The organism is Streptosporangium sp. NPDC051023 (assembly GCF_040689595.1).
In the GTDB taxonomy this organism is placed as follows: Bacteria; Actinomycetota; Actinomycetes; order Streptosporangiales; family Streptosporangiaceae; genus Streptosporangium.
The window spans coordinates 83,916-141,586 of the sequence record NZ_JBFBCE010000013.1 but is presented as its reverse complement, the minus strand read 5'-3'; the positions used below and the strand labels follow the sequence as shown (position 1 = coordinate 141,586).

The window sequence follows — 57,671 nt, the reverse complement described above, 5'->3', positions numbered from 1 at the left end:
CCGCTCCAGGAAGAGGGCCTCCTGCGACAGCCGCACGGCCCCCGGTCCCCGTCCGGGGCCGTAGGGGTCCTCCTCCGCTGGATTCCCGGTCATCGGTCCGCCTTCCGGTGTTGTGGCGCGCTTCGCCACAGACAGAGCCCTGTCATGGGGAACATGGTCTGTGACAGCCGACGCCAGACGGAGAAGGAACTTTTATGTTCCACAGTCACACCGGTGTGCCGGTCGGGGGCGGCGAGGCGGGTCTCTCCGGCGAAGTTCTCCTCCGCGCGATTTGAGTCTCCAGCGACTGGAGACCGCACAGTGGTCCCTGTGGGCGAAGGCACGGAGCTTTTCACCATCGGGCAGCTCGCCCGCCCTACCGGGCTGCCGGTGCGGACGATCCGCTTCTGGTCCGACATCGGGGTGGTTCCGCCCGCGGGCCGGTCCGGTTGCGGTTACCGCCTCTACGACACGGCGGCGGTCTCGGCGAGGTCTTCCTGAAGATGTCCAAGCAGGGCTCGACCCTCGCGGGTGTCATGGACGCCTTCTCCGTCGCCGTCTCCATCGGCCTGCAGTACGGCGTGCCGCTGGAGACCTACGTCGGCAAGTTCGTCTTTCCCGGCGCCTACGGGGTTCAGCGGAGCGACCGGCTCGGCTGGACGTACTCGAGTCTGGTCCGGACCTGGTCGGCGCCGGGATGGCTGAACGTGTCGAGGATGGACAGCGCTTCCTGCCAGGCCTCGTGGGCGGCGTCGGGGTCACCGGCGGCGGCGTGGCTCTCGCTGAGACGGGTGAGCGTGCCGGCTTCGTGGTAGCGGTGACCTGCCTCGCGGAACAGGCCGAGGGCGCGCCGGTAGCAGGTGATGGCCTGCCGATGCTGGCCGAGATGATGATGGGCGTAGCCGAGGCAGTCCCACACGTCGGCCTGCCCCTGGCGGTCACCGAGTTCGTTGAGAACCTGGAGTGCCTGGGCGGAGTAGGTGAGGGCACTGTGGTGGTCGCCGAGCAGCGCGTGGTGCCGCCCGACCGCGTTGAGGGCCCGGGCCCGTCCGGCCCGATGACCTACGGCCTCGTAGAGCCCGAGGGCCTGCTGGGCGTGATGGAGTGAGTCCTGGTGACGGCCCCGCTGTGAGAACGCCGTGGACAGGGTGCCGTGTGTGTCGGCCTTGCCGCTGTGGTCGCCGAGCCGGCCGTACAGGTGGAGGGCGCTCCGGAAATGGGCGTCGGCCTCGTCGTGACGGTCAAGCCGGGTGTAGGCCCAGCCGAGGTCGCGGTGGACATGGGCCTGCCCGGCCAGGTCGCACGCTCTGCGCGCGGCGGCCAGCGCGCTCTCGTGGATGGCGGCCTGGTTCAGCCAGCATCCCCGGCGGTCGAGGAAGTCGGTGAGGGCCCAGGCGATCTGCCAGGTGTGGGTGTCGAATCCGGCGCCGGCGGCCTGGGGGATCACGGTGAGGAGGACGGTGCGCTCCGCGATGAACCAGGACAGCGCCTGCCCCAGGTCGGAGATCTCCTCCGGGACGACCTCGGGCAGGGGCGGTGGCGGGGAAAGAGGGGCCCGGTGCGGGCTGAGCAGCAGTGCGGCGGTGTGCGCGGTGCGCAGGTAGTGGTCGAACAGGCGGTGCAGAGCGGTGCGGTGCTCGGGCTCCGGGTCGAGGCCGTGGGCGAGCTCGGTGGCGTAGGCACGGAGCAGGTCGTGGAAGGTGTAGCGGCCGGGGGCGTGCTGGGTGAGGAGGTGGGCGCGGGTCAGCTCGGCCAGCAGCGGGCGGACCCGGGCCACCGGCATCCCGGCGAGACTCGCGGCGGCGGCCAGGGCGATGTCGGGCCCCGGATGCAGGCCGAGCAGCCGGAACAGTCGTGCCGCGCCGGGGCCGAGGGCGTGATAGGAGCAGGAGAACACCGCCCTGACCTGCGTGTCCGGATCCCCTTCGTCGAACGCGTCCAGGCCACCGCGCGCCTCGCGCAACTCGTTGGCGAGGGCCGCGAGCGGGAAGCCGGAATGGATGGCGGCGCGGGCGGCGACGACGGCCAGCGCCAGCGGCAGCCGCGCGCACCGGGCGATGATCTCCTCGACCGCCTCCGGCTCTGCGGCGACCCGGGCGGCGCCCAGGCGACGGGCCAGCAGTTCGCGGGCCTCGGCGTCCGTCAGCAGGTCCAGGCACAGCGGGTGCGCGCCCTCGGCGGCGACGAGGCCGGGCAACTGGTTGCGGCTGGTCACCACCACCAGGCAGCTGGGTGAGCCGGGAAGCAGCGGGCGGACCTGCTCGGCGTCGCGGGCGTTGTCCAGCACGACCAGGATCCGGCGGTCGGTGAGCAGGCTGCGATACAGGCCGACCTTGGCCTCCAGGGTGCGCGGCATCTGCTCGGCGGTCACTCCGAGCGCGTCCAGAAACCCCCGCACCGCCTCGCTCGGCGTCGCCGCCCTGCCCTGGGCGACCCCCCGCAGGTTCACATACAGCTGCCCGTCGGGGAACCGGTGGCGGACCCGGTGTGCCCAGTGCACCGCCAGCGTGCTCTTGCCCACGCCCACGGTGCCCGAGAGGGCGGAGACGACCACGGCGGTCGGCTGGTACTCGGCCGTGTCCAGGAGGGCGTCCAGCCGCTCCAGTTCGGCGGTACGGCCCACGAAGCCGTACACGTCCAGCGGCAGCAGTGCCGCCGGCTGTCTGGCCTGCGACGCCGGGGCGGCCGATGCGCGGACGGTGACGGGGGCGGAGACGTCACGGGGATGAGGCTCGGGGGGCTCGCGGGCCTCCGGCTCCGAGGACAGGAGCGTGTCGTGCAGGCGGTTCAGGTCGGCGCAGGGATCGAGTCCCAGCTCGTCGGCCAGGCGTCCGCGCAACGCCCGGTAGGCCTCCAGCGCGTCGGCCAGCCTGCCCGCGTCGTGCAGCGCGCGCATCAGCAGCCCTACCAGGGACTCCCGGAAAGGGTGCTGCTCGACCAGCGCCATCGCCTCGGCGACCACCTCACGGTTGCGGCCCAGTGAGAGTTCCAGCGCCAGGCACTCCTCCACGACGGCCAGCCGCCGCTCCTGCCAGGTTTCCGCCGCTGTCTCGAATGCCCGGCCGTCGATGCCGGCCAGCGGCCTGCCTCGCCACAGCAGCAACGCCCCGCGAAATCCGGCGACGGCCGCGGCGGCGTCGACGGGGACGGTTTCCCGCGCGGATGTGACCAGGCCGGTGAAGGTGCCGGTGTCCAGGCCGCCGTCGTCCGGCCGTAACAGGTAACCGGCTCGCCGGGTGGTGATGAGGTCGGGGGCGGCGCCCGCGGCGACCAGGGTCCGCCGGAGCCGTGTGACCAGGTCCTGGACCTGCCGTCGCGCCGAGGCCGGAGGCTCCTCCCAGACGACGTCGACGAGCCGGTCGATCGGGACGACCTGATCGGCGCTGAGGAGCAGCGCCGCCAGTGCCCGCTCCTGCCGGGGTCCGTGCAGTGTGATCGGGCGGCCGTTCACCTTGACCTCCAACGGCCCCAGGATGCCAAACCAGACCATAGCCAACGAGCGTTGCCCCCGCCCATCGAATGCACACAAAGTGCGTCATTTCCCGTCGGGCGCAAGTGTAGGGCGCCAAGGTGATCAGCGTTCGCGTGGATGAGTACGTGGCGAGGACCCGCCATGGGTCTCCGCGATCAGGACGTATTCGCGACCTCACACCGAGTACGGCGGTGGTCAGGGCGACGGCACGACGGATGCGCGGTCTCATGCCGGGCACGGCGGCGATCGGGGCGTGAGGACGTGACGAGGACGGTTCGAGGACCTCCTTCCCTAGCGTGATCGATGTGGCAAAGCCGTTGTGAAAGGCAACGGGGTCACCCAGGTCGTCGACCGCACCGGGGCCGTCTTCCAGGTGGTCGCCGATCCCCGGTCGTCCTTCGGCTTGAACGTCCACGTCACTTGGAACCGCTCCGTTTTTGACTGAGGAGAAACTGTGAAGAAGCTGTATCGCGTACTCGTGACCCTTGGCGCCACGGGCGCCGCCCTGGCCACCTTCACCGCGACCCCCGCCAACGCGGCGGGCGGCGGCGGTTGCAACGGCGCGACCGTACGGGCCTGCATCAGCGTGGTCAGCAGCGGTAACGTGGTCGCCGACGGCTACCTGAACAGCATCCCGTCCGGGTGTCACCATGTGTCCGTCGCCCTGGTGGACAGGAACCTGTCCACCATCAGGAGCACCAGCGTCAGCTGCCACACCGGCTGGCTCGGCTCCCAGTCCGAGTGGTACAGCAGCGGCCAGACGTACTACAGCCGGGTGCGGGTCTGGAACAGTGGCGGCGGGGTCATCGCCGAGAACATCAGCCCGGCGCAGTGGTGACGGCACCGTTGATCGCCCCGGGGGTTCTTCCCACAGCGGGGTGATCAACGGCGAGAACCCCCTCGGGGGTGAGATACCAGGTCAGGGCGGGGTGCCGGCGGCGGAGCCGGCATCCCGTTCGTGTTTCCGGTCTCCGCCGTCCTGTGTCTCCTGGTGCGTGAGCCGTCACGGAGCACGGGTTTCGTGACGGGGAACGACGAGGGAGGAGGGCGTTTTCATGTTCCACGGTCACACCGATGTGCCGGTCCGGCTCGGCCGGGCACGATTCGCGGGCGGAGCGATTCCCGGCGGGACTTGAGTCTCCAGCGGCTGGAGACCGCACAGTGGTTCCTGTGAGCGAAGGCATGGAGCTTTTCACCATCGGGCAACTCGCCCGCCGTACCGGGCTGCCGGTGCGGACGATCCGCTTCTGGTCCGACATCGGCGTGGTCCCGCCCGCCGACCGGTCCGGCGGCGGGTACCGCCTCTACGACGCGGAGGCGGTCGCCCGGCTTGATCTCGTCAGGACCCTCCGTGAACTCGGGTTCGGCCTCGACGTCGTCAGGGAGATCCTGTGCCGCGCTACGACCGTCGCCCAGGTGGCCGAGACACACGTCTCGGCGCTGGACGCGGAGATCCGTACCCTGCGACTGCGCCGCGCCGTGCTCAGCACGGTCGCCAAGCGCGGCAGCACGATGGAGGAGGCACTGCTGATGCACAAACTTGCCAGGCTGTCCGCCCAGGAGCGGCAGCAGATCATCGACGACTTCGTCGACCGCGTGTTCGCCGGACTCGACCTTTCTGGACCCGCGACGGGCATCGCGAGCGGCATGCGGCAGGTGAACGCGGAACTGCCGGATGACCCCAGCTCGGAGCAGGTGGACGCGTGGATAGAGCTGGCCGAGCTCGTCGGTGACGAGGACTTCCAGCGGCGGGTGCGGGAGATGGCGGTCGCGGGCCAGAGCGCCGACCCGCCCGAGTTCGGGACGGACCAGCGGCTCATCATGGAACACGCGGGCCGGGCGCTCGAGGCGGGGATCGAGCCGGGCTCGGCCGAGGGCCGGGCCGTCCTCGACCTGATCGTCGCGCCGGAGACCCCGGCCGGGCGGCGGGCCGAGCTGGCCGACCGGCTGGAGACGTTCACCGACCTCCGGGTCGAGCGTTACTGGCGGTTGCTGGGGGTCATCAACGGGCGCCCCCCGTTCCCCTCGGGCGTCCCCGCCTTCGAATGGCTGATCGCCGCCCTCAGGGCGACAGCCGCCTCCTGACCGTCAGGGGAACAGGAACGGGTCCCCTGAGCGGGGGACGGCATGGGTGGCCCCGGCCGGATCGACCGAGGCCACCCGTGTGGCCACGCGCGGCTACTCGCGGTTGACCACAGTCATCCATGGTCACTCACAGTCACCCGCAGTTGCCCCAGGAGCCCCGGCCGCCCGTGGCGGTCTCGCCGGAGGGCGACTTCACAACCCCCCAGTACTTGACGCAGAAGCCCTTCGCGTAGAGCTTCACGGGGCCCGCGTAGTACTTGAACGGAGCGGCGTCCTTCTTCGACGCGGTGTGAAGGGGTTCGTCGCGGATCCGCCTGGTCTGGGTCTGCAGTGTCGCGGCGGTGTACGTGGCCGTTCCCGTGTAGCTCGTCTTGATCGTGGCCACGCAGTTGTATCCGGTGGTGCGGTTGTAGAGCAGGTAGACGTAGCCCCAGACCTTGCCGGAGGAGGTCTTCACCGGGCGGCTGCCGTCGCTCACTTTGCCGAACCCGGAGCCGCAGACGCCCTCCGGGGTGTACGAGGCGGCCGCGGCATGGGCCGGGACCGCCATGAGCCCTCCGACGGACAGCGCCGCGGCGAGGAGGACCGTCTTCGTCGACGTGATCACGCATTCATCCCTTCATCGGATGCCACTTGCCGATCGAGCGGCGTCGAAGGTGATCATCCTGCCTTCCCGTCCGCTATGGCATGGCCTAAATGGGGGAATTAGCGCCATTTGGAACTCTGGGGCACGGATTCCGGGTGTGGTCAGCCGGGCACCCTCCCGCTGGAGAACCGCCTGAGGAGTGTCCGATTCCTGCAAGACCGCGGGCGGACGTCCTGACTAGGTTGAGCCGTGTGAACTCGATCCGCAGATCGACCGCACTTCCGCCGATCGGAGAGAAAACCGATATGCAAGCTCAACTGGACGTCGTCGGCATCGTCGTCGCGGACATGCCCAGGTCGCTGGCGTTCTACCGTCTGTTGGGCCTGGACCTGCCAGCGGAGGCCGACGGGGAGCCGCACGTCGAGGCGGTGCTGCCCGGCGGGCTGCGCCTCGTCTGGGACACGGTGGAGACGATCCACACGTTCGACCCGCTCTGGCAGCCGCCCAGCGGCGGCTCCCGTATCTCCCTCGCCTTCAGGTTCGGTGCTCCCGCCGAGGTCGACGCCGCCTACGACGAGTTCGTCTCGCGTGGCTACGAGGGACACAAGGAGCCCTGGGACGCGTTCTGGGGGCAGCGATACGCCGTCGTCCACGACCCTGACGGCAACGGCGTCGATCTTTTCTCGCCGAACGGCCAGGAGCCTGAGGCCTGAGCGCCGCGGGCCCTGGCCGTTCGGCGATCCGACCGGACCGCCCGCGCCGCGCGGGACCGGGGCGCGGCCGTGCCCGAGGCGGGGGAGCCAGAGGGCAGGCCGGTGGCGCGGTGGCGCCCGGGGCGACGGGGCGCGTCAGCAGGCGCAGGAGATGCCGGAGACCGGAGCGGTCAGCGGGTCGATCTCGTGCCGTGAGACACCGGCCGAGGTCTCGACGGGGAAACCCTCCCGCGCCCAGTACTCGAAACCGCCGAGCATCTCCTTGACCGGGTAGCCGAGCCTGGCGAACTCCAGGGCGGCGCGGGTCGCGCCGTTGCAGCCGGGGCCCCAGCAGTAGGTCACCACGGTCGCCCCCGCCGGGACCACCTCGGCCGCGCGGGCGGCGATCTCGGCGGTCGGCAGGTGTACGGCTCCCACGATGTGCCCCTGCTGCCAGCTCTGGGTGCTGCGCGAGTCGATCACGATGACGTTTGCGGCTGCCGAGGCCAGGTCGGCGGCCACGTCCGAGACGTCGGTCTCGAACGCCAGGCGGGCGGCGAAATGGGCGAGCGCGGCGGCGTTCTCCGCGGCGGGAACCGTGGTGACGGCGCCAGGGGCCGGGGAGGGGGTGGCGGAGGCCGTGAGGGAGACGGACATGACGGGGCCTTTCGGGCGTGGTCGTGCTCCATGGTCGGGAGCGGGAGGAAACGCGGCCGAGGCCGACGAAGGAAATGGTGCCGTTGCAGGCGGGGGATCGACCAGTGGCGTGAATGCCGCTTATCGCTAAGATTTCGCCATGCTGATTCCGCCGCCGGTTCCGCGTGGTGCCCGCCACTTCGTGTCCGTCATCGCCTTCGACGGCATGGCGCCCTTCGAGCTGGGCTGCGCGGTGGAGATCTTCGGGATCGCCAGGCCCGAGCTCGACGTCCCCTGGTACGAGCTGACGGTCTGCGCGGAGACCCCGGCTGACCTGCGGATCGTCGGCGGGTTCACCATGCGGGCCGCGCACGGGCTCGGCGTCGCGGCCGGTGCGGACACGGTGATCGTGCCCGCGGTGCCGGACGTGCGGGGCGCGGTGTCACCGGAACTGGTCGCGGCGCTGCGAGCGGCGCACGCCCGGGGGGCGAGGATCGTATCGATCTGCTCCGGGGCCTTCGCGCTGGCGGCAGCCGGGCTTCTCGACGAGCGCGAGGCGACCACCCACTGGAGGTACGCCGAACTGCTGCAGCGCAGGTTCCCGCGGGTCAAGGTCAACCCGGATGTCCTCTACGTGGACGGCGGCGACGTGTTGACCAGCGCGGGCAGCGCGGCGGGCCTCGACCTGCTGATCCACCTGGTCCGCAAGGACCACGGGCCCGGCGTGGCCAACTCGGTCGCGCGCAGGCTGGTCATCCCGCCGCACAGGGAGGGCGGGCAGGCCCAGTTCATCCAGGCTCCGGTCACGCCGGTCGAGGACAACGACACGGTGGCCACCACGATGGCCTGGGCGCTGGACCACCTGGCGGAACCGATCACGGTCGCGAGGATGGCCGAGGCCGCCCACATGTCACAACGCACCTTCATCCGGCACTTCGGCCGTCAGACCGGGATCAGCCCGCTGCGCTGGGTGATCTCCCAGCGGGTCGCGGCCAGCCTGACGCTGCTTGAGTCCACTACCGCGCCGATCGAGGAGATCGCGGTCGCGGTGGGGTTCGACAGCCCGGTGACCTTCCGCCACCACTTCGCCAAGGCGATGCGCACCTCGCCCTCGGCCTACCGCAGGGCCTTCGGGGTCTCCGCGTGAGCGGGCCGCCGGCCGTCTGACGCGGCGGGGCCGGCCTCGGTGGCGGGGCGGGACGTCGCTAGACGTTCCAGCGCCGGTTGACCTCCTCGACGCTCGGCGGCGGGCCCGGCAGCGGCGGGGCCGAGGGCAGGCGGAGGGCGTCCAGCATCAGCGCCAGGTAGCGGTGCCTGATCTCGGAGGTCCTGGCCGCGTCGCCGAGCTGCGCCGCGGCCAGCAGCTCGAAGATCATCGTCATGTCCGCGACGTCCAGGCCGGGACGGAGGGCTCCCGCCTCAACCGTGCGTTCGAAGATCCGGACGGTGAGCTCGCTCGCGTGCGCGGCGTCACGGTAGAGGCTCTCGTCGGGGGTGAAGGTGCCCGCCAGGTTGATCGTCAGGGAGTGGGTGTCCGCGTCCACGACGTCGCGTATGAAGGAGGCGAAGGAGGTCCAGGGATCGCCCTCGTCGGCCAGGGCCGTCTCCGCCGCGGTGATGTAGGTCCTCAGGCCGTCCGAGCAGAGCTTGCGGAGCAGGTCTTCCTTACTGGCGTATCGGCGGTAGAGCGCGCTGATGCCGACCCCGGCTCGTTCCGCGACGGCGGAGATCGGCGCGCCGGGGTCGGCGACGAAGACCGCCCGCGCCGCTTCGAGGATCGTCTGGTCGTTACGGGCCGCCTGGGCCTTCCGGCCGCTCAGGGGCGGGGTGCTCGTGGTCTCCATGCTGACAATATAGCTTGTGGAACAAAATATTCCGTTCTATTGAGCAGAGAATCCCGGGAATCTCCGCCGGGCTGGGCGGGGGGTTGAGGAGTTCGAGGCGCTACGGCGGCTCCTGGCTGCCCAAGCCCGTGGAGTCGGGTGCTCTCGGTTCGCGGGTGCGCAGGGACATTGTCCGTTCCGGCTCAAGGTGACAAGGGCTCAGTGGGTTGAGACGGGAGGTGCCGGATCGATCCGGGCGATGCGGGGCGGCACGCCGCCGGCCATCAGAGGAGTTCTTCCGGGTAATCGGCGGTCAGACGGGTGGCCGGCCAGTCATGCGGCCGCGGGCAGGCGGTGGCGTTCCCTGGGCTCCCTCCTCGATTTCGCTCGGCTGCTCGGTGGAGTGAGAGCGTCGATGGGCTGCGACCCGTTCGCGGGTCGCGCATCGGCGGGAGCAGTAGCGGCGTTCGGGACCGCTGCCTTGGGTGATGAAGACGTTCTGGCAGCTGGTTGATGCGCAGATCCTGCCGGGCGGGCGTTGGCGATCCCAGACGAGGACGGTCAGGGCCATGCAGGACGAGGCGAGGAGCCACTCGTCCCAGGAGGCGTTGTCGTCATGGTCAAGGTGAGGATGCCAGGGGGTTGTGCCGCCGTGCGAGGTCAGGCGGAGCGGTCCGGTGTGGTCCTGCAGGAGGCGGTTGAGGGTGGCCGCGGCGTCATCGGCGTGTTCGGCGGCGAAGACCGGCCGCAGTAGGGCGGCGGCTGCGCGCATCGCGGCAACGTCGCGGGTGGTGAGGCCGATGGGGTCTGTCTCGCCGTATGCGCGGAGCACGTCGGCGACGTCGGCCGGGTCGGGGCACCTGTCGGCGAGGATGTTGATCAGGGCGGCGGTGCGCCGAGCGATCGTGAGAACGGAGTGCCGGGTGGACCAGTCGTCGCTGCTGAAGGACACCTGCGGAATGTAACGCATCTTGCTTCGTTTTACGTTACCCCCGTAACGTCCTGCTGGTGAAAAAGCGTTACTCACTCCGCCTCTATCTCGCCGGAACAGTGGCAGCTCGTGCCGGGGACGAGATGTCGGGACCGGCGCTGATGCTGGCGGGATTCGCCCTGGCCGGATCGACCGTCGACGCGTCGTCGCTGCTCGCGGGCATCACGGTTTCTGCCGCGCTAGGAGGGCCGGTGCTCGGGGCGCTCCTCGACAGAGCAGGACGGCCGGGACGCCTGCTTGCCGGGGGCCTCGCCCTGTATGCGGCGGGGCTGGGGACGATCCTCGCGGGCCTGGGGCGGTTGCCGTTCGCTGTCACGATCTTGATCGCAGTGTTGACAGGGCTGCTGGGACCGGCCCTTTCGGGCGGATGGACGGCCCAACTCCCGGGTGTTGTGCCGGGTGACCACCTGCCCCGGGCGAACGCGCTCGATGCCATGACGTTCAGCGTGGCGAGTCTGGCTGGTCCGGCTCTCGCCGGCGGCGTGGCGGAGGCGCTGGGAGCCCCGACGGCCGTGCTGGTCTCCGTAGTGCTCATCGCCTTGGCATCGCCTGCCGCGTGGATGCTGCCCGCCCTTCCCGGTCGGGCGAAGGAGGCTCGGGCAACGTCGGTGATCGGCGACCTTGCAGCCGGAATGCGGGTCATCGCCGGAAGGCCGGCGCTGGCCCGAGCGACCCTCACCTCGGTCGTCTCCTGCATGGCCCAGGGAATGCTGATGGTGTGCATCCCACTCCTGGGCGAGCGCGTCCTGGGCGAGGCCGGACGTGGCGCGGTGCTGCTCTCCTGCGCGGCGATCTCCGCCCTGGTGGCCAACGCCGTACTCGCGCGATTTCCTCGTTCGGTCGCCCCCGACACGATCATCTGGGTCAGTGCTCTTGTCCAGGCTGTCGCGTTGGCCTTGGCCATGTGGGGTCAACCGGTTGTGCTCATCGTGGCCGTACTCATAGCGGGGATCGGTGAGGGGCCCCAACTGGCCGCCTTGTTCGTAGTCCGCCACCGGGAGGCCCCGGAACACCTGCGGGGCCAGATCTTCACCACCGGCGCCAGCCTGAAGATCACCGGATTCGCCCTGGGGGCAGCGGTTGCCGGACCGGTCATGACGTGGTCTCTTCCAGGCGCTTTGGCGCTCGCGGCGAGTGTGGCGGTTCTTGCAGCGCTGGCCTTCTTCGCGATCCCGTCGGCAACCGTCGACTCGTCCGAAGATCGCGCGATGTCGACTTGAGCGTTCTCATCGAAAGGCTCGTCCCGCAGCTGTGCGCGCTGCTGGACGACAAGGTCGCCGACGCCGAGACGGGTATTCGTCCCGGTACCGGCTCACATCGGGGAGTTGCGGGCTCGGGCCGATGCGGGCGACCGGAACGCGGCAGGGCGGTTTCGCGGGCGGGCTTGCCAATAATAAGAAGACCGGTCTATTTTTTAGGCATGGGACGGAAGGGTGAGGAGACCAGGGGCCGGTTGCTGGGCGCGACACAGGACCTGATCGAGAGCGGCGGCTACTTCGGAGCCGGGGTGAACCAGGTGCTCGAGGCCAGCGGGGCGCCGCGTGGCTCGCTCTACTTCCACTTCCCCGGCGGCAAGGACCAGCTCGTCGGAGAGTCGGTGCGGCGGGCGGGACACGAGATAGGCCGGATGGTGCGGGAGTTGGCCGAGACCGTCCCCGACACCGCAGGCCTGGTCGCCGGGGTGCTCGCATTGCTCGGTGACCGGCTCGAGGCCTCCGGGTGGCGGAAGGGCTGCCCGGTCGCCACGGTCGCCCTGGAGATGGCGGCTGTCAGCGACCCCCTGCAGGAGGTCTGCTCGGAGGTCTACGGCTCCTGGGAGGAGACGCTGCGCGACCGGCTGGCCGCGGACGGGCATCCCGAGCCCGCCGACACGGCCGCCACCCTTCTCGCCCTGGTCGAGGGAGCGCTGCTCCTGGCCAAGGCCCATCGCAGCCGGGAGCCGCTCGACCGCGTGGCACGCCGTGTCGCGGTGCTGCTCCAGGGGGCGCGGCGCTAGAAGGCGCGATGACGAAAGGCGCCGTTCGGAGAGGGTGCCTCGGGGGCTGGAAGGGCGCGGCGCCACCTGATGGTGCCACCTGACGGCGCTCCGGCGGGAACCCCGCAGATCCGCTCGTTCGCGGCTCCGCCCATGAGCTTGTCCATAAAATATGTAGACCGATCTATTATGAGGTGATCGTGTGACCCCTGACTCCATCGTCTTCGGCGCGGCGGGATTCATCGGACGCTCCCTGGTCGCCGAACTGCTCCGGCGAAACCGCGTGGTCGCCGCCGCCCTGCGCGGTTCCGGAGACCGGCTGACCTCCTGGCTCGGCGAGCAGCGAGTGGACACCACGCGGCTGACCATCGTCGCCGCCGACGTGACCGTTCCCGGCCTCGGCCTCGAAGGCCGCGATGACCTGGAGGGAGTACGCGACGTCCACAACACCGCGGCCCGTTTCGCTTTCGGGCTGAGCGCCGCCGAGGCGAGGTCGGTCAACGTGACCGGGGCACTCAACATGGCGGACTGGGCCGCGACCCGTCAGGGCCTGCGGCGTCTGGTCCACATCAGCGGCTACCGCGTCAGCGGCGGCCCCGCCGACTACCGGCGTGACGGCGCGTACGAGGCGTCGAAACGGGAGGGCGACGCGGCGGTGCGTGCCCGCGCGCGCGAGATCGGCCTCCCCTTGACGATCGTCAACCCCAGCACGGTGATCGGAACCGGGCAGTTCATCGGCCTGTCCTCAATGGTTCACGATCTGTGGAGAGGGAGGCTGCCCGTGCTACCCGGCGGCCCCGACGTCTTCCTGCCGATCGTCGACGTCGGCTACTTCACCCGCTTCATGGCCGCGGTGCCCGAGTACGACGAGACGGAGGGGAAGGCCTACTGGGTGCTCGACGACGAGACGCCCAACCTGCCCGGACTGGTCAGGCTGGTCGCCGCGCACCTCGGTGTGCGCGCCCCGCGCGGGTCGGTCCCGGTCGGCGTGGTACGGCGGCTGCCCCGCGCCCTCACCGGCACCGACCCTGAGACGCTGTCGTTCCTGTCCGGCGACCGCTACGAGACCGCCCCGGCCCTCGCCTTCGCCGAACGGGCGGGGCTGCGCATGCCCCCTGTCGGACAGGTGCTCGGGAACTGGGTCGACGGGCTGGTCGGTGCCGGGTTCGGGGCGAAGGTCCCGCCGCGCGGGCCGTACGGGTTCCAGGACGTCGCGGGGAGCCGCACCTGGGTGACCGGCGAGCGGGAGAACCCCGGATACGTGCTGCTGCACGGGCTTCCCCTGGACGCGGACTCGTGGGCGGCCGTGAGCGAGTCGCTCGACGCCCCCGTGCTGGCCGCCGACCTGCCGGGTCTTGGGCGTTCCTCGCCCGCCCGCCCCCTCAGCGACTGGACGGCCGCCCTGCTGGAGCCGGTCAGGACGCGTCCCGTGCTGGTCGGCCACTCCTTCGGCTGCGGGCCGGTCCTGCGCCACGCGCTGAGGAATCCGGGGAAGGTCTCCGCCGTCGTTCTGGTCGCCCCCGCGTTCCTGCAACCCCCCGCGGGGTGGTTCCCCCGCTCGGCGGCGGCCGTACCGGTGCTGCGCCGGATGCCCGGGACCCGCCTCGCGGAAAGGCTCGGCGTCCCGGCCGGCGCGATCGGCGACCTGCGCCGCCCCGGCGCCGCCCGCCGGGTGGTCGAGGCGATGCGCGCCGCCTACGCCGCCAGGAGCGAGCTGCGGCAGGTGCTCGGCCAGGTGCGGGTCCCGGTGACGATTGTCACGGGATCGGCCGATCCGCTCGTCGCCGGGAGGCCCGATGTCGTGATACGGGGAGCGGGGCACTATCCCCAGCTCACTCATCCTCAGGAGCTGGCGCGCTCGCTGAGAGAAGCCGCCGGGCGAGCTCGCCCAGAGCCGTCGAGATCCGCTCTGGGCTGAGACCCCGCCCGGACCGCTGGAACGCGTAGACCTCGGGAGCCAGCGGCGCGAGCACGATCTCGACCAGCGCGTCCGGGTCGGCCACCCCCGCGGCGACCAGCAGCGAGCGCACGTGCACCCGCCAGAAACCGTAGGCTCCCGTGGCGAAGCGGGACCGTCCCGTCTCCGCCCCCAGCACCAGGTGCGCGTGGGACTCCAGCAGCTCGACCATCGCCGCGTAGAAGGCGGCCAGCCGCTCGGCGGGCGGAGCCCCGGGGCCCAGGGGCGCCTCGCCCTCGATCAGCTCGCGCTGCAGCGCCCTCTCGTGCTCGTCGAGCATCGCGGTCGCGATCGCGGCCCGGTCCGGATAGCGGCGGTACAGAGTGCCTCGCCCGACTCCCGCGGCCCTGGCGATGTCCTCCATGGTGACGTTCGGCGCCCCCTTGGCGGCGAACAGTTCCCCGGCGGCCTCCAGGATGCGCGCCCGGTTGCGTGCGGCGTCTGCTCTTTCCATGTTCCCAGGGTATATGTGGACGTTGTGTCCACATATGTGAATGGAGTGCCGGAAACGCGGAAAGACCCGCGGGGCGCGGGTCTTTCCGGCGGTGGATCGCGGAGATCAGGCCGCGGGGGTCGGGCCGCCGGCGAGCGGGAAGCGCAGGACGTTCCGTCCGGTGTAGGCCCGCAGATCGACGACCTTGGCATCGCCGGCGCTCCTGCGGCGTGTCGCGGAGCGGATATCCCTGATCTTGAGTCGCGCGACGTATGGTGGCACAACCACAAGTCTCTTCATTGAGCCCCCCGTGACGTATTCGTTATACGAATGTCTACAGATCTTCCCGTAAAACCGCTGTAAAGATCTGATCGTCAGTAGGGAAGCCGACGGCCCGACGGGGTGCGTAGGTCCAGGTCCAGGCCGGAAGCACGGCCGCGACGGCGCCGGTTCCGCGAACGAGCGACCTTGGCGTGTCGCATGGCTCGCCCCCTTTCCTCGTGCTCACTCGGATCGGTGTCAACCGGCGTCCTGCCTGTGAAAGACCTGCGGTAGGCCGGCTCGCACGGGTGCCCGTGCAAGCCAACCTAGTCCGCCTTGACAGGCCCTATCAACCGGTTTGATTACGCGTGGAACCGGCGACCAGACGCGTAGTGACGCCGATCCGGTTCCACGCGTTGATCGTGGCGATCGCCACGACCAGCGCGGCCAGCGTCTCGGGGTCGTAGTGCTTGGCCGCCTCGTCCCAGATGTGGTCGGGCACCGCCTCCGCCCGGTCGCTGAGCCGGGTCGCCTCCTCTGCCAGAGCCAGCGCCGCCCGCTCGGCGTCGGTGTAGTAGGGCGCCTCCCGCCACGCGGCCACGGAGAACAGCCGCTCGTCGCTCTCCCCGGCCTGCTTGGCATCGTGGCTGTGCATGTCCACGCAGAAGCCGCAGCCGTTGATCTGGCTGGCCCGCAGCTTCACCAGCTCCAGCGTGGCGTGCGGCAGCGCGCTGTGGTGCAGGAACCGCTCCAGGCCGAGCAATGCCTTGTACGCCTCCGGGGCGAGCTCTGCCACATTCAGTCGTTGTTTCATCGCACACTCCTCAGTTTCTCGGGATTCATCACGATGTCGATCTCGGTGATCCGACCGCCCGCAACCGACAACCCGAGGACGCCGGTGAGCATTCCGTCCTTGAAGCGCAGCAGCCCGGGCCAGCCGTTGACCGTACTCGGAGCCAGCCGGTCGGCGGCGCCGAGCCGTTCGGCCACGCCGATCAGGAAACGGGCGACCCGGTCGGCGCCGTGAACCGGCCGCCTAGCCGCCTTCACCAGGCCGCCGCCGTCGCTGCGCAGCACCACGTCCGGGTCGAGCAGCGCCAGCAGGGCGTCGATGTCCAGGCCCGCGTTGGCCCTGGCGAATGCCTCGACCACCCTGCGGTGCTCGGTCTCGTCCACCTCGAACCGGGGCGCCCTGGCCGTGACATGTTTGCGCGCGCGGGCCGCGAGTTGGCGGCAGGCGGCGGGAGAACGTCCGACGGCCTGGCCGACCTCGGCGAACGTGAGGCCGAACACGTCGTGCAACACGAACGCGGTGCGCTCGGCCGGGCTGAGCGACTCCAGCACGACCAGCATGGCCAGGCTCATCGACTCGGCCAGCGTGATCCTGTCCGCGGGGTCGGCCTCGGCCACCACCGGTTCGGGCAGCCACGGCCCGACGTACTCCTCCCGGCGCACGCGCGCGGAGCGCAGCACGTCGAGTGCGAGCCTGGACACCGTGACCACCAGCCAGCCGGTGACGTCCTGGATCTCGGCGCGGTCGGCCCTGCTCAGACGCAGCCAGGCATCCTGAACCACGTCCTCAGCCTCGTCGAGGCTGCCGAGCAGCCCGTAGGCCACACCGACGAGCCTCGGCCTGATGGCGGAGAACTCAGCCGCGAGATCTTCATCGCTGTTCACACTATGAGGACGAGACATCTCCTGAGTGTGTGACATCGGCCGAACTATGGTGTCCAGCGGCGCGTCCAACAAGCCGGTGAACGGAGGGCGGGAGATGAGTACCGGACTGGTCGAGGGGGATCCCCAGCGGCTCGGTGGTTACTGGCTTGCCGGGAGGTTGGGCGCAGGTGGCCAGGGCGTGGTCTACGAGGCCTATGACGCGCAGGGCGGGCGGGTCGCGGTCAAGGTGCTGCACGGCGACACGGCCGCCGATCCCGAGCTGCGCGAACGGTTCGGCCGTGAGGCGGCGTCCGCCAGGCGGATCGCCTCGTTCTGCACGGCGGCCGTGGTCGACGCCGACCTGGAGGGGCCAAGGCCGTACATCGTCTCCGAGTACGTCGAGGGCCCGAACCTGCGCAGAGCCGTCGCGGATGGGCGCCGCTTCACCGGGGGTGACCTGCACCGGCTCGCGACCGCCGTCGCCACGGCGCTGACCGCGATCCACGACGCGGGGGTCGTCCACCGCGACCTCAAGCCCGACAACGTGCTGCTCGGTCCCGACGGCCCCCGGGTGATCGACTTCGGCGTCGCCCGCACGGCGGACATGTCGCTGACCGCGACCGGGATGGTGGCGGGAACCCCCACCTACATGGCCCCCGAGATCTTCATGGGAGAGCGCGCGACCACGGCCGTCGACGTGTTCGCCTGGGGCGGGATCGTGGTCTTCGCCACGACGGGGACCGACCCGTTCAGAGCCGAGACTCTGGGCGGCGTCATGCACCGGGTGCTCTCCGTCCAGCCCCAGCTCGACATGCTGCCGGAGCCGCTCCGCCCGCTGGTTGCGGCCTCGCTCGCCAAGGACCCCCAGGCCAGGCCGTCCGCGAGAGAACTGCTGCTCGCCCTGATCAGCGGGGACGGGCGGCTGGAGACCCGGCGGCTGCTCGCGGCGGGCAGCGAGGCCGGGGCCCGGGTGAGCGCGGGCTCGGACGACCCCGCGCTCGGCACCCTCGCCGAGGAGGCCTACACCGCTCTCGGACAGGCCGAGCGGGAGCTCGTCCCCGAGGTGTTCCTCAGGCTCGTCACCGTGACCGACGACGGCGAGCCGGCCGTACGGCGAGCGCAGCTGGCCGAGCTCCTCGAAGGACGGCACGACGACGAGGCGGGCGCCGTCCGCCGGGTGCTGGAGACCTTCGCCTACCTGGTCGGCCACGACGACCGGGAGCTGTGGCTGTCGCGGCCCGCACTGGCGCAGGCCTGGCCCCGCCTACGCCAGTGGGTCCAGGCCAACCGCGACGGCCTCGCCGTCCACCGGCAGATCCTCACCGCCGCGTGGCGCTGGCAGAGCCAGGGCCGCAGGGACGGCGACCTTTTCCAGGGCAGCAGCCTGGAGAGTGCCATGAACTGGGCGGCGACGGGACGCCGCAACATCACCCTGAGCCCGGTCGAGCGCGACTTCCTGGAGGCGGGCGCCGCCCTGGCCAGGCGCAGGGCCCGCAGGATCAGGCTGCTGTCGGTGACGCTGGCCGCGCTGCTGGTGATCGCGCTGGCCGCGGGGGCGCTGGCCGTACAGCAGAGCAGGGTCGCCGACGCCCGCAGCGCCACCATCGCGCTCCAGCGCGACCAGGCGGAGGGCGTCAGGCTCGCCGCGACCGCGGAGTCGCTGCGGCTCACGGAGCCGGTCACGGCCATGCTGCTCAGCGTGACCGCCTGGCGCCTGGCGGCGCCGGCGATCGAGGCCAGGGCGAGCCTGACCGGCTCGCTGGCCCAGTACGAGACGGCCGCCTTCCACGACCCGGCCACCGAGGTGCGGACGTTCCGGGAGCTGAGCCGCGACGGGCGCACGCTCGTCAGCGTGAGCGGAGGCGAGGCGCGGATCTGGGACATGCGCACCGGTAGGCGCCTTGGCAGGTTCGGCGGGCTTGGCGACGACCTGACGGGAGTCGCGCTGAGCCCGAGCGGCAGACGGCTCGCCGTGGTCGGCGGCGGGAAGCTGAGGGTCTGGGACGTGGCCAAGGGCAGGCCGACCGGCTCGACGCTCACCGTACCGGCACCCGGCCTCGCCGGTTCGTACGACGCCTCCTTCGGCCAGGCCGAGAACCTGGTCATGCTCAGGCGGGGGGAGGGGACCATCCTCTGGAACCTGGAGACCGGTGCCGAACTGCCCTCGTTGAACGGGATCATAGACTTCGACACCTCGCCGGACGGCCGCGCCCTGGCCGCCGCCGACCTCAACGGGGACGTGACGGCCCTGACCCTCGTGGACAGCAAGAAGAAGCGCCTCGGGGAGCGGTGCTCGACCTGCGGGCGGCGCGTGGTCTACAGCCCGGACGGCAGGACCGTCGCGGTCCGCAACGGTCCGGACGTGCAGCTGCACGACGCGTTCACCGGGGCCCCGCTGGAGCCCTCGCTCACCCAGGGCGACTTCGAGGACGGCGAGGACGACAGGCTGCGCTTCAGCCCCGACGGCCGGTTCCTGGCCGCCGCAAGCTCCAGGAACATCTGGCTGTGGCGGGTCGCCGACGGTGCCCTGCTGTTCACCCACACCGTCGACGCGCTCCGGCCGGTCGTGGCCTTCGACCCGGACGGGCGCACCATGCGCTACCTGAGCGAGGGGTCGGTCGTCACCCTCGACATCGGCGCCGTCACCATGCCCGCCGCGCTCAAGGGGGTGCAGGCGGCCCGGGCGGCGCTGAGCCCCGATGGCCGTCTCCTGGCCACGAAGGGCGAGGGGGCGGCCGAGGTCATGCTGTGGGACGTACGACGGCGCGAGGCCGTGGCGGCCCTTGACGTCGGTTCGGGAAACCCCGGCGGCTACCTCACCATGGCCTTCAGCGGCGGCGGCCGGCGGCTGGCGGTCACCACCGGCGACACGGCGGGCGGGGTGGCCATATTCGACACCCAGACCCTCAAGCGGATCGCCACCGTTACCGCCCCGCGGCAGGGCAATGTGACCACCGTCGCGCTGAGCGCCGACGGCACCGTCCTCGCCTGTTACGTCGCCTATCCCGACATGCCGGGAAAGGTCAGCGGGGAGATCCACACGTGGGACGTGCCGAGCGGCCGCCACCGCTGGTCCAGGAAGCAGGTCTATCCCGACGGGCTGCGCTTCACCCCGGACGGCAGGGCCCTGGCGGTCGTCGGGGACGAACAGCGCCTGCTCGACGTGGCGACGGGCGAGCCCTTCGGCCCCTCGTACGGCTCGCCGACCGTCGGCGTCTCGGTGACCGGCCTCGCCTTCAGCCGGGACGGCTCCCGCTTCGCCATCGCCGACCAGGCAGGCCGGCTGTCGATCTGGGAGACCGGCGGCAGGAAACGGGTGAGCGAGACAAGCCTGCACGTCACGGCCTTCGATCCCATGCCGGCCTACTCGCCGAGCGGCGACGTGGTCGCAGCCAGGACCGACGAACGGTCGGTGGCGCTGTGGGACGTCGCCACCGGCCGCCGCCTCGGCGCCCCCATCACAGCCGGTGCCGGGGAGCTGCGGTCGCTGGCCTTCACCGCCGACGGGTCACAGCTGGTCGTGGTCGACTCCGCCGGTGCCCTGACCGAGCACCCGGTGGATCCGCAGCGGGTGGCGAACGCGGTCTGCGAGCGGGCGGGCCGCACCCTGTCGGCGGAGGAGTGGCGGGCCTACCTCAACGACATTCCCTACCGAAACGTATGTCCTAACTAGCTCAAACTTTCCAGCCGAAAGTCGCATCCAACAGCGTATGAGAGTCGCGGCGAGGTTGATCGAGGGGGATCCGCAGCGTCTGGGGGACTACCGGCTGGCGGGCAGGCTGGGCGCGGGCCGCCGGGGCGTGGTCTACGAGGCCTACGACTCCGGCGGGCGACGGGTGGTGGTGAAGGTGCCGCACGGCGAGCCCGAACTGTGGCGGCCGCTCACGAGGGAGGTGGCCGCCGCCCGCGCCGTCGCACCGTTCTGCACGGCGGAGGTGATCGACGCGGACTGCGCGGGGCCGAGGCCGTACATCGTCAGTGAGTATGTCGCGGGGCCCAGCCTGCGCAGGGCGGGGCGGATCCTCACCGGAGCCGACCTGCGCAACCTGGCCGCCGCCATGGCCACCGCGCTGACCGCCCTCCACGACGCCGGAGTGGTCCACCGCGACCTCACACCGGACACCGTGCTGCTCGGCCCCGACGGACCCCGGGTCATCGGCTTCGGGCTGGCGTCCGAGACGGAGACGACGCTGACCTGGCCCAGGCTGGCGGTGAACGCCCCGGCCTACACCGCGCCCGAGGTGTTCACCGGGCAGAGGGCCGGCGCCGCGGCGGACGTGTTCGCCTGGGGCGCCACCGTGCTCTACGCCGCCACCGGCGAGGACGCGTTCGCGGCGGGAAGCCTGGGGGCGGTCATGCACAACGTGCTCTCGGTCGACCCCGACCTGAGGCAGGTGCCGGACCCGCTGCGTTCCCTGGTCGCCGCCGCGCTGGCCAAGGATCCCCTGTCCCGGCCCGCGGCCCGCGACCTGCTGCACGCCTTGGTCGCGGCGGACGCGACCGCCCGCCTCGGGGCTCCCTGCCTCGCGCCCGACTGCCTCACGCCCGTCCCTCCCGCGCTCGCCTGCCTGCCCGCCGCCTGTCTCGCGCCCGGTGACGGCGGGGACGGCGATGACGGCGGCCTCCCTCCGTTCGCGGAGGCCCTGCTCGCCGCGGACGCCCCGCTCACCACGGAGGCGGTGCTCGGCAGAAGAGCCTGCCTCATCGACGCCTTGCTCGCCGCGCGTGCCCCGCTCACCCTGGACTTCCTACTGGCGGCCGGTGGCGGCATGGCGGCCAGGCTGCGCGGCCCCTGTGACGATCCCGGGCTGGGCGCCCTGGCGGAGGAGGCCTATGCCGCCCTGGATCCGGCCGATCGTGAGTTCGCTTCCATGATGTTCCTCAGGATGGCGGCCGTCTCGGCCGGTGGCCGTACCGGGGCGCGAAGGGCAGGGGCGGCGGAGGACAGGATCGCCGAGGTGTTCGGTCCCCTGGTCGTCCGCGGGGGAGACCTGGCCGGGCTGGCCGATCCGGCTTTGCCGTACGCCTGGCCCAGGCTCGCGGGGTGGATCGAAGCAGACCGTCACGTGAGGAGCCGCATGGCCCGTGACCGCCTGTTCTGGCTCGCCCTGACGGTCGTTCTGGTGTTCGCGCTGGTCGTGGCCGTCGGGATCGGTGGCGAAAGGCCTGTCTGAGCGCTGTCTTCCCCGGGTAGGCCTAACCGGGTAACGCCGTGAGTTTCGGGGGGAAGACATGGCGCGGTGCGAGGTCTGCGGCAACGACTACGACATGAGTTTCGAGGTGCACGCCCAGGGGGCCGTGCACGTCTTCGACTGCTTCGAGTGCGCGATCCATCGGATGGCGCCGGTATGCGAGCACTGCGGGGTGAAGGTCGTCGGACACGGTGTCCAGGCCGACCGGCGCTGGTTCTGCTGCGCGCACTGCGCTCGCGAGGAGGGCGCGCGGGCGATCGTGGACCGGGTGGGCATCCCGATGCAGCAGGGAGCGTAGAAAGTGTTCTCCGTATAGTCCGTTTATGGGCCTGGTTGAGGACGTCCTAGGCGTTCAGACTGGGATTTATGTGGGACTTCGATGTTCTCGTCCTGGGGTCCGGGCCGGGTGGGCAGAAGGCCGCGATCGCCGCGGCGAAGCTGGAGCGGCGCGTCGCCGTCGTCGAGCGCCGCAACATGATCGGCGGTGTCTGCATCAACACCGGCACCATTCCCTCCAAGACGCTGCGTGAGGCCGTCCTCTACCTGACCGGCCTCAATCAGCGCGGCATGTACGGCCAGAGCTACCGGGTCAAGGACGAGATCACAGCGGCCGACCTGGGGATCCGCACCCAGCACGTGGTGGGGCGCGAGGTCGACGTGATCCGCAGCCAGCTGTCGCGCAACCACGTCGCGTTGCTGAACGGGCTGGGACATTTCGTCGACCCGCACACCGTGGCGGTGGTCGACGACAAGGGCCACGAGCTCAAGGTCACCGCGGAGAAGATCATCATCGCCACCGGGACCAGGCCCGCGCGTCCGGAAACGGTGGAGTTCGACGAGCACACGATCATCGACTCGGACGGCATCCTGCACCTGCGGGACGTGCCGGACTCGATGGTCGTGGTCGGGGCCGGGGTGATCGGCATCGAGTACGCCTCGATGTTCGCCGCGCTGGGCACCAAGGTGACGGTGGTCGAGCGGCGCGAGCGGATGCTGGACTTCTGCGACCTGGAGATCGTGGAGGCGTTGAAGTACCACCTGCGGGACCTGGCGGTGACCTTCCGGTTCGGTGAGACGGTCGCGGCGGTGGAGAAGCGCTCGCGCGGCGCGCTGACCGTGCTGGAGAGCGGGAAGAAGATTCCCGCGGAGACGGTGATGTACTCGGCGGGCCGGGAGGGCATGACCGGCGGCCTCGCTCTGGAGAACGCGGGCCTGACCGCCGACGGCCGGGGCCGGATCACGGTCGACGAGTACTACCGCACCGAGACGGAGCACATCTACGCGGTGGGGGACGTCATCGGGTTCCCCTCGCTGGCGGCCACCTCGATGGAGCAGGGCCGCATCGCCGCCCACCACGCCTGCGGCGAGCCGCTGCCCGGCATGCACCAGCTGCAGCCGATCGGCATCTACACCATTCCCGAGATCAGCTTCATCGGTAAGACCGAGGACGAGCTGACCCACTCCCACATCCCGTTCGAGGTGGGCATCTCCCGCTACCGGGAGCTGGCGCGCGGGCAGATCATCGGCGACACGTACGGCATGCTGAAGCTGCTGGTCTCCCCGGAGACCCGGGCGCTGCTGGGCGTGCACGTCTTCGGTACCGGCGCGACCGAGCTGCTGCACATCGGTCAGGCGGTGATGGGCTGCGGCGGCACGGTCGACTATCTGGTGGACGCGGTCTTCAACTATCCGACCCTGGCGGAGTCCTACAAGGTCGCCGCACTGGACGCGGTCAACAAACTCCGCCGTGTCGCCCGCTTCGAGGTCTGACCGGCCCGGCCCCCGCAGAAGCGCCGGATCCCTCGCCGGTGACCGGGGAGAACAGCTGCTTCGATCATCGTCTCCGTCCGGCGCCGCCGGGGTCCGGGGTCATTCGGGCCAGGCGGAGTTCTGGATGACGTCGACGAAGTCGATGTGCCTGAAGCCGGGGACGAAGTGTTCCAGGACGTCGGCGTTGACGGTGCCGAACGTGGTTTCCGGCCGGTTCTTGAAGCCCTCGGTGAAGGCTTCGAGGATCCGGCGCTTGAAGTCGGGGCGGGGGTGGGCGGCGGTCACCTCGGCGATGTCGTCCGCCGCCAGCTCGCCGTAGCCGATGCCGAGCACGTCGGTCTCGACTCCGGCGGTCACGAGCGCGACCTCGGGTTCGAGGCGGTAGGGCACCTCGGGCGTCGTGTGCAGCGCGATGGCCTCCCACACCTTGCGAACGTCGGCCTCCGGCACGCCGTGGGAGGCGAGGAAGCGGCGTGCCTCGTCGGCTCCGTCGATCTCGAAACGCTGGTCGGTACGGCGGTACGCCTCGGTGAGTCCCAGATCGTGGAACATCGCGCCGACGTAGAGGAGTTCCGCGTCCGCCTGCAGTCCGAGCCGCCTGCCCTGCAGGGCCCCGAAGAGGTACACGCGGCGGGAGTGGTCGTACAGCAGGGGGGACGCGGCGTCCCTGACGAGTTCGGTCGCCTCCTTGGCGAGCGCCGAATCGGGGACGGTGACGCCTGCGATCGTCTCGGTCATGAGAGTGGTCTCCTTTTTCCTGGCCCCGGCGGGGTCGTTCCGGTGATCTCGACTCTTTCAAGCGGATCATGGGGACGCCCTGTCCCTCTGGGACATATCGTCCACAGAAAAGGACAGGAAACAGTCAGGCGGGTGGGGTGTGGGACATCTGATGGGGAAAGGGAGAAAGGCCGTCCATCGCGTGGGCATCCTGGTGTTCGACGGCGTCAAGCTCCTCGACGTCGCGGGGCCGAGCGAGGTGTTCAGCGAGGCGAACCGCATGGGCGCGGCCTACGAGCTGGTGCTGTGCTCGCCGGGCGGGAGGCAGGTGACCTCCTCGACCGGCATGCGCATCCCGGCCGACGCCGACGCGGACGCCGACGACGTCCGGTTCGACACGGTGCTCGTGGTCGGCGGGGACCTCCTCCCCGCGCATCCGGTCGGCGCCGACCTCCTGTCCGCCGTGCACCGCCTCTCGAAGTACGCCTCCCGTGTGTCGTCCGTCTGCACGGGGGCCTTCATCCTGGCGGCGGCGGGACTGCTCGACGGCCGCCGCGCGACCACCCACTGGAAACACACCCGGACCCTGCAGAGGTCCTATCCGGAGGTGGCGGTCGAACCGGATGCGATCTTCGTCAGGGACGGTTGTCTCTACACTTCGGCGGGCGTCACCGCGGGCATCGACCTCGCCCTCGCCATGCTGGAGGACGACCACGGGGACGAGCTGGCCAGGAGCGTCGCCCAGTCCCTCGTCGTGTTCCTGCAGCGGCCGGGAGGGCAGTCGCAGTTCTCACCGTCGCTGCGAGGACCGCGTCCGCGGACCTCGCTTCTGCGGGCGGTCCTCGACGCCGTTGCGGCCGATCCGGCGGGGGATCACTCGGTCTCCCGGCTCGCGGCGCGGGCGGGGCTCAGCGCGCGTCACCTCACGCGCCTGTTCCGGAGCGAGGTCGGCACGACGCCCGCGAAGTACGTGGAGCTCATTCGTTTCGACGCGGCGAAGTCGATGCTCGACGCAGGCCATTCCGTGACGTCCGCCGCCGAGCGGGCCGGTTACGGAAGCTCCGAGTCACTGCGGCGCGCCTTCATCCATCATGTGGGAGTTCCGCCGCGTGCCTACCAGCAGCGGTTTCGGTCGGTACGGAGGTAACCACGTGTTTTCTCCCGGAGCACGAGGACGCGTGGTCCCGCGTTCCGGTCTGACGGTCCTGGCCCGTCCTGGGCCTGCGCGATGACGTCGGGGGGGCCGGCGGCGCTAGTGTGCCGAGGGTGTATGTGAAGATCTGTGGGCTGCGCGAGCCCGAGCACGTCATGGCCGCCGTCGAGGCGGGAGCCGACGCGATCGGCTTCGTCCTCACCAGGAGTTCCCGCCGGGTCACCCCCGCGCGGGCGCGTGAGCTGGCCTCTGAGGTGCCCTCCCATGTGCTGACCGTCGCGGTGTTCGCCGGGGAGACCTCCGGGCAGGTGCGGGAGGCCGCGCTCGAGTCTGGGGTTCGTGCCGTCCAGTTGCACGGGGACCACCCGCACGAGGACTTCACCGCGCTCAAGGACCTCGGCGTCACGCTGATCCGCGCCGGGGCCGCAGGCGCCGACCTGCGGTGCGGGGCCTTCGACGAGGACCTGCTCATCGTCGACGCGCCCAGGCCGGGTTCGGGGGAGCCGTGGGACTGGTCGGCGGTGCGGGGGCGTCCAGAGGGGCGCTGGATGCTCGCGGGAGGGCTCGATCCGTCGAACGTGACCGAGGCGATCGCCGCGGCGCGGCCGTGGGGGGTCGACGTGTCGAGCGGTGTCGAGACCGCGCCGGGCGTGAAGGACGCCGGGCTCATCAGGAACTTCCTCGCCGCCGCGCGCTCTGCCCGGCACGGGTGACCCACTCTTCCGGCCTTTTCCCGGGAGGCACGCGGTGAGGGACGAGGGCTGCGAGTCCCGCGCCCGCGAGGGCCCCCAGGACGTTGAAGACCAGGTCCGTCGAGTTGCAGTTCCGCTGGTCCGCGAAAAGCTGGGCGATTTCCATGGATACGGAGGTCACCGCCAATCCGGCTACCACTCCCGGCAGGTGCCGTGTCACGCGGATTCCCAGGAAAGCGGGCGGAACATAGAGCAGTACATTGAGGAAGTTCTGCGGATCCGCGATGGAGGCGACCTCCGGCAGGCCCCCGATCGTGCAGGATCCTCGCCCGTGTGAGGAAAATCGCGTCGGCAGCGTGAACGCCGGTATCACGGCGACGCAGAACAGCCAGAGGAACGTCATCAGCCGATTCGCGTGAAACAGGGGAGCCACTTTCCCGCTCAGCGGTATCGACAACCAGAAAAGGACCGTCAGCAGACAGACGACCGGCAACCAGAGGTCACGATTGGACAGGAAGACCTCTACCGGAACGGGCATGTGCCTTCTCCACGGAGAATCGGGAACGGTTTCGGCGCGGTGTCCGTGAGGTGGGAACGCCCGCCTCACGGATGCTCCCGCATCCCGGCTTGACCGGTGGGGAGGTCGCCGTCAGCACTCGCCCCAGACCTTGGTGACGTACTGGTATCGGGTGGCGGTGTTCAGCATCACCCCGTGGTAGCACCCCTGAGGGAGGGAGAGGGAGAAGGTCTTGAAAGCGGTGTTCCCCGGTGTCGCCGTCAGGGCCGAGGCGTAGACGGGCCTTTTGATCCCGACCCCTGAACTGTCCGTCTGCTGATAGCCGAGCCGGATGTTCGTGCTGCCTCCCTTCGCCTTGTCGTAGGCGACGTTGATCCGGCGGACGGATCTCAGGCCGACGCAGAACCCGGCGCTGAGCGTTCCGTTGTCGAGGTAGCCGAACGCGGAGCCGGAGAAGGTGAGGGTTCCGCAGTCGCCGACGGACGCCGTGCTCATGGCGGGTGTGGGGAGCGCGGTGGGTGCGGCGGCCCCCAGACCGGCGCAGGAGGCGAGGATTGCGATCAGCGCGGCGACGGGGCGCCGAACGGCGGGAGAGAGGTGGCGATCCAGCAAGACGAGTCCTCCCGTGGGTGAATTCGCGATGATGGGCGAGCGTCAGGATGACGGATTTGCGTGATAAGCAAAATATGCAAGTAAAGCGTTGATTGCCAGTTACCTCCGATTTTCTCTTGTGCTTCGCGGTCAGACGGGAACCTATCCGCAAACGGGCACGTGATCAACGATGCCTTGCCGGGACGCGCGGCCGGAAACCCTTTCGGGGGGAATGCTGGATTCGTGGCTAATGTGCTTTATGTAGGATTTGTGATATTGATATGAAGGGCGGCTGAGAGGGTTCTTCGCGGTCCTACATAAACCAGCGTGTGTCCTACAAGAAACGCAACTCAATGTGCGGACACATCGTCGCAGTCGTACGACTGCCGAAAGCGGCCGTCTCACGGCACCCTTGGGGGGAAACGACCGCGTACCCCTCCCGCGCCGAAAGGAGACACAGCAATGATCGCTTCCGATCCGCCCGCCCGACCGCCTGCCGTCCACACCGCTGAACGGCTCGGGGACACGGCCGGGGGGCCATGGGACCACCTCGGACGTTCACCACAGCCCCGGCGGCCCCGGCGTCGTCCCGGTGCGGTGCGGGGCCGCCCCCAGGGGGCGGGACGGTCGCACCGGCCGTGCGGGCGGCCCGCGTGCGGGCCCCGATCCCGCGAGGCGACACTCTCCCCGCTCCGCGGAGACGGAGGCCGGGCGCCCGCACGGCGGGAGACCAGGTTCGGCGGCGGGTGCGCTGTGCGCGCGCCCGGGTGGCCGACCGATGAGGCTGGGGTGATCTGGACGGTCAGGCTGTCCTGTGGCACCCCGTATACGGGGCGTGGCGGCGCGATCTGGAGGGTGAGCGCCGCCATGCCCCAGACCACGGCGTCCTAGCCTTCGCGCCGTAGGGGACGGGGGGACCGCCGGACGGCCAGGAGATCACCTGGCCGTCATGTGGTCACCCGGTGGTCACACCGGGTCTCCCTGCGCGAACCTCAACGGCGGCAGCATCGCCTGCGCGTCCAGGCCGCCGAACCACAGCTTGATCGCGAACGCCGCCGTCGCCTCGAGCAGTCCGGCGCGTTCCAGGCCGCCGGCCTCGAACGCCACGCACCCGAGGTCCTCGACCAGGGAGCGGACCGTCGCGAGCGCATCCTGGTCGTCCCCGCACAGCGGTACGGCCAGCGGGGTGCCGTCGAAGACGGGAGGCGTCATCCGCCAGACGTCCTCGTGGCACAGGTTGAACGCCTTGACCACGCGCGAGCCGACCGCGGCCGTCGCGACGCGCTCGGCCATGGACGGACCGCCCTCCGTCGCGAGGACGAACCGTCCGGGCACGACGGGGTTCGTGCAGTCGATCAGCACGCGCCCGCGCAGCGTCCCGTCAGCCGCCCCCGCCGCGGCCAGGACCTCGAGCACCGCGTAGTCGCGTACGGCCAGCAGCACCACCTCCCCGGCCGTCGCGGCCTCCGCCCAGGTCGCCGCGCGGGCGGCGGGGCCGAGCCGTTCCGCGAGGGCGGCCGCCTTCGCCGGGTCCCGTCCACTCACTGTCAGGCTGTGGCCCGCCCGGGCCCACTGCGTTCCGAGCGCGTCCGCCATGCGGCCCGCGCCGAGGATGCCGATGTGCATCCGTCCTCCCGATGTCGTTCACTGGTGGAAGACGAATGTAGGAAGTCCGTCAGGAACCATTCGGTGCGTGACGGCCCGGTCATACTGGAGGACCTTCACGTGTTCCTCGCCGACTGCCATGCCCGCCTCGCCTTCGACCTGGTCGGCAACACCTGGAACGCCGTCGTCGTCTGGGCGCTGCGCGAGGGCCCGCGCCGCCCCGGCGACCTGCGTGAGCGGATCGGCGGCATCAGCGCGAAGGTGCTCACCGAGACGCTCCGCAGGCTTGAGTACAACGGTCTCGTCTCCCGGCGGGCCTACCCCGAGGCCCCGCCGCGGGTCGAGTACGAGCTGACGGACCTGGGGCGCACCCTGTTGCCGCTCATCGGAGCCTTCGGGGAATGGGCGTTCGACCACGGCGACGCGGTTCTCGACGCGCAGGACCGTGCGGAGAACGCCCGGGACCGCGCGGGGGCCGCCCTGGACCGGGCCGAGCACGTCTGAGACGGCGCGGGAACCGGCCGGGGCGGTGACCTGTGCGGTTTCAGGGTTTCAGGGGGCGGGTTCCGCGTGGACGACGCCGTCGTGCCCCGTCCCACCGGTCCGCCGGAGGACTCCGCGCCGCTCCAGCACGATCACCGCGCTCACCAGCACCACCAGCGCCGTGAGCTGGGCGAGCCCTGACCAGAGGGCGAGGACGACCGTCACCGGCGTGAGCAGGGCGCCCACGCCTCTCAGCCGGTCGCCCCGGACGCCGATCACCCTGCGGAACCAGACGCTGCCCGCCAGGAACATGGCGACGCCCGCGGCGAGGGTGACGGCGGCGGCGAGCTTCAGCGGATCCTCGGGGTGGCCGATGAGTTTCTTGACGCCGGTGGCGACCGCGACGACGCCCAGCAGCATGGGGATGTGCGCGTAGAAGTAGGCGCCGAGGATCAGCCGGGTCCGCCGCACCGGTTCGGTCCCTTCCAGGACGTGCTCGGCGCGGGCCTCGTCGTCCCCGCCGAAGTAGAGCCACCACAGGCAGGCCGCCAGCGTGAGGCCGAGCACCGCCGCGAGCCCGAGGCCCGGTCCGATGCGGAGCCCCTGGGCGCCCACACCGATCGCCACGACCGACTCGCCGAGCACCACGATCACCAGCAGGCCGTGGCGTTCGACGATGTGGGCCGCCCTGAGGCTGAAGCCCCGCTGCCCGATGAAGTACGGGCTGGCCCACAGCAGCACCACGGCGGCGCCCCAGAGCAGGTGGTCGTACGGCGCGCCGACGAGACCGGCCACGAAGATCAGCGCGACCCCGCCGAAGTTGAACGGGAGCACCCTGGCGATGGCCGAGGTCGCCTGCGCGTACAGTCCGGCGTGCACGACGACCAGCAGCAGGTACCCGATCGCGAACGCGACGCCGTCGCCGTCGAACACCGAGGGGATCGACAGCGCGACGATCAGGAAACCCGACATGCCCAGCAGGACCAGGACGCGGCGGGCGGGCCGTACCGGGGGGACGGCGTTGGTCAGCCAGGCGTAGCCCGCGTACATCCACCAGATGACGCCGAACACCAGCAGCGCGCGCAGCGCGCCCTCCAGGGGCCTTCCCCGCTGCACTCCGTCCGCGAGCAGGTTCGTGAGCTGGGTGACGGTGAAAACGAAGACGAGGTCGAAGAAGAGTTCGAGCGTGGAGACGCGGAGTTCGCTCTCCGAGGGGAGCGGGTCGACCCGCTCCCTGAACCAGTCGGGCAGGCGCATAGGCATATTGTCCGGACACGGGGCAACGCGCATTAACGGATGGGCAAAATTCCCCTGAAGGCGGACGAGGCGGACAGGGCGGATGTTTGGGGCGGGCCGCGAGAGGCGGGCCGTTCACCCGCCGGTGGGATCGTCCTTGCGCCCGGCGACCAGCATGTCGCCCTCTGCGCCGGGTTCCGTGCCGGTTCCGGGAGCCGCGCTGGGTTCTCCACCGGTTTCCCGCGTGGGGGGAAGCGGGAGAGGCAGGGGCTCGCGCAGCGCGGCGGGGGGAGGCGGGTTTTCGGGTTCGCGCAGCGCGGCGATGACGTCGTTCGCCTCGTTCTCGGCGGCGAAGTCCTCCGCCGCCTCCGCCTCGCGTCGTTTGATCACCACGAGGTGGTCGACGGACAGGCGGCCCGCGCCGCCGACGGCGAGGAGAATGGAGGCCGCGCCGAGCGCGACGACCAGGCGCGCGTCGCCGGTCAGTGGCAGCCCCCGTTCCCCGCCGACCACGACGAACACCGCGACGGCCTCGGCGAACAGCAACAGCCCGCAGGCAGGTACGGCGAGGCCCGCCACAAGCAGGGCTCCGCCGATGAGCTCCGTCAGCATCGTGGTCGCGGCCCAGACCCCCGGGGCCGGGGCGCCGAGCGTGGCGAACTGGTCACCTGTCGCGGTCAGGCCCGCTTCCAGCTTGTGCCAGCCGTTGGCGAAGAAGATCCCGCCGACCCCGAGCCTGGCGGCCAGGGAGGCGAGATCGTGGAGGGCTCGTCGCACGGTTCCTCATTCTGGATTCTGGTCAGATAGATTCCCCGCCCCCGCCCATAGATGACCGAACGGCGGTCGTCCAAACCCGTTAGTGGTGATCGTGCCGTTCGGCGGGGTCGGTTCCGCGGGGGAGCAGAAGCGCGACGACTACGGCGGTCGAGCCCAGCAGGAGCACGCTCACGATGACCGTGGAGTGCAGCCCGCTGATGAACGCGATGCGGGCGGCGCTCAGCAGCGCGGCCCCCATGCCGCCGCCGATCTCCTGCGCCGCGTGCGCCGCGGCGGCGAGCGACTGACGCGCCAGGGTCATCAGGTCGGGCGGGACGCCGGGAACCGGCAGCAGCGAGGGCGCGTAGACAACGGTGGTGATCGTGCCGAGGACCGCGACCCCGAGCCCGGCGCCCAGCTCGTAGGCGGTTTCCTCGATCGCCGCGGCGCCGCCCGCCCGTGACTCGGGCGCCGAGGACATGATCGTGTCGGAGGCGGCCAGCAGGGTGACCTGGATGCCGAAGCCGATGCCGATGAAGCAGAGCGTCAGCATCAGGGCGTGCCGCTCCGTACCCCACGTCAGTGTGGGGAGCAGGGAGAGCGCGGTCAGCGCGAGCCCGCCGCTCATCGTCGCGCGCAGCCCGAAGCGGTGCAGCAGCCGCGCTCCCGCCAGGCCGCCCGCAACCGAGGCGACCATCAGCGGCAGCAGGCGGACCGCGGCCTGGAACGGGCTGTCGCCGAGCACGAGCTGGAGATATTGGGCGAGCATCAGCTCCAGCCCGACCAGGGCGAAGACCGTCAGCAGTACGGCGGCGACCCCGACGGAGAAGGCCCGCTGCCTGAACAGGCCGAGGTCGAGCATGGGGAAGACCATCCGCCGCTGCCTGCGCACGAACCAGATCAGCAGCCCGATCCCGCCCAGGAACGCCACCAGCCCGGCGGGATGCCCCGAGCCTGCCTCTTTCAGGCCGAATGCCAGGGCGAGGATGCCCGCGACCGACAGCAGCGCGCTGAAGGCGTCCCACGGGTGCAGGGCTCGCGAGCAGGAGTCGGGCAGGAGTTTTGCGGCGGTGGGCAGCAGTACCAGCAGGATCGGCACGTTGATCAGGAAGACGGCGCCCCACCAGAGATGCTCGATGAGCAGGCCGCCGACGAGGGGGCCGACCGCGGCCCCCGCCGCGGCCACCGCGCTCCACACGCCCAGGGCGATCGCGCGTTCCCTCCGGTCGGTGAAGACCTGCCTGATGATGGAGAGTGTGGCCGGCATGATCATCGCGCCGCCGACGCCCAGCAGGGCTCGCGCGGCGATGAGCGCGGGTGCGGTCGGCGCGAACGCGGCCGCGGCGGAGGCCACGCCGAACACCACGTAGCCAATCATCACCAGGCGTTTCCTGCCGTAGTGGTCGCCGAGTGTGCCGAAGGTCAGCAGCAGCGGCGCGACCACCAGGGAGTAGACATCGATGATCCACAGAAGCTGGATCGAGGTGGGCTCGAGCGCGGCGGTCAGCGCGGGGACGGCGATGTGCAGGACCGTGGCGTCCACCGCGATGAGCAGCAGACTGAAGCACAGCAGGACCAGGATCGACCAGCGGCCGGTCCCACGCGTTCGCGGGTCGATCCTGGTGCGGACCGCACCGTCCAGGACCCCCATGGCGTTCATAGGCCGCTGAAGGAGCTGCCGGCCTTGACGGACATGCGACGCAGCTTAGGCGAAGGAGGGTAGTGGGAGAGCCAGGATTAGGAGATTGGCATACCGCTAAATGCGGATATTGTTCCCATATCTCCGACCTCTCTAGAGAGATACAGGGATATATCCGCCATCTAGGCAAATAGTGATCTCGCACGCACGATGACGATCGTGGTGAGTCAGCGCGAGGTTCGTGAGCCGCCGTGGTGAGCGGACCGGGCGAGCCGGGTTCCGGCCCGGTTCCGCCCCCCGCCGACCCCGGCGACCCCCGCCAGTGGTGTGCCGTCGCCGTCGCCTGGCTGGACCGGGACCAGCCGGAGGCCGCGCTGGAGGCCGCGCGTAACGCGCTCGACCGTGACCCCGGGGCCCAGACGGGGGCCGACTGGGGGTACCGCCTCGCGAGCCTCGCCTTCGAACGCCTCGGTCGCGAGGCCGAGGCCGTGGCCGCCGCGGAGGAGGCCGTACGGCTGGCTCCCGGCTCCTGGGCGGCGCGGCTGCGCCTCGGTGCCGCCCTGCGCCGGGTGCCGGGACGCTGGCGGGAGTCGTCCGCCCAGGCGGCCAGGGCCGTTCGCTACGCCCCTGAGGAGCCCGACCCGCACGTTCTCGCCGGCGACCTCGCGCTGCTGCGCGGTGAGCACCGTCGCGCAGAGACCGCCTACCGCGCCGCGCTGCGCCTCGTGGACGACCACCCCGCGGCGAGGGTCAACCTCGGCCTCGCCTTCCTGCGCTGGGAACGTCCTCGCGGCCACCACGACCCCGCCTGGCCGATCGACCCTCGCGAGACCGGCCGCGCGAGGAACGCCATGGAGATCTGGTCCAGGCAGGTCCGCGTGCTGCTGGCCGCCGCGCTCGCCGTGGCCGCCGCGGTCACGTTCTGGCTCGGGCTGGCCGCAGAGGCGAGGATCGGCGGCGCGGCTGTCCTGCTCGCGGTCCTGGCAATCACGTTCAGGCAGGGCCGCAGGATCAGGCTCTGGTCCTACGTCCCGCGCATGCTCACCCGCGATCCGTGGCTCGGCATGTCCGTCTCGGCCACGCTGGCCGCCGTCGTGGCATACGCGGCGGCGATCGTCACCATCCCCCCGCGGATTCTCCCGCTCTCCCCGGACGCGCTGCCCCGGGCCCTCGCGTCGCCGGAGCCGCCGGGCGGCGCGTGGGCGGCGCTCGCGGCACTCGTCCTCCTCAACGGCGCCGCCCTGCTCGTCCTGCGGGTGCCGGTCGAGGCCTGGCGGGGACGGCCCGTCAGGGCGCTGGCCGAGTTCACCGCGGTTCACCGGGACCGTACGGCCAGGCGGAACATCGACGTGACCCTCTGGCTGCTCGTCGGCCGCGCGTGGTCGGTGCTCGTGGCCGCCGCGCTGGCCGCCAGGCTGCTCGGCGAGCCCCGGCTCGCCCTCGCCGTGCTGGCCGTCCCGCCCGCGATCTCCTGGACACGCGCCAGAGGCGGCCGGGCTCGATCCCTGGACCACGTGCTCGCCGTCGACCGCTGGCTCGTGGTCGCGGGAGCCCTGCTGGTCGCCGCCTCAGCGGCGCTCGCGGGCGTGGCGGCGGTCGCGCTGCTCGGGCTGCCCGCGACCACGGGTGATTGGGCCTGGGGAGCCGGGGGCGTGACGCTGGCCGCGCTGGTCGCGGTGTTCGCCGCCCGATCGGCGCGGGCGTGGTGGCGCGGCGCGCCGGGACCGTGGCGGTCCTCCCTGACCATGTGCGACAGCCGCGGTCCGCGCCCGCCTGGCGACGTGAAACCGCCGGTCGGCCTCAGCGGCGAGGTACGGCGGGCCTTCACCTACGCCAGAGGGGTCGTCCTGGCCTACGCCGATCCCGACGGCCCGCGCGCGCTGGCCGTCGGCGCGGTCAGCTCGGTCAGTCCGAACGGCGAGCTGCGGCTGATCGCCGCCGACGACGCGTGGGAGGCGGCCGAGCGGGATCCGAGGGTCGCGGTGTTCGTCGCAGACCCGCTGGAACGCCGTTTCTGGGCCGAGGTGCGCGGCATCGCGGTCGGCGACGCGGAGGCCGACGTGCTCAGGGTCACCCCCAAGCAGGTCGTGGTCGCCGAATATCCCGGCCGCCACCAGGGACGCCACCACGGCCGCCGTCAAGGACGGGTGACCCAGGCCGAGTGACGGAAAGGCCGCCGGACAGGCCGTTTCGGCGTGGGGAGGCGGGGCAGGAAACCGGCACCCGGATCGTGGGGTTCATCCGGTCTCATCCGTTTATCTGATCGTGTCAGTGTGGCGGCGTGGCGTGGCGCCCACGCACGCGCAAACGTCTTCCCGGTGCGGTATAACCGGGGGCGGACCGGGGAGGCGTGATGCGGGAACCCGACAGGGCCCGGCCTGCGGGGCGGGCGGCGGCGCGGGATGCGTTCGAGAAGGTGCGGCTGCGTTATTTCCAGCTCTCTCCCGGGCTGCGTAGGCTGATCCACGTCGCCGTGCTGGTCCTGGCGGTCGGGCTGGCCCTGGGCATGGGCTGGTCCCCGTTCACCGCGTTCTTCCTCACGATGTCCCTGCTCGGCTTCGCCGCGCTGACCCTCCGCTTCCCCCGCGCCGCCGCGACGCTGGTCGTCGTGGTCGCCTGGCTGCTGCTCATGCCGATCTTCCAGAGTCTGTACGGCGTCGGGGTGCCCGCCTCGATGCCGCTGACGCTCCTCGCCCTGCCCGTCGCGGGGGCCGCCCACCTCATCCGCTGGGTCCCGCCCTGGCTGACCACGCTCGTGGCGCTCCTGCCCGCCGCCCTCGTCGCCGCCGCGCTGTCCGTGTTCGCGCCCGGCGTGGCCCCATGGGTCGCGTACGGCGTGGCCGCCGCCGTACTGATCTACCGGTTCGTCCAGGCCCGCCAGGCCAGGGCGGCGCTGGACGCCGGGGAGCAGCGGGTGCGGCTGCGGGTGCGCGAGAGCGGGCAGCCCGCCCCGGCGCAGGGCGAACGGTCGGCCCCGCCGCCGATCTCCGTCGAGGAGGCGCTCGGCGAGCTGGACGGCATGATCGGCCTGGCCCCGGTGAAGGAGCAGGTGCGCTCCATCGCCGCCTCGATTGAGGCGGCGAGGCTGCGCAGGGAGGCGGGATACTCCACCGAGCCGCCGATGCGTCACTTCGTCTTCGTCGGCCCTCCCGGCACCGGCAAGACCAGCGTCGCCAGGGCCGTCGCGAAGATCTTCTACGCCTTCGGCCTGCTGGAGACCCCCTACGTGGTCGAGGTCCAGCGGGCCGACCTCGTCGGGGAGTTCCTCGGCGCGACCGCGATCAAGACGAACGAGGTGATCGACAGGGCGCTCGGCGGGGTGCTGTTCATCGACGAGGCCTACAGCCTGGTCAACTCGGGAGACGGCCAGCCGGACCGGTTCGGCGCCGAGGCGGTGCAGACGCTGCTCAAGCGGGCGGAGGACGACCGCGATCGGCTGATCATCATCCTGGCCGGATACGAGAAGGAGATGGGCGGCTTCCTGTCCTCGAACCCCGGTCTGTCGAGCCGCTTCTCCAGCCGTGTCCGCTTCCCGAGCTACGCCCCGCGGGAGCTGCTGGAGATCACCGAGCTGCTGCAGCGGCGGCGTGGTGACCGGTTGGCCGAGGACGCCCGCCCCGCGCTGCTCGCCCGGTTCGAGGACGTGCACCGGCGCGCGCTCGTCGACGAGCTGGGCAACGCCAGGTTCGTCCGCAGCCTCGTCGAGGCCGCCGCGCAGGCCCGTGACGTGCGGGTGGTCGGCGGAGGCGGCTCACCGACCGCGGAGAACCTGGTGACCACGACCGCGGGCGACGTCGCCAAGGCGTTCGACGAGCTCACCTCCCGCTACCGGGGCTACCAGGCGACGCCCTCCCTTGAGGAAGCGCTGGCCGATCTGGACAGGATGGCGGGTCTCGAACCCGTCAAGCGTCAGGTGCACGCGATCACCGCGCAGCTCAAGGTGGCCAGAATGCGTCAGGAGCGCGGGCTGCCGACGCCCCCGCAGATGCGTCACTTCGTGTTCACCGGCCCTCCCGGCACCGGCAAGACCACCGTGGCCCGCATCCTGGGCCGCATCTTCTCCGCGCTCGGCCTGCTCGCCCAGCCGGACGTGGTCGAGGCTCAGCGGGCCGACCTGGTCGGCCAGCACCTCGGCGCGACCGCGATCAAGACGAACGAGCTGGTCGACAGGGCGCTCGGCGGGGTGCTGTTCATCGACGAGGCCTACAGCCTGGTCAACCCCGGCTACTCGGGGGGTGACGCCTTCGGCGCGGAGGCGGTGCAGACGCTGCTCAAGCGGGCGGAGGACGACCGCGACCGGCTGGTGATCATCCTGGCCGGATACGAGCGGGAGATGGACGCGTTCTTGTCGACCAACCCAGGCCTGACCAGTAGGTTCAGTCAGCGCGTGCACTTCCCCTCCTACTCGCCCGGCGAGTTGACCGAGATCGCCGCGCTGCTCGCCCACGGATCGGGCGACCGGTTCGACGCGGCGGCGAGACGCGACCTGGCAGAGGTCTTCACGTGGGTCTGCGAGGACGGCCTGATCGACGGCCTCGGCAACGGCAGGTTCGCGCGTTCGCTGTTCGAGCGTGCCGCGATGCGCAGGGACGTGCGCCTTGCCGCGCAGGGCGGCGGCACCGCCAGCGCGGCCGACCTGACCACGATCACCGGTGCGGACCTGCGCGCCGCCGTGAACGAGCTTGCGGAGCGCTGACCCGAACTTCTCGGCCCCCGGACCCGCGAGATAGCGTGGTAAACACCGCCCTTGACCGAGATCGAACCCCCGATTGAGCACTCCCTGTAGTTGACTGGCCGCATTATGTAGCAGGATGGCCACCGACAGCAGGGACGACGGCGAAAGGGGGGCACGATGGCGGGATTCCTTCTCCGCAGGCTGCTCAACTATCTGGTGCTGATCGTCGTCGCCACGAGTCTGGCCTACATGCTGGCCGCCAGCGCGCTCAACCCCCGCTCGAACTACGAGGGCCGCAACCCGCCGATCCCGCAGGCGGTCATCGACGCGCGCCTCACCGAGCTGAACCTGAACGACGAGACCCCGCTGGTCCAGCGCTACCTGACCTGGGCGGGCGACGTCCTGCACGGCGACTTCGGCAGGACGGTGACCGGCGGGTCGGTCGCCGACGACCTCGGGCGGCGGATCGGCGTCACGCTGCGCCTGATCACCATCGGGCTGGTCCTCGGCAGCCTCACGGGCGTGCTCGTCGGCGCGTACGCCGCGGTCAAGCAGTACGGAGTGTTCGACCGGCTCTCGACGGGAGCCTCCTTCATCGTCCTCGCCGTCCCCACGGTCGTGCTCGCCAACATGCTGATCATCGGCGCGGTCTGGTTCAACGAGCTGACCGGCCTCCAGGTCTTCCTGGTCAGCGGCGAGGCGACCCCCGGCCTCGAGGGCGGTTTCCTCACCCAGCTCGTCGACCGCCTCCAGCATTTGATCCTGCCGACGCTCTCCCTGTCGCTGGGGCTGATCGCCGTCTACAGCCGCTACCAGCGCAACATGATGCTCGACGTGCTCGGCGCCGACTTCGTCCGCACGGCGATGGCCAAGGGGCTGCGGCGCCGTACCGCGCTGACCAGGCACGCGCTGCGCACCGCGCTGATCCCCGCGGTCACCTACTTCGCCTTCACCTTCGGCGCGCTTCTGGTCGGCACGACCTTCACCGAGAAGATCTTCGGCTGGCACGGCATGGGCGAGTGGCTGGTCGACTCCATCTCAACCAACGACGTCAACACCGTTGCGGCGATCAGCTGCTTCGCGGCCTTCGCGGTTCTGGTGGCGTCCCTGGCATCCGACGTTCTCCATGCGGTCCTCGACCCCCGGGTCCGGGTGGGGTGAGGAGGAAGATGACCATTACGGACGAGGAGCTCGCCGAGCAACGGGCGGGCATCGGCAGAATCAAGGCGCCCTCCCGGTTCCGGGTGGTCGCGGGCCGCTTCTACGGCTCCCTCCAGGGCCGGATCGGGTTCGCGCTCCTCGGAATGATGTTCCTGCTGGCGTTCGCCGGGCCGTACGTCGGCGGGTGGACCTACACCGACAAGGACTTCACGGCCTTCCTCCAGCCGCCTTCGTCCCGGCACTGGTGGGGCACGCTGCAGACCGGCGCCGACGTGTACGCCGTCACGCTGCGCGGCATGCAGAAGTCGCTCATCGTCGGGCTGCTCGCCGCCGTGGTCGGTACCACGCTGGCGGCCGTCGTCGGCGCCTTCGCCGGATATTTCATGGGCTGGACCGACCGGGCGCTGACCTGGATCACCGACCTGCTGCTCGTGCTGCCCGCCTTCCTGATCCTGGCGATCATGTCGCCGCTGTTCGCGGGTGGGCAGTGGCCGCTGTTCGTGCTCGTGCTGGCGATGTTCCTCTGGATGGTCACCTCGAAGATCGTCCGGAGCATGACGGTTTCGCTCAAGGAGCGGGAGTTCATCCAGGCGGCCAGGTTCATGGGCGTCCCGCCGATAAAGATCATCTTCAGGCACGTCATCCCGAACATGTCCTCGCTGCTGGTCGTGGACGCGACGTTGAACGTCAGCGCCGCGATCCTCACCGAAACCTCCCTGTCCTACTTCGGGTTCGGCATCCAGCCGCCCGACGTCTCGCTGGGCAGCCTCATCGCCGACGGCGCCAAGACGGCCGTCTACGCCCCGTGGACGTTCTGGTTCTGCGCCGGGCTGCTGATCGTCACCGTGCTCGCGGTGAACCTGGTCGGCGACGCCCTGCGAGACGCCTTCGACCCCACCGCGAAGAGGGGCGCACAGTGAGTGAGCGCGACGAGTGCGCGGCGGCCGCGTGGTCGGGCAACGGCCAGGCTCTGCGCCAGGAGCGTCCTGACCGTCCTGACCGTTCCGAGCACACGGACCACCCGCGGCGCCGGGGTAGCGCGGGACGCCACAGGCGTCCTGAGAACCCCGGCCCCGTGGTGCCCGTTGAGCCGGTGCTCGAGGTGACCGGCCTCGACGTCACGTTCGGTTCGGGGCCGGGCGCGGTGCACGCCGTACGCGGAGTGAGCTACGCGGTCCGCCCCGGCGAGGTGCTCGGCATCGTCGGTGAGTCCGGATCGGGCAAGTCGGTCACCTCGCTGGCCGTGATGGGCCTGCTGCCGCCGCACGCCCGCGTCACCGGCTCGGCCCGGCTGCTCGGCCGGGAGATCCTGGGAGCCGGGGAGAAGGCGCTCACCGCCTTTCGTGGCAAGACGATCTCGATGGTCTTCCAGGACCCCCTGTCCGCGCTCACCCCCGTCTACCGCGTGGGCGACCAGATCGCGGAGGCCGTGCGGATCCACCAGCGCGTCACCAGGCAGAAGGCCGCCAAACGGGCCGTCGAGCTGCTCGACCTGGTCGGCATCCCCAACGCCGCGCAGCGCGCCAGGGCGTTCCCGCACGAGTTCTCCGGGGGCATGCGGCAGCGCGCGGTGATCGCGATGGCGATCGCGAACGACCCCGATGTGATCATCTGTGACGAGCCGACGACCGCGCTCGACGTCACCATCCAGGCCCAGGTGCTCGAGGTGCTGAAACGGGCGCAGCGGGAGACCGGCGCGGCGATCGTCATGATCACCCATGATCTGGGGGTCGTCGCGGGGTTCGCCGACAGGGTCATGGTCATGTACGCCGGGCGGTCCGTCGAGGTCGGTTCCGTCGACGACGTCTACTACCGCTCGCGCATGCCGTACACCATGGGCCTGCTCGGCTCCATCCCCCGCCTCGATCTGGGCGGCGACCAGCCGCTGGTCCCGATCGCGGGAAGTCCCCCCTCGCCCGCGGCGCTGCCGCCCGGCTGCCCGTTCGAGCCCCGCTGCCCGATGGCGGTGCCCGCCTGCGCCGAGGAGGAGCCCGCACTTGAGGTGATCGGCTCGCCGGACCACCTGGCCGCGTGCGTCCGCGCCGGTGAGATCGAGGCGGGGGACTGGTCGCCCGCCCAGGTCTACCGGATCGCTCCCGACACCGCCGTCGCGGGGGAGGGCGGGGCCGCGGAAGGCGCCGTCTCCGGCGAGTGGCCGCTACGGCCGCCGCGCGACGAGCGCGAGGTGGTCCTGGCGGTGAACGACCTGACCAAGCACCACCCCCTGATGAAGGGGGCGATCTTCAGACGGCGGGTCGGCACGGTGTACGCGGTCGACGGCATCAGCTTCGACATCCGCGAGATGGAGACGCTCGGCCTGGTCGGCGAGTCCGGCTGCGGCAAGACGACCACCCTGATGGAGATCCTCGAGCTGGCCAGGCCACAGCACGGCACGATTGTGGTTCTGGGACACGAGACCTCGGCGCTCGGCGCCCGCGAGCGGATGGCGATCCGGCGGGACATGCAGGTCGTCTTCCAGGATCCGCTGGCCTCGCTGGATCCCAGGATGACCGTCTACGACATCGTCGCCGAGCCGCTGCGCGCGCACGGCGTCAAGGATCCCGGGCCGAGGATCCAGGAACTGCTCGGCCTGGTCGGGCTGGATTCCGGCCACGCCGCGCGCTACCCGCAGGATTTCTCCGGAGGTCAGCGCCAGCGTGTCGGCATCGCCCGCGCGCTCGCCCTGGAGCCCAGGTTGGTGGTGCTGGACGAGCCGGTCTCCGCGCTCGACGTCTCCATCCAGGCAGGCGTGATCAACCTGCTCGAGGACCTGAAGCTCCGTCTGGGTCTGTCCTACCTGTTCGTTGCGCACGACCTGGCCGTGGTCCGGCACATCGCCGACCGGGTCGCGGTCATGTATCTCGGGAGGATCGCCGAGATAGGCCGGGTCGGCGAGGTCTACGACGCCCCGATGCATCCCTACACGCAGGCGTTGCTCTCGGCCATTCCACTGCCCGACCCGCGTAAGGAACGTTCCAGACGGCGCATCCTGCTCGAAGGCGACCTGCCGAGCCCGGCGGCGCCTCCCTCGGGCTGCCGCTTCCGCACCCGCTGCCCCAAGTTCAGGACTCTCGACGAGACCGGCCGGAGCCGATGCGTGAACGAGGAGCCCCAGATCCGCCCGTTCGGGGAGGACCACGGCGTCTCATGTCACTTCGCCGAGAAGGTCGAAGTCGTATAACCCTGGAGGAACTGTGATATCAATCCGGCGCGTGGGCGCGTTCGCCACTGCGCTGACCGTTGCCGGCTCGCTGGCCCTCGCCGGCTGTGGAGGCCAGGGCGCTGGCAGGGGAGGCGGCCCGAGCAGCGAAGGGGACGAGCAGAGGGCCGGGTCCTCCGCGGTCAAGGCCTACGACATCAACCCGGTTCCCAGGGAGAAGGTCAAGGACGGAGGCCTGCTCCGCTGGGGCATCAACGAGTATCCGACCAACTGGAACCTCAACCACGTCGACGGCAACCTGGCCATGGTCAAGAAGGTCATCGACGCGCTCATGCCCTCGGCGTTCCGTTCCAATGAGAAGGGTGAGATCTCGGCGAACACCGACTACCTCCTGGCCGGGAAGATCACCGAGAGCAAGCCGAAGCAGGTCGTCACGCTGACCCTCAACCCGAGCGCCAAGTGGTCGGACGGGACGCCGATCACCTGGGAGGACTACCGGGCCCAGTGGGAGGCGATGAACGGCGCCAACCCCGACTACCGCGTCGCGGGCACCACCGGCTACCACGACATCGAGAGCGTGGAGAAGGGCAGGGACGTCCACGAGGTGATCATCACCTTCGCCAAGCCCTTCGGCGACTGGCAGGCGTTGTTCGGCCCGCTCTACCCCAAGAGCACGAACGCGACCGCCGAGGCCTTCAACACCGCGTGGCTGAACCGGATCCCGATCACCGCGGGCCCGTTCAGGTTCGTCTCGTTCGACCAGACGGCCAAGACCATCACCATCGCCAGAGACGACCACTGGTGGGGTGAGAAGGCCAAACTGGACAAGATCATCTATCGCTCGCTGGAGAGCGACGCGCTGGTCGGCGCCTTCAGCAACGGCGAGCTCGACACCTTCGACGTCGGGCCGTCCGCGCCCGACTACGCGCGGGCGAAGAGCAGCCAGGGCGCGATCATCCGGCAGGCCGCGGGACCCGACTTCCGGCACTTCACGATGAACGGCGAGAGCGCGCTGCTCTCCGACGTCAACGTCCGCAGGGCCATCGCGATGGGCATCAACCGCCAGGCCATCACCCAGTCCGACCTGCAGGGCCTGGACTGGCCGATCGTGCTGCTGAACAACCACTTCTTCATGAACACCCAGGACGGCTATCGCGACAACGCGGGCGAGATCGGCGTCTACAACCCGGAGCGGGCGAAGCAACTGCTGGACGCCGCGGGCTGGAAGCTGTCCGGCCAGACACGCACGAAGGACGGCAAGGAGCTGAACCTGCGCTTCGTCATGCCCTCAGGCCTGCAGCTCACCAAGTCCGAGGCCGAGATCACCCAGAACATGCTGGCCCAGATCGGTGTCAAGGTCACCCTTCAGGCGGTGCCCAGCGACGACTACTTCACCAAATACATCATCCCCGGCAACTACGACATCACCGCGTTCGCCTACGTGGGCACGCCTTTCCCGGTCTCCAGCGGCTACGGCCAGTACGCCAATGCCGTCCGGAACTCGAAGGGCCAGCCGCAGTGGAACGCCAACCTCGGCCGCATCGGCTCCCCGGAGATCAACGCCGCGATGGACAAGGCGACCTCCGACCTCGACGGTGCCCGGGCCATTGAGGACACCAACGCCGCGGACAAGCTGATCTGGGAGGCGGTGAACGTGGTGACGCTCTACCAGCGCCCGCAGAACGTGGCCGTCAACAGGAACATCGCCAACTACGGGGCCCGTGGCTTCTACGACCTGAGATACCAGGACATCGGTTTCACCAAGTAGGCCCGCGCGAGCCGGGCAGGCCGGAAGACCTGCCCGGCACCCGCTTCGGCCCGGCGGGGCCTCGCCTCCGATTCTGTCGGGGCCAGGAGGTAGAAGTCGTCTCATGGCTTTCTCCACGACCTGGCCCCAGGTCCTCGCTTGGCGGTTGAAACGGCAGTTCGTCGATCCGGTCGCGGGACCGGACGTCGTGTCCGTCGTCCGCCGCCTGACGGGGGTGCAGGCCCAGGTGGCCTCCTCCGCCGAGCTCGCCATCGCCGTGCGGCACGCCGATCCGCGCCCCGGTGAGATCGACGAGGCCCTGTGGCTCGACCGCGTCCTGGTCAAGACCTGGACGGCACGCGGCACCCTGCACCTGGTCCCCTCGGACGAGCTGCCCTCCTACGCCGCGGTCCTCGGTTCCTTCCGCAACTGGGAGAAGGGGTCGTGGCAGCGCGGCCACGGGGTCACCGCCGACGAGGTCGCGGCCATTCTCGACGCGGTCCCGAAGGCGCTCGAAAGGCGCGTGCTGACCCGCGAGGAGCTGGTCGAGGCCGTCATCGAGGTCACCGGAGACGCGCACCTGAGACAGGCGCTGACCTCGGGCTGGGGAGCGCTGCTCAAACCGCTGAGCTTCCTCGGCGAGCTCTGCTACGGCCCGCAGCGCGAGGGCCGCGTGACCTTCGTCAGCCCTCGCGACTGGGTGCCGGGCTGGCCCTCGGTGCCGCCCTCGCGGGAGGAGGGCGGCGCGCGCCTCATCAGGTCCTTCCTCGGCGCCCACGGCCCGGGAACCCCGGAGACCTTCGACACCTGGCTCTACCGGGGCGCCGCCCCCAAGGCGGTCCTGCGCGGCTGGTTCCGCGACCTCGCCCCGGAGCTGGCGGAGATCGAGGTGGACGGCCGCCCGATGGTCATGCTCGCCGAGCACCTCGACGACCTGGCGGCGACCGGGCCCGCGACCGGCGTCCACCTGCTCCCCGGCTTCGACCAATACATCCTGGGTGCTCCCCGCGACCTCGAACCGCTGCTGCCGAAGGAGGCCAGGCCCAAGGTCAGCCGGGCCGCGGGCTGGATCTCCCCGGTCGTGATCCACCAGGGGAGGGTCGCCGGAGTCTGGGAGGCCAAGAACGGCCGGATCGCCTTCGACCTCCTGGAGGAGGTCCCTCCCGCCGCCCTGGCCGGGGAAAGTGAACGGGTCAGCTCGCTTCTGCGTCGCTGAACCCACCGCGTCACGCCGCCACAGACGATGGCTGTGACCTGAGAGCACAGCGGGCCGCCCGGCGGCGTCACACGTGGATCGTCAGTGGACGGCGGCCTGTTCAAGGCGTTCGTGTCAGCGGGCGACGGGGTGCTCCAGGCGGAAGCGGACCTGGTCGCCGGGGCGCAGCTGGGCGGCGGCGGCGAGGCAGGCGGAGGTGAGGACGGCGATCACGGGATAGCCGCCCGTCGGCGGGTGGTCGGCGAGGAAGACGATCGGCTGCCCGTCGGGCGGCACCTGCACGGCCCCGGTCACCACCCCCTCGCTGGGCAGCTCCTCGCCACGGGCCCGTTCCAGGCGGGCGCCGCTGAGCCGTACGCCGACCCGGTTGCTGTCCTGGCTCACCACGTACGGCTCCGCGCACAGCCCGGCCAGCGCGCCGGGCACGAACCAGTCGTCCCTGGGCCCCGCCACGACCCCCAGGACCTCCCGCGCGGGACAGGGGGGCACGGCGTCCGTGGTGAGGGGAGGCAGGCCGCGGGTCGGCCCCACCGGCAGCACGGTGCCCGCGCGGAGCGGGGGAGGGCCGAGGCCGCAGAGTGAGTCGGTCGAGCGGCTGCCCAGCACGACGGGCGTTTCGAGACCGCCACGGACGGCGAGATAGGTCCGCAGGCCCGCCGGAGGGATCGCGACCCGCAGTTCCCCGCCGGCCGGGACCCAGAACGGCGCGTGCATCCCCTGCCGGACCGTCGTGCCGCGCACGACGAACTCCAGGGGGCAGGCGGCCCCGGTGATGGCGACCCAGGCTCCGGCGTCGAAGCGGAGCCGGGCGCCGCCGAAGGTCAGCTCGATCCCGGCGGCGTCCTCGGGGTTGCCGACGAGGCGGTTGGCCAGCCGCAGGCTGGGCGCGTCCGCGGCACCGGAGCACGGCACGCCGAGATGACCGTAGCCGGGGCGGCCGAGATCCTGGACGGTGGCGTACGGCCCCGGCGCGATGACCTCGATCATGGGGTGGAGATCGCCTCGAACCTGACCCTGGTGCCCGGTGTGAGCAGGGCGGGCGGGTCGGCGGACAGGTCCCACACCGTCACCGGGGAGCGGCCGAGCAGCCGCCAACCGCCCGGTGAGGCCGAGGGGTAGACCGCGGAGTACGGCCCCGCGATCGCCACGGCCCCGGCGGGCACCGACGTTCTCGGCGTGGTGAGCCTGGGTACGTGCAGTGCCGGATCCAGTCCCGTGAGGTAGGCGAACCCGGGGGCGAATCCCAGCCAGCCCGCGACGAGCTCCCGCCTGGTGTGCCGCTCGACCACCTCCGCGGCGGACAGCCCGGTCAGGGCGGCGACCTCGTCGAGGTCGGCGCCGTCGTAGACGACGGGGACCGTCACGGTCGCGGCGGGCGGGAGGCCTTCCCCAGAGGGGACGCGGGCCGTGTCCAGCAGCCCGGAGATCCATGGCCGAAGCTGGGACGGGTCGGTGCCCGGCGCGTTCACCAGGACGGTCTCAGGACCGGGCACGATCTCGGCCACACCGGGCGGGCGGGAGGCCCGAAGCAGGGCGTCGAGCCTGTGGGAGACCTCCAGGGAGCCGGTCTCGACCAGCAGGGCGTGCTCTCCGGCCCGGCGGATCACCGTTCCCGCCCCGCGCGAGGCCGCGGCCTCATGCGAACGCCTTCAGGGTCACCCCTGCTGCGACCAGCCCGTCGCGCACGGCCCGTGCCAGCAGCACGGCGTCGGGGGTGTCGCCGTGCACGCAGATCGAGCGGGCGTCAACCGCGACCTCCGATCCGTCGACGGCGGTCACCGTTCTGGCGGTCGCCATGCGCACGGCCCTCGCCGCGACCTCGCCGGGGTCGTGCAGCACCGCGCCGGGAGAGCGGCGGGAGACCAGGGTGCCCTCCGGGGTGTAGGCGCGGTCGGCGAAGGCCTCGGTGACGGTGGTGAGTCCCTCGCGGGCGGCGATCTCGTGGACCACGGAACCGGGCAGGCTCAGCAGCGGCAGCCGTTCGTCGTGGTCGGCGACGGCGGCCACGACCGCCTCCGCCTGTTCGGGGTCGCGGCAGATCCGGTTGTAGAGCGCGCCGTGCGGCTTGACGTAGGAGACCTGGCCGCCCATCGCCCTGGCGATGCCATCAACCGCGGACAGCTGGTAGAGGACCTCGGCGCAGAGCTCCTCGGGATCGACGTCCATCTCGCGGCGCCCGAACCCGGCCAGGTCCCGGTAGGACACCTGGGCCCCGATCAGCACCCCCCGGTCGACCGCGGCGGCACAGGTGCGGCGAATGGTCAGCGGGTCGCCCGCATGGAACCCGCAGGCGACGTTCGCGCTGGTCACCAGGTCGAGCAGGGCCGCGTCGTCTCCCAGCCGCCAGATGCCGAAGCCTTCCCCCAGGTCGGCGTTGAGATCGATCACCATGGCTCACCTACATCGGAGGCTCGTCGGGAATATCGGCGATATCGTCGAGGGCGATGGCCAGTTCCTCGGGGTCGTCCCCGATCCGCTCGGCGATCTCGATCAGCACGTGCAGCACGTCGTGCCGGTCGTGGCCCAGGTCCAGCAGTCGCTGGGCGGCCTCCCAGAGCTGCGGAGGGTCGCCCTCCCAGAGTCTGCCCGCGATCTCCTCGTGCCAGGCGAGGTGCTCGTCGTAGTCGGGCCTGTCCTGCTCGCCCGCGTGATCGATGCCCAGCAGGATCCTGCGGTCGGCCTCGTCGGAGGGGTTGAGCAGGTCGAGTTTGATCTCACCGTGCGTGCCCTGCAGGAACGGGAAGGCGAAGACCCGCCGGGCCAGCGCGGACAGGTCGCCGTCCGGCAGCAGGCGCTCCAGCAGGTCGCGGTCGAGACCGAAGGTGGTCGGGTCACGGTAGGCATCGGCGAACCTGGTTGTGGCCTCCCAGATGCCGTCGAGCGTCGCGCGCAGGCCCTGGTCGGCCAGTCCGGTACGGCGCGCGGCGAACCGCGCCCACGCCCCCAGCACATACGGCACGGCCTCCTGCTCCGCGGGGCTGAGCATGACCTTGCGCGGCAGCCAGTCGAGCAGGAACGTCTGGCACTTGGTCGGGCTGATCCGCATCGGCCTGCCGAAATCCTGGTCGCAGCCGTAGTCGATGATGTGGTCGGCGCACCTCGAGGCCGCGGAGGGGTCGGACAGGTGCTCGGCGGCGTCGGAGGAGAGAAACTCCGCGGCCAGCATCGCCCTGCGGTCACGACTGTAGGGGGCCTCGCTGTGCAGCGGGGCGGGACGCTTGCGGCCGGGCGGCAGCGCCTTGATCCGGGAGCGGGCGAAGGCGTGGTAGGCGCTGTAGCTGTCGCTGACGGGCGCGCTCGTCCTGCGGTCGCCGTACTCCGCCGTGGCCTTCATGGCCGACTCCAGCAGCGCTCTGGCCTGCTGCGGCTCGATCTCCTCGAACCTGAGCATTGGGTTGGCCGCAGCCTCGGCCCTGGCCTGGTCGAGCAGCTTGTCCACGTGGGAGGAGACCCAGGTGTCGCGGGCGATGCCGCGCATGTTGTAGTCGACGACCATGACCAGCGCGTGGCGGTCCTCGTCGCTGTCGGCGCCCCGGTAGCCGAAGGTGCACACCACGGTGTCCTGGTCGCCGTAGGCGTCGCGGGAGACGTAACAGCCGGTCGGCTTGACGACGCCGAGCCGGTTGGCCCAGCGGGGCCTGGCCACGTCCCGCTCGATGAGCGCCAGGGCCGCGCCCTCCGCCTTCGCGGCCTGGCGGGCGGTGCCGAGGTAGGCGAGCGCGATCAGCAGGGTCAGCGCGGCGGGGGATCCCGCCTTCGCGGCGTAGTCGACCAGGCCCTCGCCGAGGACCTGCTCCGCGTCCCCGCCCCGCAGGCGCCGCCCCCACCAGGCTCCGACCATGTCGGAGACCATGAGCTCGGCGTCCAGCGGGCTGCGCACGGCCAGCAGCTCCCGGGCGGCGAGCAGCATCTCGGCGAACACCTCGTCCGGAGACTGGCTCTCTCTCGGGTCTCGACGGTGCCGCCGGTTCAAGCCGCCCCCTCCGTCGGCCGTATGAGCCCGGTGCCGTGTTGATTGGCTCGCTCGCCCTGCTCGCTCACGTCCCAACCTTCTCGCGTTCCCGGGCTGAACGGTGCATGGAACACGGCCCGGTGATCTCGATGTTACCGGGGACTTCGCGGTGGCGGCGCGGAGTTGACGAGGGCGAGCAGATGCTCGCGGGCGACGCGTTCGACCACCTCGGGTGTCGCCTCGACTCCCAGGTGCTCGGCGCAGGCCCATGCGTCGGCCACGCACCGGTCCACGGTGCTGGGAGGAACGGTGCGGAACTCGGCGGCGAGATCGGCGCTCACCTGGTCGTGGAACGCCTGAGGGCCGCCGCTGAGGCCTGTGGCGAGAGCGGTCATGGGTGTCGCATTCCTCCGGTTTCCGGGAGGTACCCCCCGGACGGACGGCGGGGTCGTGCGTTCCCATTCCACAACTTATCGCGCGAGTGTCAACCCTCGGGGGGCGGGTGTCGGCCGATGTTTGCGAGGAAGAGATGCGAGGTGAGGAGTGTCTTGACTGGATTTGTCGACAGGGGAGTAAACGACTGTCCCCGAAGGGGGAGCCAAATCGGGAATGAGTCAGTAGCCTGATCTTCCCTGGACGCTTGCGGAGACGAGGTGGGCAGTTGTCGGGACGGTCCGGCTTGATCCTGCTAGGGTCCTGGCCGCAAACGTTAGAAGGCGCCGGTGGCGACCGCCCCGGTGGTTCTGGAGGGCGGTGGGAGCGACATCGGGCTCCGGCCTGCGCGTGTCCCCGGGAGCGGGCACGCCGCACGGTGCGCGGAACGGTCCCGGACCGGGCCGCTCGCGGCGCGGCGCGGTCGTCACCGGCGCCGCGGAAGAGGACGGACGCCGCGGGAGACGGTGTCACCGCCCGGCTTCGCGCCGAAGCCGGTCCGGACGACGTCCGTGCCGGAGCCGAGCGCGTTAGCGTGGACATCCCGGTTCCGTGACCGGGAAGGCCCGCTGGATGCGGTGACCGCATCATGAGCGGGGCTTCCGTCCACACCCGCCCATCGCCGATGATGTACTGCAGGATCCGGTCCCCCGGAGCTGCGCTACGCCAATTCGCAAGTTTGGAGATGTGCCTCGTGGGAGACCCTGGCACGCGACGGAGGTGCCGACCATGAGCGCCGAAACCTCCGTGCCCCGTCCCCGGAAGTCGGGTGTGGACATCTCGGACTCCGGCCTGCTGCAGGGCCTGCTGTCGCAGTCGCCGTTCGCCTTCGCGTTCTTCGATCCCGATGGCCGTTTCCAGCGTGTCGACGAGGTCTTCGCCGATGTGGTCGGCCTGTCCGCGGAGCGCCTGGTCGGCCGGACTCCCGGCGAGCTGCTCTCCGCCGATCTCACCGCGCTGGTCGAGGGGTCGGTTCGCGCCATCGCGGAAGGGGCCGAGGTCGAGGGGGACCAGCGGATCCGGGTGCGTACGGCCGGCGGGGACACCCACCATTGGTCGCTGACCTTCTCGCCGATCCACGACGACGAAGGAACGCTTCACGCGATCTGCCTGGTCGGCGTCGACATCACGGAGAGCCGCCAGGTCGAGGAGGATCTGCGACGCAGTGAGGAGCGCTACCGCTCGCTGGTCGAGGCGCAGTCCCAGCTCGTGTGGATCACGGCCCCGACGGGGGCCGTGCTCGAGGACGCCCCCCAGTGGCGCGCCATCACCGGCCAGGGGCTCGAGGAGTACCTCGCCCACGGCTGGCTGGACGCCGTGCATCCCGACGACCGTCAGCACACCGAGGAGGCGTGGCGTGAGGCCCTCCGGGGCCGGATCATGTTCGAGTGGAGCTACCGGGTCCGCACCAGGGCCAGTGGCTACCGCCATTTCGAGGTGCGCGCCGTCCCGATCATCCGGCACGGCCGGGTGGTCGAGTGGGTCGGTGCCAACACCGACGTGACCCCGCAGCGTGAGGCCGAGGAGATGCGAGGCAGGCTCACCGACCAGCTCGGCGCCGCCGCCCTGCGCACGGCACGCCTGCAGGGCGCGACGGCCATGCTCGCCGAGGCGCTCACCGTCGAGCAGGTCGTCCAGGTCATCATCGACGTCGGCCGTACGGCACTGGCGGCCGATCGGTCGGCCGTCGCTCTGCTCGACGTCGAGCGGGCCGCGCTGAAGCTGGTCAACAGCGGTGGCATCCCCGACGTGCCGGGGGCGCCGGGCGAGGAGATCCCGCTGTCGCACTCCAGCGTGATGACCATGGCGGTCAACAGCCGCCGCCCGGTCTTCGCCGAGTCACCGGACAGCCTGCGCGCCCAGCTCGTGGACGCGGGAGGTGACGAGGAGGCTATCACCGGTTTCGTCTCGCACAGCGACGAGCGGGCGTGGGTCGGCCTTCCGCTGCTGGCCGCGGGGCGCGCGCTCGGCGCGCTGCGCTTCTCCTTCACCCGTCCGCAGAAGATTTCCCAGGAGGACGGGGTTTTCCTGGAGGCGCTCGCGGGACAGTGCGCCCTCGCCGTCGAGCGGGCCACCCTCTTCGAGCGCGAGCACCGCACCGCCGAGACCCTGCAGCGCAGCCTGCTGCCCGACCGCCTGCCGGTGGTGCGCGGACTGGTGCTGGCCCAGCGCTTCCGCTCGGGAAGCCGTCACGTGCAGGTCGGCGGCGACTGGTACGACGCGTTCGTGCTGCAGGACGGGCGGGTCGCCGCGGTGGTCGGGGACGTCATGGGCAAGGGCGTGAAAGCGGCCGCGGGCATGGGCCGCATCCGCAACGCCATGCGGGCCCTCGCGCTGACCAACCCGCCGCCCGCGGCGGTTCTCACCGGCCTGGACAGGGTCTTCGAGGCGACCGAGGAGGAAGAGCAGGTCACGACCCTGGCCTACATGGTCGTCGAGCCCGGGACCGGTGAGGGGACGCTGGCGCTCGCCGGTCATCCGCCGCCCCTGCTGGTCTCTCCGCAGGGTGTTCCGCTGCTGTGCGAGGGCGAGCCGGGCACCCCGCTCGGCTGGCCGACGAGTCGCAGGCAGTTCCGGTTCTGTGTCCCGCCGGGACACACCGCGGTCCTGTATTCGGATGGTCTGGTGGAGAACCGGAAGCGTGGGCTGGATGCCGGTCTTGCCGATCTTTGCTCTGTTGTTACCGAAGCGCCGCCAGAAGTTGTCGGAAGTCCGCATATGTTGCTGGATTTCCTAGTTGACCGGATGCTGTCTGGGTATGAACAGGATGATGACGTCACGGTGCTCGCGATTCATGTTCCCCTGGCCACGAAGAGTGACTGAATGAAACAGTCATAACGGTTGCTTTCGGGTATCGGTGCCTCGCTTCCGTACGCACTACTCTCTTGGTCGGCCTAGGGTGGAGGGCAACCGCCAGGAGGCGGCCGTATGGATCACGGTGTCGTGCCACAATGCTGGACAGGTGCGTCGCGGTTCGCGCGGCCTCGTTCATCAACAACTAGAGGTTCCGCCCCTAGTGGGCACCTTGGTCCATTCTCGTCACGCTTTCCTTCGAGAGGTGTTCGTGTCGCCTGCAAGTTCGACTCGCTCGAAGCCATCCGAGCTGAACGAGCCCGTCATTCAGCAGCTGATGGAGCGGGGGCGCTCGCAGGGGTTCCTCGAGTCCGAGGATGTCCGCAAGGCCGTCGAGGAAGCGGACATTCCGATGGCGCAGGTCGCTGGAATTCTGCGCAGCCTCAGCAAAGAGGGCATCACCGTACGGCTGACTGCTGAGGACTCCGCGGCTCCCAAGAAGTCCCGGACTTCGACCAAGCGTCGTACCCCCGCCGCTCCCGCCCCGGTCAAGAAGACGAAGACCGCCGCGGCGGCCAAGGAGCAGCCGGAGACCGTCACGGCGGTCGTCAGCGGCTCTGAGCCCGCCGCCGCGGCCAAGAAGCCCGCGCCGCCGCCCAAGAAGATCGCGCCGTCCGCGAAGAAGCCGGTTCCCGCTCCGCCGCCGAGGAAGCCCGCGCCCGAGGCGGCCGCACCCGCGCCAAAGGCCGAGTCGAAGCCGGTGGTCACCGGTGACGACGACGAGGTCATCGATCTCGAGGATGTCGAGATCGAGGACTTCGATCTCGAGGCCGAGGCCGAGGTCGAGGTCGAGGTCGAGGTCGAGGTGGAGATCGAGGCCGAGGTCGAGGCCGAGGAGGAGCCGAAGGCCGGGGCCGTCGAGCAGAACGAGGACGAGGTCCTCATCCTGTCCGACGACGACGATGACGCCCCCGTGCCTCAGGTCGCCGCCGCGGGCGCGACGGCCGACCCGGTCAAGGACTACCTCAAGCAGATCGGCAAGGTTCCCCTGCTCAACGCGGAGCAGGAGGTCGAGCTGGCCAAGCGCATCGAGGCCGGTCTGTTCGCCGAGGAGCAGCTGGGGGCGGACGGTGACCGGCTTCCCGTCGACGTTCGCGCCGAGCTTGAGTGGATCGCCGAAGACGGCCGCCGGGCCAAGAACCACCTGCTCGAGGCCAACCTGCGCCTGGTGGTCTCGCTGGCCAAGCGCTACACCGGCCGCGGCATGCTCTTCCTGGACCTGATCCAGGAGGGCAACCTGGGCCTGATCCGCGCGGTCGAGAAGTTCGACTACACCAAGGGCTACAAGTTCTCCACCTACGCCACCTGGTGGATCCGGCAGGCGATCACCCGCGCCATGGCCGACCAGGCGCGGACCATCCGCATCCCGGTTCACATGGTCGAAGTGATCAACAAACTGGCCCGAGTGCAGCGGCAGATGCTGCAGGATCTCGGCCGCGAGCCCACTCCGGAGGAGCTGGCCCGCGAGCTCGACATGACCCCGGAGAAGGTCGTCGAGGTCCAGAAGTACGGCCGCGAGCCGATTTCCCTGCACACCCCGCTGGGTGAGGAGGGCGACAGCGAGTTCGGTGACCTCATCGAGGACTCCGAGGCCATCGTTCCCGCGGACGCCGTCAGCTTCACGCTCCTTCAGGAGCAGCTCCACTCCGTTCTGGACACCCTGTCCGAGCGCGAGGCGGGTGTGGTCTCGATGCGGTTCGGCCTGACCGACGGCCAGCCGAAGACGCTGGACGAGATCGGCAAGGTCTACGGGGTGACGCGCGAGCGGATCCGGCAGATCGAGTCGAAGACCATGTCCAAGCTGCGCCACCCGTCCAGGTCGCAGGTCCTGCGCGACTACCTGGACTGATTTCTCGCGGTGAGGCCCGCGCCACACGGTGTGGGCCTCATCCGCCGCTGTCCGGGAGAAACGGCGGGCACGGCCCGGACCGCTCCGAGAGGTGCGGTGGTCGCCGTCCGGAATGGCGCCGCGGTCGTCGTCCGGGGGCGCCGCCAGGGCTCTGCCTCCTCAGGCGGCGCTCGCTTCTGTCCGGATCAGGCGGTGACGTCGAGGGTCCACGGCTTCCTGCCGCCGGGAGCGGGACCGAGGGCCACGGTGTGGCCGAGGCTGTCCAGGATCTTGGCCAGCTCCTGAGGCGTTTGCGGGTCAACGTCTCCCTCGAGCAGCGCACGGGCGATCACGCCCCGGGTCGCCTTGGCCATGTGGCTGACGACCTTGCCGTCCTTGAGGACCCGCACCCCGACCGCCCGTTCCCCGGGCTGCCAGGCCGCCGCGTAGGTGCTGGAACGCAGGTCCACGACCAGGCCGGGCTCGGCGTCGAGCACCGGGGTGATCGGCTTGCGCCAGTAGGCCCCGAGCCCGCCGAGCGGCGGCAGCCGTACTCCCATCGACAGCCGGTACGGCGCAACCCTGTCGGTAATCCTCAGCAGTCCCCACAGGCCGGAGAAGATCAGCAGGCTCCGTTCGGCCCTTTCCAGGGCGTCCGGGGACAGCGACGCCAGACCGAGGTTGTCGTAGAGCACCCCGGTGTAGAGCTCGGCAGCCCTCAGCGTCGGCGCGGTCCGCAGCTCCCGGTTCTTGCCGATCTCGCCGAGTTGTCCCGGCGACAGGCCGAGCACGGCCTGCGCCTGCGGTTTCCTGGACAGCGTGACGAGTGTGCCCAGGACCTTCTTCCTGGAGGCGGTCAGGGAGGGGAAGCTCAGTTGGGACAGGTCAAGGGCGGGACCGTCGCCCAGCCCGGCCTTTCCCTCGGACGGCGGCAGCAGAATCAACACAGTCGCTGAGCGTAACGCGACGGCCGGGGCCGGAAACCTCGAGTGCCCCGGTCCCGTGGGAACGGGACCGGGGCACTCGTCAGGAATATCTGGTCGTGGTTGAGTCGGGCGCCGCAGACCAGGCCGCTCACGGGAGCGACATGGCCTGGCGGCACCGGTCCGGTGTCACCACCGGACCGGCCGGCCCTTACCGTTCGTCGTTGGTTGCCGTCGAAGGGGTGTCGCTGAGGCGTGCCGACTCGTCCTGGATGTCGGCGCCCTTGTCTCTCAGCACGGCTATGTGCTGCCGCCCGTGGTGGGCGCAGAACAATAGCTCCCCACCTACGGGCAGGGTCGCGCGGATGTAAGCCTGGGCGCCGCACCGGTCACAGCGGTCCGTGGCCGTCAGCTGCTTGGTGGGGGCGAGAGTTCCAGTCACGTATCGCCTTTCAGGTCATCCCCTTGCGGAGGATCTGGCGTCAGTCACTTGAGACAACATCTAACCGGATGCGGACCTTCCCAACCGACCCCCGGCTACGCCGAGAGCGGAAAGTGTCCGAAAGTAACGGGGATCACGCTCGAAGTAGTGCTGGGGCGCCCTGATGGGAAGCTTGTACCCGCGACAGCGGGAAGAACGGTAAGCTGCGCACACGTGTTCGAGCAGAGGTGGGAGTGGGTGTGACCGCAGTTAGCGCGGAGAAGGGCTATACGGCGCGCCATCTGTCGGTGCTTGAAGGTCTCGAAGCCGTCCGCAAACGCCCAGGCATGTACATCGGGTCGACCGACAGCCGCGGTCTCATGCACTGCCTCTGGGAGATCGTGGACAACGGGGTCGACGAGGCCCTGGCCGGATACTGCACCCGCATCGAGGTCGAGCTGTACGCCGACGGCTCGATCGAGGTCCGTGACAACGGCCGTGGCATTCCGGTGGACGTCGAGCCCAAGAGCGGCCTGGCCGGAGTCGAGCTGGTCTACACCAAGCTGCACGCCGGAGGAAAGTTCGGCGGTGGCTCCTACGGCGCCTCCGGTGGTCTGCACGGCGTCGGCGCCTCCGTGGTGAACGCGCTGTCCTCCCGACTCGACGTCGAGGTCGACCGCGACGGCCGGGTTCACGAGATCAGCTTCCGCAGGGGCGTTCCCGGCGTCTTCGACGGCGACGGGCCCACCGCCAAGTTCAAGAAGAAGTCCGGTCTGCGCGACGGTGGCCCGCTCGCCCGTGCCGTCACCGGCACCCGCGTCCGCTTCTGGGTCGACCACCAGATCTTCCTGCCGGAGGCGGAGGTCTCCCTCGACGAGATCCACGTCCGGCTGCGCCAGACGGCTTTCCTGGTCCCCGGCCTGACCCTGACCGTGCGCGACAGCCGCGGTGAGGAGGTCGCGGAGGAGGAGTTCTGCTTCGACGGTGGCATCTCGGAGTTCACCGAGTTCCTCGCCAGGGACGAGGCCCTCTGCGAGGTGCTGCGCCTGCAGGGTGTCGGCCACTTCCACGAGACCGTGCCGGTTCTCGACGACCTGGGGCACATGACGCCCACCCAGGTGCAGCGCGAGCTCACCGTGGACGTGGCACTGCGCTGGGGCAAGGGATACGACAACACCGTCAGGTCCTTCGTCAACGTGATCGCGACCCCGAAGGGCGGCACCCACGTCACCGGCCTGGAGCGGGCCCTGGTCCGCACGCTGAACGAGCTGCTCCGTGAGAGCCGCCTGCTGAAGAACGGCGACGCCCCGGTCAGCCGGGAGGACATCTTCGAGGGGCTCACCGGCGTCGTCACGGTGCGGGTGCCCGAGCCGCAGTTCGAGGGGCAGACCAAGGAGGTCCTCGGCACCTCGGCGGCCTCCAGGATCGTTGCCCACGTCGTCTCCCGAGACCTCAGGGAGATCTTCACCAACCCGCCCCGCGGCGCCAAACAGCAGCTGCGCGCGGTGTTGGAAAAGATCGTTGCGGCGGCGAAGGCCAGGATCGCGGCCCGTGAGCACCGCGACAACCAGCGGCGCAAGACCGCGCTGGAGAACTCAGCGCTCCCGGCCAAACTGGTCGACTGCCGCAGTGACGACGTCGACCGCAGCGAGTTGTTCATCGTCGAGGGAGACTCGGCGCTCGGCACCGCCCGCGCGGCCCGCGACTCGGAGTTCCAGGCGTTGCTGCCGATCCGCGGCAAGATTCTGAACGTGCAGAAGGCGTCTGTCGCCGACATGCTCAAAAACACCGAGTGCGCCGCGATCATCCAGGTCGTCGGCGCCGGTTCCGGACGCTCCTTCGACATCGAGGCCGCCCGCTACGGCAAGGTCATCCTGATGGCCGACGCCGATGTCGACGGCGCGCACATTCGCTGCCTGCTGCTCACCCTCTTCCACCGCTACATGAAGCCGATGGTCGAGGCGGGCCGGGTCTTCGCCGCGGTGCCGCCGCTGCACCGGATCGAGATCACCAACCCCGGCCGCGGTCAGGACAAGTACGTCTACTGCTACTCGGACGCCGAGCTGCACCGGGTCCTGCGTGACCTGGAGCGTCGTGGCAAGCGCTGGAAGGACCCCGTACAGCGCTACAAGGGTCTGGGCGAGATGGACGCCGATCAGCTCGCCGAAACCACCATGGAGCCGCGCCGCAGGACGCTGCGCCGGGTCAGGATCGAGGACATCCAGGAGGCGGAGCGCATCTTCGACCTCCTGATGGGCAGCGACGTGGCCCCTCGCAGGGAGTTCATCGTGGGCAGCGCGGCCGAGGTCGACCGCAGGCTCACCAGCGGGAGTTGCGGCTCCCCGGCGACTGGGAGACTATTCCCGCGGCCGAGCGCTGCCACCACCAGCACACGTGGCTCCAGGC

The 57,671-nt window shown here is 70.6% G+C and carries 49 protein-coding genes (1 of these 49 only partly in view); 25 read left to right on the top strand and 24 right to left on the bottom strand.

Features of this window, described 5'->3' with window-relative positions; all coding sequences use genetic code 11:
- Positions 1-93, bottom strand: partial view of a hypothetical protein gene (locus AB0395_RS11595; protein WP_366279458.1) — the 5' portion only. The gene continues 75 nt to the left of window position 1, outside the view; only the first 93 of its 168 coding nucleotides appear in the window; its start codon is at positions 91-93; its stop codon lies off the left edge, out of view.
- Positions 94-309: 216 nt separating this feature from the next.
- On the opposite strand from AB0395_RS11595, the gene AB0395_RS11590 reads away from it, so the two are divergent.
- Positions 310-480, top strand: coding sequence for a MerR family DNA-binding transcriptional regulator (locus AB0395_RS11590; RefSeq protein WP_366279456.1), 171 nt, complete (start codon positions 310-312; stop codon positions 478-480).
- A 133-nt stretch (positions 481-613) separates the two neighbouring features.
- Here AB0395_RS11590 and AB0395_RS11585 read toward each other — a convergent pair whose 3' ends face one another.
- The gene (locus tag AB0395_RS11585) at positions 614-3,469 is read right to left on the bottom strand and encodes a BTAD domain-containing putative transcriptional regulator (protein ID WP_366279454.1); all 2,856 of its coding nucleotides are present in this window, start codon (positions 3,467-3,469) and stop codon (positions 614-616) included.
- Between the two features lie 436 nt (positions 3,470-3,905).
- Between AB0395_RS11585 and AB0395_RS11580 the strand changes: the two genes are divergently transcribed.
- Both AB0395_RS11580 and AB0395_RS11575 read left to right on the top strand, forming a co-directional pair.
- Positions 3,906-4,289, top strand: a complete 384-nt coding sequence (locus tag AB0395_RS11580; RefSeq protein WP_366279452.1) for a hypothetical protein — start codon at positions 3,906-3,908, stop codon at positions 4,287-4,289.
- 332 nt (positions 4,290-4,621) lie between these two features.
- Positions 4,622-5,536: a MerR family transcriptional regulator gene (locus AB0395_RS11575; RefSeq protein WP_366279450.1), complete on the top strand. Its 915-nt coding sequence runs from the start codon at positions 4,622-4,624 to the stop codon at positions 5,534-5,536.
- Between the two features lie 133 nt (positions 5,537-5,669).
- Here the strand turns inward: AB0395_RS11575 and AB0395_RS11570 are convergent, their stop codons facing one another.
- Positions 5,670-6,143, bottom strand: coding sequence for a hypothetical protein (locus AB0395_RS11570; protein ID WP_366279447.1), 474 nt, complete (start codon positions 6,141-6,143; stop codon positions 5,670-5,672).
- A 284-nt stretch (positions 6,144-6,427) separates the two neighbouring features.
- Here AB0395_RS11570 and AB0395_RS11565 point away from each other — a divergent pair, with 284 nt between their 5' ends.
- The gene (locus AB0395_RS11565) at positions 6,428-6,835 is read left to right on the top strand and encodes a VOC family protein (RefSeq protein WP_366279445.1); all 408 of its coding nucleotides are present in this window, start codon (positions 6,428-6,430) and stop codon (positions 6,833-6,835) included.
- Positions 6,836-6,970: 135 nt separating this feature from the next.
- Here the strand turns inward: AB0395_RS11565 and AB0395_RS11560 are convergent, their stop codons facing one another.
- Positions 6,971-7,471, bottom strand: coding sequence for a rhodanese-like domain-containing protein (locus tag AB0395_RS11560; RefSeq protein WP_366279444.1), 501 nt, complete (start codon positions 7,469-7,471; stop codon positions 6,971-6,973).
- A gap of 139 nt (positions 7,472-7,610) precedes the next feature.
- Between AB0395_RS11560 and AB0395_RS11555 the strand changes: the two genes are divergently transcribed.
- Positions 7,611-8,597 carry a helix-turn-helix domain-containing protein gene (locus AB0395_RS11555; RefSeq protein ID WP_366279441.1) on the top strand — a complete coding sequence of 329 codons (987 nt, stop codon included), beginning with the start codon at positions 7,611-7,613 and terminating at the stop codon, positions 8,595-8,597.
- A 58-nt stretch (positions 8,598-8,655) separates the two neighbouring features.
- Here the strand turns inward: AB0395_RS11555 and AB0395_RS11550 are convergent, their stop codons facing one another.
- Together AB0395_RS11550 and AB0395_RS11545 are read right to left on the bottom strand one after the other, a co-directional pair.
- The gene (locus tag AB0395_RS11550) at positions 8,656-9,294 is read right to left on the bottom strand and encodes a helix-turn-helix domain-containing protein (RefSeq protein ID WP_366279438.1); all 639 of its coding nucleotides are present in this window, start codon (positions 9,292-9,294) and stop codon (positions 8,656-8,658) included.
- 292 nt (positions 9,295-9,586) lie between these two features.
- Entirely contained in the window at positions 9,587-10,243 is a 657-nt protein-coding gene (locus tag AB0395_RS11545) for a CGNR zinc finger domain-containing protein (protein ID WP_366279436.1), read from the bottom strand.
- 38 nt (positions 10,244-10,281) lie between these two features.
- Between AB0395_RS11545 and AB0395_RS11540 the strand changes: the two genes are divergently transcribed.
- The 3 genes from AB0395_RS11540 (at position 10,282) to AB0395_RS11530 (ending at position 14,157) form a co-directional block, all read left to right on the top strand.
- Positions 10,282-11,484: an MFS transporter gene (locus tag AB0395_RS11540; RefSeq protein ID WP_366279433.1), complete on the top strand. Its 1,203-nt coding sequence runs from the start codon at positions 10,282-10,284 to the stop codon at positions 11,482-11,484.
- 200 nt (positions 11,485-11,684) lie between these two features.
- Positions 11,685-12,260, top strand: a complete 576-nt coding sequence (locus AB0395_RS11535; protein ID WP_366279430.1) for a TetR/AcrR family transcriptional regulator — start codon at positions 11,685-11,687, stop codon at positions 12,258-12,260.
- A gap of 181 nt (positions 12,261-12,441) precedes the next feature.
- Positions 12,442-14,157, top strand: coding sequence for an alpha/beta fold hydrolase (locus AB0395_RS11530; RefSeq protein ID WP_366279427.1), 1,716 nt, complete (start codon positions 12,442-12,444; stop codon positions 14,155-14,157).
- Here AB0395_RS11530 and AB0395_RS11525 read toward each other — a convergent pair.
- The 4 genes from AB0395_RS11525 to sigJ form a co-directional block, all read right to left on the bottom strand.
- Positions 14,072-14,650: a helix-turn-helix domain-containing protein gene (locus AB0395_RS11525; RefSeq protein ID WP_366279424.1), complete on the bottom strand. Its 579-nt coding sequence runs from the start codon at positions 14,648-14,650 to the stop codon at positions 14,072-14,074. The two genes, AB0395_RS11530 and AB0395_RS11525, sit on opposite strands and share 86 nt — an antisense overlap.
- Before the next feature lie 105 nt (positions 14,651-14,755).
- Complete coding sequence (locus tag AB0395_RS11520; protein WP_366279422.1) at positions 14,756-14,911, bottom strand: hypothetical protein; 156 nt, start codon at positions 14,909-14,911, stop codon at positions 14,756-14,758.
- A 328-nt stretch (positions 14,912-15,239) separates the two neighbouring features.
- Complete coding sequence (locus AB0395_RS11515; RefSeq protein ID WP_366279420.1) at positions 15,240-15,704, bottom strand: carboxymuconolactone decarboxylase family protein; 465 nt, start codon at positions 15,702-15,704, stop codon at positions 15,240-15,242.
- On the bottom strand, positions 15,701-16,567 hold the full coding sequence (sigJ, locus tag AB0395_RS11510) for an RNA polymerase sigma factor SigJ (protein WP_366279418.1): 867 nt from the start codon (positions 16,565-16,567) through the stop codon (positions 15,701-15,703). Before sigJ ends, AB0395_RS11515 begins: the two co-directional genes overlap by 4 nt.
- A gap of 94 nt (positions 16,568-16,661) precedes the next feature.
- Here sigJ and AB0395_RS11505 point away from each other — a divergent pair, with 94 nt between their 5' ends.
- From AB0395_RS11505 to sthA, 4 genes are all read left to right on the top strand, one after another.
- Complete coding sequence (locus AB0395_RS11505) at positions 16,662-20,219, top strand: serine/threonine-protein kinase (protein WP_366279415.1); 3,558 nt, start codon at positions 16,662-16,664, stop codon at positions 20,217-20,219.
- 37 nt (positions 20,220-20,256) lie between these two features.
- A complete protein-coding gene (locus AB0395_RS11500) occupies positions 20,257-21,720 on the top strand; it encodes a protein kinase (RefSeq protein ID WP_366279413.1) in 1,464 nt (487 codons plus the stop codon).
- Between the two features lie 58 nt (positions 21,721-21,778).
- On the top strand, positions 21,779-22,036 hold the full coding sequence (locus AB0395_RS11495; RefSeq protein ID WP_366279411.1) for a hypothetical protein: 258 nt from the start codon (positions 21,779-21,781) through the stop codon (positions 22,034-22,036).
- A 68-nt stretch (positions 22,037-22,104) separates the two neighbouring features.
- Positions 22,105-23,508, top strand: a complete 1,404-nt coding sequence (gene sthA / locus AB0395_RS11490) for a Si-specific NAD(P)(+) transhydrogenase (protein WP_366279409.1) — start codon at positions 22,105-22,107, stop codon at positions 23,506-23,508.
- Between the two features lie 99 nt (positions 23,509-23,607).
- Here sthA and AB0395_RS11485 read toward each other — a convergent pair whose 3' ends face one another.
- The gene (locus AB0395_RS11485; protein ID WP_366279407.1) at positions 23,608-24,246 is read right to left on the bottom strand and encodes an HD domain-containing protein; all 639 of its coding nucleotides are present in this window, start codon (positions 24,244-24,246) and stop codon (positions 23,608-23,610) included.
- A gap of 151 nt (positions 24,247-24,397) precedes the next feature.
- On the opposite strand from AB0395_RS11485, the gene AB0395_RS11480 reads away from it, so the two are divergent.
- Both AB0395_RS11480 and AB0395_RS11475 read left to right on the top strand, forming a co-directional pair.
- Positions 24,398-25,372: a GlxA family transcriptional regulator gene (locus AB0395_RS11480; RefSeq protein WP_366279405.1), complete on the top strand. Its 975-nt coding sequence runs from the start codon at positions 24,398-24,400 to the stop codon at positions 25,370-25,372.
- Between the two features lie 119 nt (positions 25,373-25,491).
- Complete coding sequence (locus tag AB0395_RS11475) at positions 25,492-26,091, top strand: phosphoribosylanthranilate isomerase (RefSeq protein ID WP_366279402.1); 600 nt, start codon at positions 25,492-25,494, stop codon at positions 26,089-26,091.
- On the opposite strand, the gene AB0395_RS11470 is transcribed toward AB0395_RS11475, so the two are convergent.
- The 3 genes from AB0395_RS11470 to AB0395_RS11460 form a co-directional block, all read right to left on the bottom strand.
- Positions 26,048-26,677, bottom strand: a complete 630-nt coding sequence (locus tag AB0395_RS11470) for a VanZ family protein (RefSeq protein WP_366279400.1) — start codon at positions 26,675-26,677, stop codon at positions 26,048-26,050. The two genes, AB0395_RS11475 and AB0395_RS11470, sit on opposite strands and share 44 nt — an antisense overlap.
- 42 nt (positions 26,678-26,719) lie before the next feature.
- Positions 26,720-27,199 (bottom strand): hypothetical protein, encoded by a 480-nt coding sequence (locus AB0395_RS11465; protein ID WP_366279398.1) that lies wholly within the window; start codon positions 27,197-27,199, stop codon positions 26,720-26,722.
- A gap of 945 nt (positions 27,200-28,144) precedes the next feature.
- The gene (locus tag AB0395_RS11460) at positions 28,145-28,804 is read right to left on the bottom strand and encodes an NAD(P)-binding domain-containing protein (RefSeq protein ID WP_366279395.1); all 660 of its coding nucleotides are present in this window, start codon (positions 28,802-28,804) and stop codon (positions 28,145-28,147) included.
- A gap of 63 nt (positions 28,805-28,867) precedes the next feature.
- Between AB0395_RS11460 and AB0395_RS11455 the strand changes: the two genes are divergently transcribed.
- Positions 28,868-29,287 (top strand): helix-turn-helix domain-containing protein, encoded by a 420-nt coding sequence (locus AB0395_RS11455; protein ID WP_366279392.1) that lies wholly within the window; start codon positions 28,868-28,870, stop codon positions 29,285-29,287.
- 48 nt (positions 29,288-29,335) lie between these two features.
- Here the strand turns inward: AB0395_RS11455 and AB0395_RS11450 are convergent, their stop codons facing one another.
- The 3 genes from AB0395_RS11450 to AB0395_RS11440 all read right to left on the bottom strand — a co-directional run bounded on the left by AB0395_RS11450 (position 29,336) and on the right by AB0395_RS11440 (position 32,909).
- A complete protein-coding gene (locus tag AB0395_RS11450; protein WP_366279390.1) occupies positions 29,336-30,523 on the bottom strand; it encodes a low temperature requirement protein A in 1,188 nt (395 codons plus the stop codon).
- Between the two features lie 114 nt (positions 30,524-30,637).
- Positions 30,638-31,279: a DoxX family protein gene (locus AB0395_RS11445; protein WP_366279388.1), complete on the bottom strand. Its 642-nt coding sequence runs from the start codon at positions 31,277-31,279 to the stop codon at positions 30,638-30,640.
- 79 nt (positions 31,280-31,358) lie between these two features.
- On the bottom strand, positions 31,359-32,909 hold the full coding sequence (locus AB0395_RS11440) for an MFS transporter (protein WP_366279386.1): 1,551 nt from the start codon (positions 32,907-32,909) through the stop codon (positions 31,359-31,361).
- Between the two features lie 239 nt (positions 32,910-33,148).
- On the opposite strand from AB0395_RS11440, the gene AB0395_RS11435 reads away from it, so the two are divergent.
- The 7 genes from AB0395_RS11435 to AB0395_RS11405 all read left to right on the top strand — a co-directional run bounded on the left by AB0395_RS11435 (position 33,149) and on the right by AB0395_RS11405 (position 44,856).
- A complete protein-coding gene (locus tag AB0395_RS11435) occupies positions 33,149-35,062 on the top strand; it encodes a hypothetical protein (protein ID WP_366279383.1) in 1,914 nt (637 codons plus the stop codon).
- A gap of 188 nt (positions 35,063-35,250) precedes the next feature.
- Positions 35,251-37,593: an AAA family ATPase gene (locus AB0395_RS11430; RefSeq protein WP_366279381.1), complete on the top strand. Its 2,343-nt coding sequence runs from the start codon at positions 35,251-35,253 to the stop codon at positions 37,591-37,593.
- 156 nt (positions 37,594-37,749) lie between these two features.
- A complete protein-coding gene (locus AB0395_RS11425; protein WP_366279379.1) occupies positions 37,750-38,733 on the top strand; it encodes an ABC transporter permease in 984 nt (327 codons plus the stop codon).
- An 8-nt stretch (positions 38,734-38,741) separates the two neighbouring features.
- Entirely contained in the window at positions 38,742-39,653 is a 912-nt protein-coding gene (locus tag AB0395_RS11420) for an ABC transporter permease (RefSeq protein WP_366279376.1), read from the top strand.
- A 155-nt stretch (positions 39,654-39,808) separates the two neighbouring features.
- Positions 39,809-41,914: an ABC transporter ATP-binding protein gene (locus AB0395_RS11415; RefSeq protein ID WP_366279494.1), complete on the top strand. Its 2,106-nt coding sequence runs from the start codon at positions 39,809-39,811 to the stop codon at positions 41,912-41,914.
- 31 nt (positions 41,915-41,945) lie between these two features.
- Complete coding sequence (locus AB0395_RS11410; RefSeq protein WP_366279374.1) at positions 41,946-43,661, top strand: ABC transporter family substrate-binding protein; 1,716 nt, start codon at positions 41,946-41,948, stop codon at positions 43,659-43,661.
- 103 nt (positions 43,662-43,764) lie between these two features.
- Complete coding sequence (locus AB0395_RS11405; RefSeq protein ID WP_366279371.1) at positions 43,765-44,856, top strand: winged helix DNA-binding domain-containing protein; 1,092 nt, start codon at positions 43,765-43,767, stop codon at positions 44,854-44,856.
- A gap of 114 nt (positions 44,857-44,970) precedes the next feature.
- Here AB0395_RS11405 and AB0395_RS11400 read toward each other — a convergent pair whose 3' ends face one another.
- The 5 genes from AB0395_RS11400 to AB0395_RS11380 all read right to left on the bottom strand — a co-directional run bounded on the left by AB0395_RS11400 (position 44,971) and on the right by AB0395_RS11380 (position 49,203).
- Positions 44,971-45,843 carry a biotin-dependent carboxyltransferase family protein gene (locus AB0395_RS11400; protein WP_366279368.1) on the bottom strand — a complete coding sequence of 291 codons (873 nt, stop codon included), beginning with the start codon at positions 45,841-45,843 and terminating at the stop codon, positions 44,971-44,973.
- Positions 45,840-46,463 carry an allophanate hydrolase subunit 1 gene (locus AB0395_RS11395; protein WP_366279365.1) on the bottom strand — a complete coding sequence of 208 codons (624 nt, stop codon included), beginning with the start codon at positions 46,461-46,463 and terminating at the stop codon, positions 45,840-45,842. The genes AB0395_RS11400 and AB0395_RS11395 overlap by 4 nt, the downstream gene beginning before the upstream one ends.
- 28 nt (positions 46,464-46,491) lie before the next feature.
- On the bottom strand, positions 46,492-47,247 hold the full coding sequence (locus tag AB0395_RS11390; RefSeq protein ID WP_366279364.1) for a 5-oxoprolinase subunit PxpA: 756 nt from the start codon (positions 47,245-47,247) through the stop codon (positions 46,492-46,494).
- A 7-nt stretch (positions 47,248-47,254) separates the two neighbouring features.
- Positions 47,255-48,766 (bottom strand): hypothetical protein, encoded by a 1,512-nt coding sequence (locus AB0395_RS11385; protein ID WP_366279491.1) that lies wholly within the window; start codon positions 48,764-48,766, stop codon positions 47,255-47,257.
- 194 nt (positions 48,767-48,960) lie between these two features.
- Positions 48,961-49,203, bottom strand: a complete 243-nt coding sequence (locus tag AB0395_RS11380) for a hypothetical protein (RefSeq protein WP_366279362.1) — start codon at positions 49,201-49,203, stop codon at positions 48,961-48,963.
- Between the two features lie 766 nt (positions 49,204-49,969).
- Between AB0395_RS11380 and AB0395_RS11375 the strand changes: the two genes are divergently transcribed.
- Both AB0395_RS11375 and AB0395_RS11370 read left to right on the top strand, forming a co-directional pair.
- The gene (locus tag AB0395_RS11375; protein WP_366279360.1) at positions 49,970-52,063 is read left to right on the top strand and encodes a SpoIIE family protein phosphatase; all 2,094 of its coding nucleotides are present in this window, start codon (positions 49,970-49,972) and stop codon (positions 52,061-52,063) included.
- Between the two features lie 241 nt (positions 52,064-52,304).
- Positions 52,305-53,942, top strand: a complete 1,638-nt coding sequence (locus AB0395_RS11370; protein ID WP_366279358.1) for an RNA polymerase sigma factor — start codon at positions 52,305-52,307, stop codon at positions 53,940-53,942.
- 185 nt (positions 53,943-54,127) lie between these two features.
- On the opposite strand, the gene AB0395_RS11365 is transcribed toward AB0395_RS11370, so the two are convergent.
- Both AB0395_RS11365 and AB0395_RS11360 read right to left on the bottom strand, forming a co-directional pair.
- Positions 54,128-54,868: a peroxide stress protein YaaA gene (locus AB0395_RS11365; protein WP_366279355.1), complete on the bottom strand. Its 741-nt coding sequence runs from the start codon at positions 54,866-54,868 to the stop codon at positions 54,128-54,130.
- 187 nt (positions 54,869-55,055) lie between these two features.
- On the bottom strand, positions 55,056-55,286 hold the full coding sequence (locus AB0395_RS11360; RefSeq protein ID WP_366279353.1) for a hypothetical protein: 231 nt from the start codon (positions 55,284-55,286) through the stop codon (positions 55,056-55,058).
- A gap of 239 nt (positions 55,287-55,525) precedes the next feature.
- Here AB0395_RS11360 and AB0395_RS11355 point away from each other — a divergent pair.
- The coding region (locus tag AB0395_RS11355; RefSeq protein WP_366279351.1) for a DNA topoisomerase IV subunit B at positions 55,526-57,671 on the top strand (2,146 nt) is incomplete at its 3' end.

Excerpts from the sequence above, each read along its gene's own strand:
- AB0395_RS11515 (WP_366279420.1), bottom strand. The coding sequence starts at position 15,704 with ATGAAACAACGACTGAATGTGGCAGAGCTCGCCCCGGAGGCGTACAAG.
- AB0395_RS11380 (WP_366279362.1), bottom strand. The coding sequence starts at position 49,203 with ATGACCGCTCTCGCCACAGGCCTCAGCGGCGGCCCTCAGGCGTTCCAC.
- AB0395_RS11460 (WP_366279395.1), bottom strand. The coding sequence starts at position 28,804 with ATGCACATCGGCATCCTCGGCGCGGGCCGCATGGCGGACGCGCTCGGA.
- AB0395_RS11400 (WP_366279368.1), bottom strand. The coding sequence starts at position 45,843 with ATGATCGAGGTCATCGCGCCGGGGCCGTACGCCACCGTCCAGGATCTC.
- AB0395_RS11500 (WP_366279413.1), top strand. The coding sequence starts at position 20,257 with ATGAGAGTCGCGGCGAGGTTGATCGAGGGGGATCCGCAGCGTCTGGGG.
- AB0395_RS11565 (WP_366279445.1), top strand. The coding sequence starts at position 6,428 with ATGCAAGCTCAACTGGACGTCGTCGGCATCGTCGTCGCGGACATGCCC.
- AB0395_RS11485 (WP_366279407.1), bottom strand. The coding sequence starts at position 24,246 with ATGACCGAGACGATCGCAGGCGTCACCGTCCCCGATTCGGCGCTCGCC.
- sthA (WP_366279409.1), top strand. The coding sequence starts at position 22,105 with ATGTGGGACTTCGATGTTCTCGTCCTGGGGTCCGGGCCGGGTGGGCAG.
- AB0395_RS11385 (WP_366279491.1), bottom strand. The coding sequence starts at position 48,766 with ATGCTGCTCGCCGCCCGGGAGCTGCTGGCCGTGCGCAGCCCGCTGGAC.
- AB0395_RS11525 (WP_366279424.1), bottom strand. The coding sequence starts at position 14,650 with ATGGAAAGAGCAGACGCCGCACGCAACCGGGCGCGCATCCTGGAGGCC.
- AB0395_RS11545 (WP_366279436.1), bottom strand. The coding sequence starts at position 10,243 with ATGCGTTACATTCCGCAGGTGTCCTTCAGCAGCGACGACTGGTCCACC.
- AB0395_RS11420 (WP_366279376.1), top strand. The coding sequence starts at position 38,742 with ATGACCATTACGGACGAGGAGCTCGCCGAGCAACGGGCGGGCATCGGC.
- AB0395_RS11405 (WP_366279371.1), top strand. The coding sequence starts at position 43,765 with ATGGCTTTCTCCACGACCTGGCCCCAGGTCCTCGCTTGGCGGTTGAAA.
- AB0395_RS11550 (WP_366279438.1), bottom strand. The coding sequence starts at position 9,294 with ATGGAGACCACGAGCACCCCGCCCCTGAGCGGCCGGAAGGCCCAGGCG.
- AB0395_RS11450 (WP_366279390.1), bottom strand. The coding sequence starts at position 30,523 with ATGCGCCTGCCCGACTGGTTCAGGGAGCGGGTCGACCCGCTCCCCTCG.
- AB0395_RS11505 (WP_366279415.1), top strand. The coding sequence starts at position 16,662 with ATGAGTACCGGACTGGTCGAGGGGGATCCCCAGCGGCTCGGTGGTTAC.
- AB0395_RS11560 (WP_366279444.1), bottom strand. The coding sequence starts at position 7,471 with ATGTCCGTCTCCCTCACGGCCTCCGCCACCCCCTCCCCGGCCCCTGGC.
- AB0395_RS11430 (WP_366279381.1), top strand. The coding sequence starts at position 35,251 with ATGCGGGAACCCGACAGGGCCCGGCCTGCGGGGCGGGCGGCGGCGCGG.
- AB0395_RS11440 (WP_366279386.1), bottom strand. The coding sequence starts at position 32,909 with ATGGGGGTCCTGGACGGTGCGGTCCGCACCAGGATCGACCCGCGAACG.
- AB0395_RS11495 (WP_366279411.1), top strand. The coding sequence starts at position 21,779 with ATGGCGCGGTGCGAGGTCTGCGGCAACGACTACGACATGAGTTTCGAG.
- AB0395_RS11585 (WP_366279454.1), bottom strand. The coding sequence starts at position 3,469 with ATGGTCTGGTTTGGCATCCTGGGGCCGTTGGAGGTCAAGGTGAACGGC.
- AB0395_RS11480 (WP_366279405.1), top strand. The coding sequence starts at position 24,398 with ATGGGGAAAGGGAGAAAGGCCGTCCATCGCGTGGGCATCCTGGTGTTC.
- AB0395_RS11375 (WP_366279360.1), top strand. The coding sequence starts at position 49,970 with ATGAGCGCCGAAACCTCCGTGCCCCGTCCCCGGAAGTCGGGTGTGGAC.
- AB0395_RS11425 (WP_366279379.1), top strand. The coding sequence starts at position 37,750 with ATGGCGGGATTCCTTCTCCGCAGGCTGCTCAACTATCTGGTGCTGATC.
- AB0395_RS11390 (WP_366279364.1), bottom strand. The coding sequence starts at position 47,247 with ATGGTGATCGATCTCAACGCCGACCTGGGGGAAGGCTTCGGCATCTGG.
- AB0395_RS11555 (WP_366279441.1), top strand. The coding sequence starts at position 7,611 with ATGCTGATTCCGCCGCCGGTTCCGCGTGGTGCCCGCCACTTCGTGTCC.
- AB0395_RS11535 (WP_366279430.1), top strand. The coding sequence starts at position 11,685 with ATGGGACGGAAGGGTGAGGAGACCAGGGGCCGGTTGCTGGGCGCGACA.